The 57,671-nt window shown below is 37.6% G+C and carries 54 protein-coding genes (2 of these 54 cut by a window edge); 30 read left to right on the top strand and 24 right to left on the bottom strand.

All coding sequences use genetic code 11. The annotated features are described in order from the left end of the window. Nucleotides 1-304, top strand: partial view of a lysine--tRNA ligase gene (lysS, locus tag AAGF08_RS11755; protein WP_343511365.1) — the end only. 1,400 nt of this gene lie to the left of the window's left edge; only the last 304 of its 1,704 coding nucleotides appear in the window; the start codon falls outside the window, past its left edge; it ends in the stop codon at nt 302-304. A gap of 219 nt (nt 305-523) precedes the next feature. Then, nucleotides 524-1,993 (top strand): alkaline phosphatase D family protein, encoded by a 1,470-nt coding sequence (locus AAGF08_RS11750; protein WP_343511364.1) that lies wholly within the window; start codon nt 524-526, stop codon nt 1,991-1,993. A 72-nt stretch (nt 1,994-2,065) separates the two neighbouring features. Here the strand turns inward: AAGF08_RS11750 and AAGF08_RS11745 are convergent, their stop codons facing one another. Continuing rightward, the gene (locus AAGF08_RS11745; protein ID WP_343511363.1) at nt 2,066-2,791 is read right to left on the bottom strand and encodes a DUF4197 domain-containing protein; all 726 of its coding nucleotides are present in this window, start codon (nt 2,789-2,791) and stop codon (nt 2,066-2,068) included. A gap of 199 nt (nt 2,792-2,990) precedes the next feature. On the opposite strand from AAGF08_RS11745, the gene AAGF08_RS11740 reads away from it, so the two are divergent. After that, nucleotides 2,991-4,205 carry an arginine deiminase family protein gene (locus AAGF08_RS11740; protein WP_343511362.1) on the top strand — a complete coding sequence of 405 codons (1,215 nt, stop codon included), beginning with the start codon at nt 2,991-2,993 and terminating at the stop codon, nt 4,203-4,205. A gap of 58 nt (nt 4,206-4,263) precedes the next feature. Here AAGF08_RS11740 and AAGF08_RS11735 read toward each other — a convergent pair whose 3' ends face one another. Next, complete coding sequence (locus tag AAGF08_RS11735) at nt 4,264-7,059, bottom strand: putative LPS assembly protein LptD (RefSeq protein WP_343511361.1); 2,796 nt, start codon at nt 7,057-7,059, stop codon at nt 4,264-4,266. Between AAGF08_RS11735 and AAGF08_RS11730 the strand changes: the two genes are divergently transcribed. From AAGF08_RS11730 to AAGF08_RS11720, 3 genes are all read left to right on the top strand, one after another. After that, nucleotides 7,058-7,858 (top strand): N-acetylmuramoyl-L-alanine amidase, encoded by an 801-nt coding sequence (locus AAGF08_RS11730; RefSeq protein ID WP_343511360.1) that lies wholly within the window; start codon nt 7,058-7,060, stop codon nt 7,856-7,858. The two genes, AAGF08_RS11735 and AAGF08_RS11730, sit on opposite strands and share 2 nt — an antisense overlap. A gap of 116 nt (nt 7,859-7,974) precedes the next feature. Next, nucleotides 7,975-9,603 carry an acyl-CoA carboxylase subunit beta gene (locus AAGF08_RS11725; RefSeq protein WP_343511359.1) on the top strand — a complete coding sequence of 543 codons (1,629 nt, stop codon included), beginning with the start codon at nt 7,975-7,977 and terminating at the stop codon, nt 9,601-9,603. Nucleotides 9,604-9,654: 51 nt separating this feature from the next. After that, nucleotides 9,655-10,497 (top strand): transglutaminase-like domain-containing protein, encoded by an 843-nt coding sequence (locus AAGF08_RS11720; protein WP_343511358.1) that lies wholly within the window; start codon nt 9,655-9,657, stop codon nt 10,495-10,497. On the opposite strand, the gene AAGF08_RS11715 is transcribed toward AAGF08_RS11720, so the two are convergent. Together AAGF08_RS11715 and AAGF08_RS11710 are read right to left on the bottom strand one after the other, a co-directional pair. Then, nucleotides 10,494-11,075 (bottom strand): thioredoxin-like domain-containing protein, encoded by a 582-nt coding sequence (locus AAGF08_RS11715; protein ID WP_343511357.1) that lies wholly within the window; start codon nt 11,073-11,075, stop codon nt 10,494-10,496. The two genes, AAGF08_RS11720 and AAGF08_RS11715, sit on opposite strands and share 4 nt — an antisense overlap. 7 nt (nt 11,076-11,082) lie before the next feature. Beyond that, nucleotides 11,083-11,712, bottom strand: a complete 630-nt coding sequence (locus tag AAGF08_RS11710; RefSeq protein WP_343511356.1) for a 4'-phosphopantetheinyl transferase superfamily protein — start codon at nt 11,710-11,712, stop codon at nt 11,083-11,085. 36 nt (nt 11,713-11,748) lie between these two features. Here AAGF08_RS11710 and AAGF08_RS11705 point away from each other — a divergent pair, with 36 nt between their 5' ends. The 5 genes from AAGF08_RS11705 to AAGF08_RS11685 are packed head-to-tail and all read left to right on the top strand — an operon-like array spanning nt 11,749 to nt 15,299. Beyond that, nucleotides 11,749-12,663 carry a WD40 repeat domain-containing protein gene (locus AAGF08_RS11705; protein ID WP_343511355.1) on the top strand — a complete coding sequence of 305 codons (915 nt, stop codon included), beginning with the start codon at nt 11,749-11,751 and terminating at the stop codon, nt 12,661-12,663. Between the two features lie 3 nt (nt 12,664-12,666). Then, on the top strand, nt 12,667-13,620 hold the full coding sequence (locus tag AAGF08_RS11700) for a DivIVA domain-containing protein (protein WP_343511354.1): 954 nt from the start codon (nt 12,667-12,669) through the stop codon (nt 13,618-13,620). Beyond that, nucleotides 13,620-13,985, top strand: a complete 366-nt coding sequence (gene folB / locus AAGF08_RS11695) for a dihydroneopterin aldolase (RefSeq protein ID WP_343511353.1) — start codon at nt 13,620-13,622, stop codon at nt 13,983-13,985. The genes AAGF08_RS11700 and folB overlap by 1 nt, the downstream gene beginning before the upstream one ends. Further along, nucleotides 13,978-14,841 (top strand): ChaN family lipoprotein, encoded by an 864-nt coding sequence (locus AAGF08_RS11690; RefSeq protein ID WP_343511352.1) that lies wholly within the window; start codon nt 13,978-13,980, stop codon nt 14,839-14,841. Before folB ends, AAGF08_RS11690 begins: the two co-directional genes overlap by 8 nt. Before the next feature lie 2 nt (nt 14,842-14,843). Next, nucleotides 14,844-15,299, top strand: coding sequence for a DUF4268 domain-containing protein (locus AAGF08_RS11685; RefSeq protein ID WP_343511351.1), 456 nt, complete (start codon nt 14,844-14,846; stop codon nt 15,297-15,299). A 41-nt stretch (nt 15,300-15,340) separates the two neighbouring features. On the opposite strand, the gene AAGF08_RS11680 is transcribed toward AAGF08_RS11685, so the two are convergent. Both AAGF08_RS11680 and AAGF08_RS11675 read right to left on the bottom strand, forming a co-directional pair. Then, nucleotides 15,341-15,832, bottom strand: a complete 492-nt coding sequence (locus tag AAGF08_RS11680) for a DUF6265 family protein (protein WP_343511350.1) — start codon at nt 15,830-15,832, stop codon at nt 15,341-15,343. 34 nt (nt 15,833-15,866) lie between these two features. Next, nucleotides 15,867-16,181, bottom strand: coding sequence for an iron-sulfur cluster assembly accessory protein (locus AAGF08_RS11675; protein ID WP_343511349.1), 315 nt, complete (start codon nt 16,179-16,181; stop codon nt 15,867-15,869). Nucleotides 16,182-16,290: 109 nt separating this feature from the next. On the opposite strand from AAGF08_RS11675, the gene AAGF08_RS11670 reads away from it, so the two are divergent. From AAGF08_RS11670 to AAGF08_RS11640, 7 genes are all read left to right on the top strand, one after another. Then, nucleotides 16,291-16,812, top strand: a complete 522-nt coding sequence (locus AAGF08_RS11670) for a hypothetical protein (RefSeq protein ID WP_343511348.1) — start codon at nt 16,291-16,293, stop codon at nt 16,810-16,812. Between the two features lie 2 nt (nt 16,813-16,814). Next, a complete protein-coding gene (locus tag AAGF08_RS11665) occupies nt 16,815-17,228 on the top strand; it encodes a DUF1232 domain-containing protein (RefSeq protein WP_343511347.1) in 414 nt (137 codons plus the stop codon). A gap of 31 nt (nt 17,229-17,259) precedes the next feature. Further along, complete coding sequence (locus AAGF08_RS11660) at nt 17,260-17,886, top strand: thioredoxin family protein (protein ID WP_343511346.1); 627 nt, start codon at nt 17,260-17,262, stop codon at nt 17,884-17,886. After that, nucleotides 17,883-18,596 carry an NAD-dependent epimerase/dehydratase family protein gene (locus AAGF08_RS11655; protein WP_343511344.1) on the top strand — a complete coding sequence of 238 codons (714 nt, stop codon included), beginning with the start codon at nt 17,883-17,885 and terminating at the stop codon, nt 18,594-18,596. Before AAGF08_RS11660 ends, AAGF08_RS11655 begins: the two co-directional genes overlap by 4 nt. Further along, nucleotides 18,593-19,045, top strand: coding sequence for a D-aminoacyl-tRNA deacylase (gene dtd, locus AAGF08_RS11650; protein ID WP_343511343.1), 453 nt, complete (start codon nt 18,593-18,595; stop codon nt 19,043-19,045). Before AAGF08_RS11655 ends, dtd begins: the two co-directional genes overlap by 4 nt. Nucleotides 19,046-19,102: 57 nt before the next feature. Then, nucleotides 19,103-20,575 carry an ATP-binding cassette domain-containing protein gene (locus tag AAGF08_RS11645; RefSeq protein WP_343511342.1) on the top strand — a complete coding sequence of 491 codons (1,473 nt, stop codon included), beginning with the start codon at nt 19,103-19,105 and terminating at the stop codon, nt 20,573-20,575. A 201-nt stretch (nt 20,576-20,776) separates the two neighbouring features. After that, the gene (locus tag AAGF08_RS11640; RefSeq protein ID WP_343511341.1) at nt 20,777-22,042 is read left to right on the top strand and encodes an aminotransferase class V-fold PLP-dependent enzyme; all 1,266 of its coding nucleotides are present in this window, start codon (nt 20,777-20,779) and stop codon (nt 22,040-22,042) included. 4 nt (nt 22,043-22,046) lie between these two features. Here the strand turns inward: AAGF08_RS11640 and AAGF08_RS11635 are convergent, their stop codons facing one another. The 3 genes from AAGF08_RS11635 to AAGF08_RS11625 are packed head-to-tail and all read right to left on the bottom strand — an operon-like array spanning nt 22,047 to nt 24,148. Next, the gene (locus tag AAGF08_RS11635; RefSeq protein ID WP_343511340.1) at nt 22,047-22,433 is read right to left on the bottom strand and encodes a DUF1801 domain-containing protein; all 387 of its coding nucleotides are present in this window, start codon (nt 22,431-22,433) and stop codon (nt 22,047-22,049) included. A 14-nt stretch (nt 22,434-22,447) separates the two neighbouring features. Then, nucleotides 22,448-23,488, bottom strand: a complete 1,041-nt coding sequence (locus AAGF08_RS11630) for a zinc-dependent alcohol dehydrogenase family protein (RefSeq protein WP_343511339.1) — start codon at nt 23,486-23,488, stop codon at nt 22,448-22,450. 27 nt (nt 23,489-23,515) lie between these two features. Next, entirely contained in the window at nt 23,516-24,148 is a 633-nt protein-coding gene (locus tag AAGF08_RS11625) for a MarC family protein (protein ID WP_343511338.1), read from the bottom strand. 119 nt (nt 24,149-24,267) lie between these two features. On the opposite strand from AAGF08_RS11625, the gene AAGF08_RS11620 reads away from it, so the two are divergent. Continuing rightward, the gene (locus AAGF08_RS11620; RefSeq protein ID WP_343511337.1) at nt 24,268-24,606 is read left to right on the top strand and encodes a nucleotide pyrophosphohydrolase; all 339 of its coding nucleotides are present in this window, start codon (nt 24,268-24,270) and stop codon (nt 24,604-24,606) included. A 41-nt stretch (nt 24,607-24,647) separates the two neighbouring features. On the opposite strand, the gene AAGF08_RS11615 is transcribed toward AAGF08_RS11620, so the two are convergent. Then, nucleotides 24,648-26,126: a sulfatase gene (locus AAGF08_RS11615; RefSeq protein ID WP_343511336.1), complete on the bottom strand. Its 1,479-nt coding sequence runs from the start codon at nt 26,124-26,126 to the stop codon at nt 24,648-24,650. Nucleotides 26,127-26,318: 192 nt separating this feature from the next. On the opposite strand from AAGF08_RS11615, the gene AAGF08_RS11610 reads away from it, so the two are divergent. Genes AAGF08_RS11610 through AAGF08_RS11600 form a run of 3 tightly spaced genes read left to right on the top strand, consistent with a single transcriptional unit; the run spans nt 26,319 to nt 28,666 of the window. Beyond that, nucleotides 26,319-27,077, top strand: a complete 759-nt coding sequence (locus AAGF08_RS11610) for a glucose 1-dehydrogenase (protein ID WP_343511335.1) — start codon at nt 26,319-26,321, stop codon at nt 27,075-27,077. 5 nt (nt 27,078-27,082) lie between these two features. Beyond that, nucleotides 27,083-27,844: a PIG-L family deacetylase gene (locus AAGF08_RS11605; protein ID WP_343511334.1), complete on the top strand. Its 762-nt coding sequence runs from the start codon at nt 27,083-27,085 to the stop codon at nt 27,842-27,844. A 30-nt stretch (nt 27,845-27,874) separates the two neighbouring features. Then, a complete protein-coding gene (locus AAGF08_RS11600) occupies nt 27,875-28,666 on the top strand; it encodes a DUF1080 domain-containing protein (protein WP_343511333.1) in 792 nt (263 codons plus the stop codon). Nucleotides 28,667-28,740: 74 nt separating this feature from the next. On the opposite strand, the gene AAGF08_RS11595 is transcribed toward AAGF08_RS11600, so the two are convergent. The 4 genes from AAGF08_RS11595 to AAGF08_RS11580 form a co-directional block, all read right to left on the bottom strand. After that, on the bottom strand, nt 28,741-28,977 hold the full coding sequence (locus tag AAGF08_RS11595; protein ID WP_343511332.1) for a DUF465 domain-containing protein: 237 nt from the start codon (nt 28,975-28,977) through the stop codon (nt 28,741-28,743). A 78-nt stretch (nt 28,978-29,055) separates the two neighbouring features. After that, on the bottom strand, nt 29,056-29,766 hold the full coding sequence (locus AAGF08_RS11590; RefSeq protein ID WP_343511331.1) for a 2-phosphosulfolactate phosphatase: 711 nt from the start codon (nt 29,764-29,766) through the stop codon (nt 29,056-29,058). After that, the gene (gene gcvT / locus AAGF08_RS11585; RefSeq protein ID WP_343511330.1) at nt 29,763-30,860 is read right to left on the bottom strand and encodes a glycine cleavage system aminomethyltransferase GcvT; all 1,098 of its coding nucleotides are present in this window, start codon (nt 30,858-30,860) and stop codon (nt 29,763-29,765) included. The genes AAGF08_RS11590 and gcvT overlap by 4 nt, the downstream gene beginning before the upstream one ends. 158 nt (nt 30,861-31,018) lie before the next feature. Further along, nucleotides 31,019-31,345: an iron-sulfur cluster assembly accessory protein gene (locus AAGF08_RS11580; protein ID WP_343511329.1), complete on the bottom strand. Its 327-nt coding sequence runs from the start codon at nt 31,343-31,345 to the stop codon at nt 31,019-31,021. 96 nt (nt 31,346-31,441) lie between these two features. Between AAGF08_RS11580 and mce the strand changes: the two genes are divergently transcribed. Beyond that, entirely contained in the window at nt 31,442-31,840 is a 399-nt protein-coding gene (mce, locus tag AAGF08_RS11575; protein ID WP_343511328.1) for a methylmalonyl-CoA epimerase, read from the top strand. Nucleotides 31,841-32,015: 175 nt separating this feature from the next. Further along, nucleotides 32,016-33,044: a thiamine-phosphate kinase gene (gene thiL, locus AAGF08_RS11570; protein WP_343511327.1), complete on the top strand. Its 1,029-nt coding sequence runs from the start codon at nt 32,016-32,018 to the stop codon at nt 33,042-33,044. Nucleotides 33,045-33,201: 157 nt separating this feature from the next. Here the strand turns inward: thiL and AAGF08_RS11565 are convergent, their stop codons facing one another. The 4 genes from AAGF08_RS11565 to rlmD all read right to left on the bottom strand — a co-directional run bounded on the left by AAGF08_RS11565 (nt 33,202) and on the right by rlmD (nt 39,873). Further along, nucleotides 33,202-33,579: a hypothetical protein gene (locus AAGF08_RS11565; protein ID WP_343511326.1), complete on the bottom strand. Its 378-nt coding sequence runs from the start codon at nt 33,577-33,579 to the stop codon at nt 33,202-33,204. A 296-nt stretch (nt 33,580-33,875) separates the two neighbouring features. Then, a complete protein-coding gene (locus AAGF08_RS11560; RefSeq protein ID WP_343511325.1) occupies nt 33,876-36,455 on the bottom strand; it encodes a cation-transporting P-type ATPase in 2,580 nt (859 codons plus the stop codon). A 140-nt stretch (nt 36,456-36,595) separates the two neighbouring features. Next, the gene (locus AAGF08_RS11555) at nt 36,596-38,266 is read right to left on the bottom strand and encodes a Na/Pi symporter (protein ID WP_343511324.1); all 1,671 of its coding nucleotides are present in this window, start codon (nt 38,264-38,266) and stop codon (nt 36,596-36,598) included. A gap of 203 nt (nt 38,267-38,469) precedes the next feature. Beyond that, a complete protein-coding gene (gene rlmD, locus AAGF08_RS11550; protein WP_343511323.1) occupies nt 38,470-39,873 on the bottom strand; it encodes a 23S rRNA (uracil(1939)-C(5))-methyltransferase RlmD in 1,404 nt (467 codons plus the stop codon). A gap of 108 nt (nt 39,874-39,981) precedes the next feature. On the opposite strand from rlmD, the gene AAGF08_RS11545 reads away from it, so the two are divergent. Together AAGF08_RS11545 and AAGF08_RS11540 are read left to right on the top strand one after the other, a co-directional pair. Further along, nucleotides 39,982-40,794 (top strand): SDR family oxidoreductase, encoded by an 813-nt coding sequence (locus tag AAGF08_RS11545; RefSeq protein ID WP_343511322.1) that lies wholly within the window; start codon nt 39,982-39,984, stop codon nt 40,792-40,794. Beyond that, nucleotides 40,795-44,673 carry an AAA domain-containing protein gene (locus AAGF08_RS11540; protein WP_343511321.1) on the top strand — a complete coding sequence of 1,293 codons (3,879 nt, stop codon included), beginning with the start codon at nt 40,795-40,797 and terminating at the stop codon, nt 44,671-44,673. Nucleotides 44,674-44,723: 50 nt separating this feature from the next. On the opposite strand, the gene AAGF08_RS11535 is transcribed toward AAGF08_RS11540, so the two are convergent. Beyond that, on the bottom strand, nt 44,724-45,494 hold the full coding sequence (locus tag AAGF08_RS11535; RefSeq protein ID WP_343511320.1) for a YdcF family protein: 771 nt from the start codon (nt 45,492-45,494) through the stop codon (nt 44,724-44,726). Between the two features lie 167 nt (nt 45,495-45,661). On the opposite strand from AAGF08_RS11535, the gene AAGF08_RS11530 reads away from it, so the two are divergent. Beyond that, a complete protein-coding gene (locus AAGF08_RS11530; protein ID WP_343511319.1) occupies nt 45,662-48,607 on the top strand; it encodes an FAD-linked oxidase C-terminal domain-containing protein in 2,946 nt (981 codons plus the stop codon). A 54-nt stretch (nt 48,608-48,661) separates the two neighbouring features. On the opposite strand, the gene AAGF08_RS11525 is transcribed toward AAGF08_RS11530, so the two are convergent. The 5 genes from AAGF08_RS11525 to hutH all read right to left on the bottom strand — a co-directional run bounded on the left by AAGF08_RS11525 (nt 48,662) and on the right by hutH (nt 55,455). Then, nucleotides 48,662-49,483: a mechanosensitive ion channel domain-containing protein gene (locus AAGF08_RS11525; RefSeq protein WP_343511318.1), complete on the bottom strand. Its 822-nt coding sequence runs from the start codon at nt 49,481-49,483 to the stop codon at nt 48,662-48,664. Between the two features lie 133 nt (nt 49,484-49,616). After that, a complete protein-coding gene (gene hutG, locus AAGF08_RS11520) occupies nt 49,617-50,576 on the bottom strand; it encodes a formimidoylglutamase (protein WP_343511317.1) in 960 nt (319 codons plus the stop codon). 7 nt (nt 50,577-50,583) lie between these two features. After that, entirely contained in the window at nt 50,584-52,584 is a 2,001-nt protein-coding gene (locus tag AAGF08_RS11515) for a urocanate hydratase (protein ID WP_343511316.1), read from the bottom strand. 64 nt (nt 52,585-52,648) lie between these two features. Further along, nucleotides 52,649-53,884 (bottom strand): imidazolonepropionase, encoded by a 1,236-nt coding sequence (gene hutI, locus AAGF08_RS11510; RefSeq protein ID WP_343511315.1) that lies wholly within the window; start codon nt 53,882-53,884, stop codon nt 52,649-52,651. A gap of 5 nt (nt 53,885-53,889) precedes the next feature. Beyond that, entirely contained in the window at nt 53,890-55,455 is a 1,566-nt protein-coding gene (gene hutH / locus AAGF08_RS11505; RefSeq protein ID WP_343511314.1) for a histidine ammonia-lyase, read from the bottom strand. Between the two features lie 97 nt (nt 55,456-55,552). Here hutH and AAGF08_RS11500 point away from each other — a divergent pair, with 97 nt between their 5' ends. The 3 genes from AAGF08_RS11500 to AAGF08_RS11490 form a co-directional block, all read left to right on the top strand. After that, nucleotides 55,553-56,419, top strand: coding sequence for a LysR family transcriptional regulator (locus AAGF08_RS11500; protein WP_343511313.1), 867 nt, complete (start codon nt 55,553-55,555; stop codon nt 56,417-56,419). 139 nt (nt 56,420-56,558) lie between these two features. Further along, the gene (locus tag AAGF08_RS11495; protein ID WP_343511312.1) at nt 56,559-57,347 is read left to right on the top strand and encodes a helix-turn-helix transcriptional regulator; all 789 of its coding nucleotides are present in this window, start codon (nt 56,559-56,561) and stop codon (nt 57,345-57,347) included. Nucleotides 57,348-57,415: 68 nt separating this feature from the next. Then, nucleotides 57,416-57,671 carry the start of a glycoside hydrolase family 16 protein gene (locus tag AAGF08_RS11490; RefSeq protein ID WP_343511311.1) on the top strand. The gene runs 863 nt beyond the window's last position, so 256 of the gene's 1,119 nt are visible here — the first part of the coding sequence; it begins with the start codon at nt 57,416-57,418; its stop codon lies off the right edge, out of view.

Below are 57,671 nucleotides of genomic sequence, written 5' to 3'. Positions count from 1 at the left end.
ACCTACTTCCGGCTTAGGAATCGGAATCGATCGATTGACCATGCTTTTAACCAATAAAACTACTATTCAGGAAGTGCTATTCTTTCCTCAGATGAGACCTGAGAAAAAGGCAGTGGAATTGACAGAGGAAGAAAAACTGGTTTTGGATTTATTGAAAAAAGAGCATCCGATTGACTTGGCTAAGCTGAAAGAGCAAGCGGGTCTGAGTAATAAAAAATGGGATATGGCGATGAAAGGACTAAGTAAAAAGGAATTGGCTAGAGTTCAGAAAGATGGAGATCTATTGACGGTGCATCCGCTTTAAAAACTCGCTAAAAAATATTGAACCGGGCCGTGAGGTCCGGTTTTTTTTATGGGTTTTATTTTAGATACTAAAGAACTTCCTCTTCTTACAGGTTTTTATTTATTGAATTTTTTAACGCAAAGGCCTGAAGAGAGAAAAAGAATTTTCCAGTGTTGGGATTTTAATAAAACTCAAAAAATTTAATATATCCTTATATTTAATTAACCCAAAACATTATTCATGAAGCAAAGCCTTCGCAGAAAATTCTTTAAGAAAATCGGTTTCGGCGCCTTGTCCATTTCTCTTTTTGGAAAGTTTTCTTTACCGGCATGGGCTGGTAAGTCTGAAGAGAGCTCAGCTGAGAAATCAGTGTTTTTAACCACTGGCTTCAAGTTTATGGAAGTTAGTGCTAATTCAGTTATGGTCTGGACACGGGTCTGCGGCCAGGAATCACCCAATCCCATTCGTCATGAGCGGAGGGAAGAAGTTTTTCGGCATCCTATTAACTTTGATGAAAGCATGCCAGTTTCCGAAATGGACGGTGGAGTAGTTGGTGCCAAAGGTTTTGTTCAGGTAAAATTAATAGGGGCTAGTGAGGAGTATTTATCCAGCTGGGTTGAGGCCTTGGAAGAAAATGATTTCACAGTTAAAATTCCATTTGATGGTCTAGCCTCAGCGAGCAACTATGAAGTGGAACTTTTGGTAAAGTCTGAAGAAAACGCTCCAACACTATTAAATAGAGGGAGTTTCAAAACATCCCCCGATCCGGAAAATCCTGCTCCGCTTTTGTTTACTACATCCACTTGTCAATACTTCTGGAGTTTTGATGAAGAAAAAAGAGGATTTCATTCTTATGATAGTATGACCTCAATGAAACCTGATTTTTTCATTCAAACCGGGGATTACGTCTATTATGATAAACCGGGACCACTGGCAAAGAACCTTGAACAGGCGTGTCATAAATGGCATGCTATGGATGCTTGGCCAAGTTTGAAGGACTTGTTTAAAACAGTTCCTGTTTACATGATGAAAGATGACCATGACCTACTGAAAGACGATTCCAATCCTTCCTCTAGTGCATATGGAGATCTGACTTTTGAAGATGGCGTCTCACTTTGGTATCAAAATGTCCCTCTTCCCGGAAAACCCTATCGAACTCTGCGCTGGGGAAAAGACTTACAGATTTGGATGGTTGAGGGGAGAGAATTCCGAACCCCCAATGAAGAACCAGATGGCCCAGAAAAAACCATTTGGGGTCAGGAACAAATGGACTGGTTTCAAGAATCTGTTGAAGCATCTAACGCCAACTTCAAGATTCTGATCACTGCAACTCCGATCGTCGGCCCAGATAGAGATTCCAAATCGGATAACCACGCTAATAAAGCCTATGAATTTGAAGGCGAGAAACTCAGATCTTACCTCTCAGGTATTCCAAATTTATTTGTCATTAACGGAGATCGACACTGGCAATATGTATCAAAAGATTTAAAAACAGGTCTGATGGAATTTTGCTCAGGTCCGATTAGTGACTTCCATTCTCAGGGTTGGAATGCTGATGATGTGCGACCAGAGCATCAGTTTCTGAGACTAAAAGGAGGCTTTTTAAGTGTAAAGGTGGAAAGGGTAGAAGATGAACCCATCATCCGTTTTACACATCATGATGTGATGGGTAAAGCAGTTCATGAAACATTTTTTAGAGTGAAAGGATAAAAGCGTGCTTCGGATCACAGTTCTATTGGTACGCTGAATGTTTTTATTCACATATTTAATAAGAAAATCAAGCTATTCTTTGGCCTTATCAACTGATCCAAATACCTGTTTCAATAATTCTGATTTTCTGGCATTGATATTTTCCCTGATTTTTAATTCTTCCTTTGCAATTTCTATAAAGAGTCCGTCAATTGCTTTTTTGGTGACATATCCGGTCAGGTCGGTATTTACTTTTTTTACAAAGGGGACTTTGTTATAGCGGGTTGTCACATCCTCCCAGTAGTTAGTTGCATCTACTTTTTTTAGGCTTTGATCAATAATAGGTTCAAATTTCACAGCCAAACTATCTGAAGTAGATTTCGCGAAATACTGGGTGGCAGCATCTTTTTCTCCTGTCAAAATTGTTTTCACATCTTGAATACTCATTTCTTTGATTGCCGATTCAAAAATTGGCTTTGCTTGAATCGCAGCATCCTCTGCTGCCCGGTTTACACTTACTATCACCTGATCCACCATAGAACCCAAACCCAAGGATCTCAACGTATTTTCAATATTTTTTGCTTCTGGTGGAAAGAGGATTTTTACATCCAGGTTATTCAAATAGCCATCCTTCTGGTGCAGTCGATCAGCACTGATTTCTGTGGCTAATGCCAAAGCCTCCTTTAAACCGGCATTGAGTTGCTCATTACTTGGTTTGAAGATATTTTGAGCCAAAAGGGATGTTGAGGTCAAAGACAAAACAAAAAATAGAAGAATTCGGTACAGCTGCGTTAGATCGACGCTTTTTGAAATTTGCATTGGGATATTTTAGTTGAAATGTTGGATATAAAAGAATTAACGGAATCGAATCAGATAAGATATCAATGATTTGCTATAAATTAGGTTGTGGCAGTTCAATAAGGGTGGAATTCATTTTTTATAAAAATGACAAATAGATAGGTTAATTATTGATCAAATTTTAATTTAACAATTCATCCAGTGCAAAAAATATAATAAAATGAATCTTAGGATAAACTCGGAATTTGGAACTCTTAAAGCCGTGTTGATGCACAGGCCTGGAAAAGAAATAGATAGGCTTACTCCCTACAATAAAGAGCTTTTGCTTTTTGAGGATGTTCCTTATTTAGAGGCTTTGCAAAAGGAACATGATGCTTTTTCCAATTTGATCAAGGAATCAACAGGAGCACATGTTTATCAATTGCGGGAATTATTGATTCGGGTTTTATATGATCAAGAGATTCTTTTAAAGCTTATGAAGGATTCCTTAAAAAAATCTGGTTTGGTCCATCTGGCTGAAGATATTTTAGAAAGATATTCTACTGCAGAATGTGCTTCCATTTTGACCGGAGGACTGAAGATTCATGAACTAAGAAGGAAAATCCCCAAATTAAAAGTGGGAGAATTGATGGAATCTGCCTTTGCCATTTCTCCTTGTCCTAATTTATATTTTCAAAGAGATCCAATGGCTTTGACGCCTGGTGGCGTTATTTTCTCTAGTATGAAGATGGACGGTAGGCAAAGAGAAGCTGATTTATTGAGAACCATATTTGAAAATCACTTAGAGTTTAAAGACAATGTAAACCGACTCTATCCAATCGTGGGTCATGATAATCCACCGAGTATTGAAGGCGGTGATATTATTGTCTTGTCAGGAAAAGCAGTAGCAATAGGTAACTCCGAGAGAACAGATGAAAAAGCCATTTATCATGCTGCAAAAGCTATGCTGGCAGAAGGTTCTGTGGAGCGGGTTTATGAAGTTCACCTCCCTAATAAGCGGAACTACATGCACTTGGATACGGTCTTTACCATCTTGGATGAAAATCTGGTATTAACTTATCCAGATGCCTTAAATTCTGTTTTGCAAACCTCACTTTATACCTTAAAAGAAATCAAAGATGATAAAGTAAGTATAAAAAGGGAGGTGTTGAAGGAATCTCTTTTGACAGTTTTAGAAAGAGAAATTCCACATTTGGAAATACTTCATACTGCTGACGGCAATCCTGATTATTCTCTCAGAGAACAGTGGTTTGATGGAGCCAATGTTTTTGCAATCGGACCTCGACGAGTGATTTCTTATAATAGAAATATCCACACCAACAGGGCATTGCGGGAGTTGGGAGTGGATGTTCTGGAAATTCCTTCTTCTGAATTATCAAGAGGCCTAGGAGGTCCAAGATGCATGACTATGCCGCTGAGTCGGTCCCGGATTTAAAAAAGGAAATGTGGATTTGTGGTTTGAATAACCAGTCTATTTGAATTTCATCTAATGCTTATCTATCAAAGAAAGATCTTCTTCTGGATACTTTAAGATCTTGAAGAATACTTGACTTGACTCGGATATCGATGTTATAAGAGGTGAATCTTCCAAAAGGAATCCAGTTGACATTCATTTGCCAACAATGCAGATCCCTGGCTATTCCGATCATGGATTGGGTAATCTTTTGTGCCTGTAAATCAATACCGGTGTTAAAATTAATTTTCCATTTTTCGGAAAGGGAAAAGTCCCCACTAAGATTCATCGCTTGCGTTACATTTGTTGTACCAGTGGGTTGCTTGCTATAGCTTAAATTATATCCTATCCGTACACTCCAGGGGATATTCCAGTCTATGTATTGGCTCGGGTCAGATACAATCCGGTTGATTTCACTCTCTACAAACTCATTTAAAACTCCTCCCTGCTCCATGAAATTGGAGGTGACTTCGTCTCTCACCTCACCAGGTGATTTATTCCCTCCTGGATTCAATGACATGTTCATATTTAAGGAAGCATTTCTTATCGTACCGATTCCCTGCCCATTATTCCACGTAAATTCATTGATTCTACGAATAGATTCTTGTCCGTTACTATTCAAAAAAGTCCGAGTAGCATAAGGGTCTAATGTGGTACTCATGTTGACAGAAAGTTTTCTATCAAAAAAGCTGGTTCTGGCACTGATGCTAAAGGGAGCGAGATTGAATGAATCAGCGGCAAAATTATAGCTCGTACTCAGGTTTAAAGTTTCCAGCAATGGAATTTTCTTGGTGGTAGCTTCAGCTGTGTCTGATTCGGTTTTGATTTTGGCTTCTAATACATTCCGAAGGTTAAAGGTCAAAGCTCTTGATTCACCTATTGCAGCTCCTCCAAAAATGAAACCTTGATGTCTGGAGAGAAGTCTGGTATCACCTTCTTCATTTACCTGAACTTCTTGATAATAACCATATCTGGGGTCAGAGAAATCCGGTCTGAAGCTGAATCCAAATGAAGGTTGAATATGTTGCCTTATTGTTTGGACTTTTCCATTTCCTTTAAAATTAAAAAAACCATAAATATTGGTGTTTAAGGCAAAGGATGAGCTATAAGTACTGATTCTGTTGAAGCCATCCTCCAATATTTTATCTACTCGCTCCTCAGATGGATTGTAGTAATAATTGATTCTATTTAAATACCAAAGTTCCTGATAATTAAAGGAAGCGGTACCAGTGAAGTATTTGAATAAGGTAAAGTTGGAAGAGATGGGGATGGTATTTCTAGCGCCATTACTAGCATTATCCAGTAGTAAGCTTGCATTTGCAAGATTAAAAGGGATGTACTGAGTTTCCTCATTTCCTGTGTTCAGATCAGTTGGGACTCCGAATGATTGATCCACCCGATTCGTTATTGAATTTTGCAAATTGAAATTCCAGGCAATGTTTAGTGTTTTTAGAGGCTCAAATTTTAAATTTCTAAATGGATTTTGCCGATTCATATTCACAGCAATGGTAGGTAAATCCACCCTAACTTCTCCTGTGGTGACACTTTGAGAATGCCTCATATTCGCTGACATAGAAAAAGGTGTTCCCGAAAAAGTTTTTGAATAGGCAACATTTGAAGTGAATTCAGAAGTCACGTTATTCTGGAAATTATTCTGACTGATTACGTTGTTGAAATAACTGGTACTCCCTGCATTGACTGAAGCCGAAAATCTACTGTTTCCTCTTGATTCAGGAGTGTGGCTCCATTGAACTCTAAATGTGTTATAATTGACCGGATTTAATTCAGTTTCAGGAGACACAAATTTTTGGAAGTCAATATTGAAGCTTCCCCCATACCGATAGCGTTTTTTGTAGATAGCCTGCGATTTTGCACCCCATCCTCCTTTAGAATATATATCTCCTGTAAATCGTGCATGAATGTAATCGTTGACGGCAAAGTAGTAGCCAAAATCTCTCAAGAAAAGACCTCTTACTTGCTCACTACCATAAGAAGGGAAAATTATTCCTGAAGCTTTTTCTTCAGGGGTATCAGGTATTATCCCAAAAGGCAAACCCAAAGGCGTTGGAATTCCATTGAAATAGAGATTGAATGGGCCTGAGACCACTTGTTTTCCTTGAATAGATTTTATTTTATTAGAGGAAATGTGCCAATGTGGGTCGGTCAATTTACAGGTGGTGTAATAACCATGGCTAAGATAGATACTTCCATCCTCGGTCTTTTTGATAGTTTCACCACGCAAAACCCCATCTTGCTGCTCAGTGACCACATCTTTGATGATAGCTTTTTGCGTGACGAAATTGTACCGCATTTCTTTTCTGATTTCGTAAACGTTTGGGCCGTCTTTGAAAAATGGATTTCCTGTTACATTTCCCAAACTATCAGTAACTCCAGAAGCATAGAGCATAGAGTTTTTCCAGTCGATTACAATCAGGTCAGCCTCTAATTTCATTTCCCCGTATTCAAACCAAGCTTTGTTATAGAGATAAACCTTGTTTTCAGTAAAATCAGAAACGATACTGTCTTCAGCGTAATAGGTAATATCTTGTGTGATTGGTCCACTGGGCATAATTTTTGCCACAGAATCAGAAGGTAAAGTATCTCTAAGTGCAGGAGGATTTATTTCTGGCAAAGTATCTGATAGGGGTGTAGCCAATGTGTCTGGCACAATTAACCTTCTTTCAGTTTGCCTGGTAGGTTGTTGAGCAGCTACCCAAATAGGAGCGATCAGTAAGCCGAATATTGAAAATAAAAGGAGTCTAAATCCCTGCACAGTTGATTGCGCTTTATTTAATTTGTGTAAAATTTCGTGTAAAGTTAATTCTATTGCCCTCATGGAACGGTCCAAAAGCAAAAAAATTCTTACTTCTTTAATTATCCTAATACCATTTGTCTTTGGAGGATTCATATCTAACGAATCTATGATGCCTGCGTTTCGAATGAAGAAAATTGTCATCGATGCAGGTCACGGTGGAAAAGATCCTGGAAACCTCGGTTCTAGGTCCAAAGAAAAGAATATTAATCTTGCCGTGGCACTTTTAGTAGGTAAATATATTGAGGAATATCTGCCAGATGTGGAAGTGATCTATACTAGAAAAGATGATAGTTTTCCAGAATTGAAAGAAAGGCCAATCATCGCCAATAATAATAAGGCGGATTTATTTGTATCAATCCACTCTAATTCAGCCCCCAGTAGATCAGCGTATGGTACGGAGACTTTTGTGATGGGGATGAAGCATTTTGAAGCTAACTTTGATATTGTAAAGAGAGAAAACTCAGTAATTCTTTTAGAGGATAATTACAAAGAGAATTATGAAGGTTTTGAACCAAACTCTCCTGAATCTTATATGATGTTTAACTTGATGTCTAAAGTTCATTTTGAAAACTCAGTGACATTAGCAGATCATGTAGAAACCCAATTTAAAAATAGAGTAGGTAGAAAAAGTAGAGGGGTGAAGCAAGGTCCATTTTACGTGCTTTGGACTCCATCAATGCCTTCCGTGTTGATCGAATTAGGCTTCTTATCCAATACTGAAGAGGAAAGATTTTTGATGAGTCAAAAAGGTCAGGAATATATGGCTTCAGCGATTTTCAGATCTATTCGAGATTATAAAGAGCAGATCGAAGCGAATTAATAAAAATTTGACATCAATCATTTAGCCCTTTTTCTCCTCGGAAAAGGGCTTTTGTTTATATTCAAAAAACTCTTAATTCAATTATTGAGTTTTGAATAGATAAACCCAAATAAAACATGAATTCAAAAACCTCTATGGAATACCAATCTTTTAAATCCTTATTGGAAGAATTGAAAACCAAAACTGAACAGGTAAAACTTGGTGGAGGGACAAAACGCATAGCGAAGGAGCATGAGAAAGGTAAGCTTACTGCTAGAGAAAGAATCAATTATTTGGTCGATAAGGATTCTGAGTTTTTAGAGATTGGAGCATTTGCTGCAGATGGGATGTACGAAGAGGAGGGAGGTTGTCCTTCAGCTGGAGTTGTGACTGGAATCGGATATGTCAAAGGCAGGATGGTCATGATTGTTGCAAATGACGCTACCGTAAAGGCTGGAGCATGGTTTCCGATGACAGCCAAAAAGAATTTAAGAGCCCAGGAAATTGCAATGGAAAACAGAATTCCAATCATTTACCTGGTGGATAGTGCAGGAGTTTTTCTTCCCATGCAAAATGAAATTTTTCCTGATAAAGAACACTTTGGAAGACAATTCAGAAATAATGCAAAAATGTCTGCCATGGGGATTGTCCAAATTGCAGCTATTATGGGAAGTTGCGTTGCGGGAGGAGCTTATCTTCCGATCATGTCTGATGAGGCTTTAATCGTTGATAAAACAGGGTCGATTTTTCTTGCCGGGTCTTATCTAGTTAAAGCGGCAATAGGTGAATCGGTAGACAATGAAACGCTGGGAGGTGCCACTACTCACTGTGAAATATCGGGAGTAACTGACAATAAATATGAAAATGATAAGGAATGTCTCGATGCTATTAGAACTATTTTTGACAAGATTGGCGCCAACGATAAAGCTGGTTTTGATAGGATAAAACCTAAGAATCCAAAGCTATCTGGTGAAGAACTTTTAAATGCCTTCCCGATTCAACGAGTAAAACCTTACGATATGCTTGAGGTAATTTCCGGATTAGTGGATGAAGGAGAAATTGAGGAATACAAAAAGGATTATGGTAAAACCCTGATTTGTGCGACAGCAAGGATTGATGGTTGGGCTGTGGGGATTGTTGCAAACCAGCGGAAAATAGTAAAGAATGCCAGTGGGGAAATGCAAATGGGAGGGGTGATTTATTCTGACTCAGCCGATAAAGCTGCCCGTTTTATCATGAATTGTAATCAACGGAAAATTCCTTTGGTATTCCTACAGGATGTTAGTGGTTTTATGGTAGGGAGCAAAGCAGAGCATGGCGGAATTATCAAGGATGGAGCTAAAATGGTGAATGCCATGGCCAATTCAGTGGTTCCGAAATTCACCATTGTATTGGGTAATTCCTATGGAGCCGGAAATTATGCCATGTGTGGAAAAGCATATGATCCACGATTGATTTTTTCTTGGCCAACTGCCCAGATGGCGGTCATGTCTGGAGCTTCAGCGGCAAAAACCTTACTTCAGATTAAAGTTGCATCTCTGAAAAAGAAAGGAAAGGAAATTACAGAAGCAGATGAAAAGCAGCTTTTAGATGAGATTACCAATAAATATAACGAAGAGCTAAGTCCTTATTATTCAGCAGCAAGACTTTGGGTAGACGGAGTAATAGATCCTAGAGAGACTAGAAAAGTGATCAGTATGGGGATAGAAGCGGCAAATCATGCTCCTATTTCTGAAAGATTTAACACAGGAGTTATTCAAACTTAAGCACTTTATTAGTAAATTATTTCGACAGAAGGCCTTTCACAGAATTTGCGTATGAACACTTTCACTCCTGGAGAACTAAATGCATTGGTTTCACTTTTGGACGACACTGATTATGAGGTGAGAAGCCATGTGAGAGAGCAGATCATTTCCCTTGGAACTGAAATCATTCCTTTTCTTGAAGAAAAATGGGAAACGAGTTTTAATCCGGAGATTCAAAAAGAAATTGAAGAAATGGTTCATGATCTTCAGTTTTCTCTCTTGAAAAAGAGATTAATTGAATGGAAAGAATCAGAAGACCGGGATCTACTTACTGGGCTTTGGATAATAAATACGTATCAATACCCAGATTTAGAATACGAAAAACTAAATGCAGAAATGCATCAAATTTATTTTGAGGTTTGGACAGCTTTTAAAAATGACCTTCCGCCTTACGATCAAGTAAGGATCATTAATAATGTTCTTTTCAACAACTTAAGGTTTTCCGCAAACACCAAAAACTTTCATTCGCCGGCCAATAGCATGCTTTCTGCCGTTTTGGATTCGAGAAGAGGAAATCCTTTAAGTCTCTGTGCGATTTATTTATTGGTTGGAAAGAAATTGGGTTTACCTATCTATGGGGTTAACCTTCCAAATTTATTCGTTCTTACTTACAAATCGGGGGACCTTACTTTTTACATCAATGCCTTCAACAAAGGATTGATTTTCAGTAAGCAGGATATTTTTAACTATTTAGAACATCTGAAACTGGAGCCAAAGGACGAATATTTTGAACCCTGTGCTTATTTACAAATTCTGATGCGGACCTTAAGAAATCTTTCTAATTCTTTTGAGAAGCTTGGGGAATTGGAGAAAGTGGAAGAAGTGAAGGAATTAATGTCAATTCTGGAAGATTAGAAGCTTCTTACATTACAACCCACGGCCCGAACTTGTTCAGGACTAGGTTTTTCACCTCTAAGCACTTGATTGAGAGCTCTTTCTAGATATTTCTCAGTTACAGAATTTGCAGCTTGAGCATTGTTATCAATAGCACCTCTAAAGGCTACTTGAATGCCATTCTCGGATGGGATCAAAATTACAACTTCCGGTATTTTTGTAATTTTAAAGAGTTTGACCCAATCCTGATTTACATCCATTAAGTAGGGCATATTTAAATCAGTTTCATCGACGTGACTCCGCATGAGGTCAGAATTTTGGTTTTCACTACCCAAATCAGGATTTACTAAGGCAAAGGAAATTTCTTGATTTTGAAATCTTGATCTTAAATCGATAATCCGCTCTTCATACAATTTTGCAAAAGGGCAGTTTGTGCTATGAAAAATCAAGACTAGAGCTTTACCTTTCAATTCTTTGGAAACAGTATAGGATTTCCCTGTCACGGCATCCTCCAAAACAAGACTACCGATATCCTGTGCCTGAGCGAATAAACCCATCGAGAAAATAAAAAATAGAAATAAGAACGATGTTTTTTTCATATGTAGATTACCAAATTGTATAGGTCAATACTGTCTTGTCAATAACACGAGCCTGAACCTTATAGTAGTGATTTGAGAAATCAGTATTTCTGATTTTAGCTTTGATAATAGGTGAATTGACGGAAAAAGGTTCTAAGAGAATATTGTCCCGAAAGCTCACTCCCCTTCTTCCTTGACATTTAAAGATAGACTCTTTTGCAGACCATGCCAAAGTATAGTGAAGCGGATCCTTTTCAAGGAAATCAATTTCGGAAGGATCCAAAAATCTAAATCCTATCCTCAGGATTTTTTCACGAATAAAATCCATGTCAATTCCCACTGGTAATTCGCGATGGTAGATCGCCCCAGCCAATCCTTCAGTATGCGATAAGGAAACAAATCCGTTTCCATTCATGGATTGGGATTTGCCATGCTCATCTTTGAAAAAACCTGGATATGGAACATGCAGGGCTTCTAGCGTATCTTTGATAGCGATTCTTGCCGTGGCCCATTCTTTTCGTTTTTCTGGATGTGAAATGTTTGCATATGATAGTTTTTCCCGAAAACTCAAGAATTCTAGATCTTCTTCCTCCTGCATTTCAATTATCTTGATTGCTAAGGCTGATGAAGAATCAATTTTTTCTATTTTTGTTTGCATAGGCGATTAGGGATTGACCAAGTCACCGACCAATATATGTCAAAAATTCAAGTTAATAAATTACAAACCCTTACAGGGCATAATGACTGCATCTATGCTTTAACAGAAGGAAGTGACCCAAGATTTTTTTATACCGGAGCTGGAGATGGTATGGTGGTTGAGTGGGATCTGGATGATCCCAAGTTTGGTAAATTAATTGCTAAACTACCACATTCTGTCTATGCCATGGAAGTTGATAAAGAGAGGAATTTACTTTTTATCGGCCATAATTATGAAGGGATTCATGTGATAGATTTAAATGTAAATAAAGAAATATGGTCTTTGAAGTTTACTGACCAAGCGATATTTGACATTAAAATTTTTGGGAAAGAGGTATTTATTGGAACAGGGGATGGCATCCTCGTGATTGTTGATATTCCGACAAAATCTGTGAGGAAAAGGGTTAAGCTAAGTTTCAAAAGTATTAGGGTGATGACTTTGTCTCCAACTAAGAAGCACCTAGCTCTTGGTTTGAGCGACCATACCATCAAAATTTTAGACTTAAGAGAAGACTTTCATCCGATTGCAAATTTAGCCAGTCATGAAAATTCAGTTTTTGCTTTATCCTATTCACCAGATGAGGACTCTTTAATTAGCGGAGCAAGAGATGCCAGACTCAAATTCTGGAGCACATCAAATTATAAATTGGAAGAAACGATTGTGGCACATATGTATGCCATTAATTATTTATCTTTCAAGGAAGACGGAAAATATTTAGTAACCTGCTCCATGGATAAATCCATCAAGGTTTGGGATGCAGCAGAGAAAAAACTTTTGAAAGTCATAGACAAAGCAAGAAATGCCGGACACGGCACATCCATAAATAAAGTACTTTGGAGTACCTATTCAGGTCAAGTTATTTCAGTATCTGATGATCGTACAATATCCATTTGGCAAATAGAAGAAATCTAGCACATGAAAATCACACCAGCAGCTATCAGGCAACAATCTTTTGAAACCGCCTTCAGAGGATTTGAGAAAAAGGAAGTATCACAATTTTTGGAAGAAGTTAGTCAGGTGGTAGAAAAACTACACCAGGAAAACATTGAACTGAAATCCAAACTTCAAAATACTGAAGCGGAGGCGAAGCGGTTAAAAGATGTGGAAGACTCCCTTTTCAGAACATTGAAAACAGCTGAAGATACGGGTGCTTCTATTATTGAAGAAGCCAATGAAGCAGCTGATTTGATTATTTCCGAAGCTAATTCTCAAGTTGAACAAACTGTTGCTAAGGCAAATGAATATGCTAAAAAAGTTGAAGAGCAAGCTCAGCAACAAGCTTCAGTCATATTGAGTGCAGCAGAAGCTAAAGCGAAGGAAACCATTGTCGAACTTCGAGAAAGTATGCAAGGCTTAGTGCGATCATATGGTGGATTGGTAGATCAAAGAGAAGCGTTGGTAAAAAGTTTAAGAAGGATTTCTCAAGACATGTTGAATCAGATTGATCTTTCAGATGCACATTTTTCAAGAATTGATGCAAAAGCTTATCAACGAGCAATTGATGAATTAAGCCGTTCTAATGCCTTTACCTTTGCAAATATCGAGAATCTTACTCCAGAAGAAGAGTTTGTCCCTGAGCCTGAAAAGGCGGATCCAATGGCTGAAATGGAAGTGATAGAAGAAGAATTGGAATTGGAAGTTCACGATTCCACCCCTGACATAGAAATTGAAAAGGAAGTAGAGGAAGAACCCGAAACTGAAGAAGAGACTCAGCCAATAAAAGAAGAATTGGAGTCAATGGAAGATTCCAAGCCTGTGGAGAAAGAGAAAAAAGCAGAAATTAAAAATTCCTCTTCAGAGGAAGAAAAGCCGAAGCCTAAAGAAGATAAATCAAACCAATCAGGTTCATTTTTTGATCAATTTGACTAATGGGAAAAGTTTCACTTGAAGGTATTGAATTCCATGCTTATCATGGAGCATATCCTGAGGAAAATGTGCTGGGCAACCGTTTTACTTTAGATTTAGAGCTTGAAACGGACTTCAAAGATGCTATGCTCAAGGACAATCTAAAATCCACAGTGGATTACACTCGGATTTATAAACTTATTAAAGAACGGATGGATGTGAAGGTGAAATTACTTGAACATCTGGGCCATCTGATTATTGATGATATTTTGAAAGTCTACCCTGATGTGAAAAAAATAAAGATTACCCTAAAAAAGCATCATCCCTCCTTGGGAGGGTTGGTGAAATTTTCCGCAATTCAAATACAATACCCTGAAGATTATGCGTAAAGTAATTTTACTGACATTTATTTTATTATCAGCCTATTTGACTTCTAATGGTCAGGGGCAGGCATACCAGTTTTTTTCCAATAAAGGCAAGAAGTTGGATTTCAAAGATGTGGTAAAGTTGGCGAATAAAGCGGATGTGACTTTTTTTGGAGAATTGCATAATAATAGTCTCGCTCATTGGCTTCAACTGCAATTATTGAAAGAAATGGCAGAAAACAATCCTGAGCTGGTTTTGGCTGCAGAATTTTTTGAGCGAGATGATCAATTGAATATCGATGAGTGGTTTGCGGGCAAAATGACCGAGAAAAATTTCGAGACTGAGGCAAAACTTTGGAATAATTATAAGACTGATTATCGTCCATTGATGGAATTTGCGAAAGATCATCAATTGAAATTCATTGCTAGTAATGTTCCAAGAAAATATGCATCCTTAGTAAGTAGGTCAGGGATTGTCTCTCTAGATAGTCTAAGTTCAGATGCAAAAACATATATGGCTATTTTACCTTTTGAGATTGATATGACAATGCCTGGCTATGTAGCCATGAAAGACATGATGCATGGAGGACCTATGAATACCGATTTTATGGTTCAGGCACAAGCTTTAAAAGATGCAACCATGTCAGAATCCCTTTTCTCTACTATTTCAGAAGGAAAAAAAATCTTACATATCAACGGTTCTTATCACTCTAAGGATGGCGAGGGAATATTATGGTATTTGAAAAAGAGATTTCCTGAACTCAAAATACTAAATATCCATACAGTAACTCAGGATCAATTGGATTCTTTAAATCCTGATTATAAAAAATCAGGAGAGATCATTTTAGTTTTACCCTCAGATAGTCACGAATCCTACTAAACATGTACAATCGGGCAGAAACTTCCCGGATCCGAAAAGAGTTTTGGCTTACATTCGGACAATACATGAAGCCTATCAGAGGAGCATCTGGCTTTCGGGTTAATTGGCCTAATTATAAGACAGGAGTAAAGGATATTTATTTCCGGATGAAGGCTGAAAAGGACTTTGCCTCCATTGGTATAGAAGTTTGTCATTCGGACGAGGAACTACAGGAACTATTTTTTGAACAGTTCAAACAGTTTAAAAAATTACTTGAGGTAGAATTGGGGGAAAAATGGACATGGAAATTACATACCGAAAATGAGTTTGGTCAGAAGATCTCCAAAATTGAAAAAGTCTTACCTGCCGTAAATGTAATGGATCAGGATTATTGGCCAGAGATTATTTCCTTTCTGAAACCCAGAATCATCGCATTAGATGGGTTTTGGGAAAATGTCAAGCCTGGATTTGAAAATTGATTTGAAACTCCGAATTCAAAGCAGATAAGATTTTTTATGTTTTAAAAAGCTTTCTTGACATATTTTAATTCCTCAATTGTTCTCTCCCCGTTTTCGGTAATTGCTAACCAAAGAATAATCTCATTAGCCTCTCGTTTCATAGTTAATCCGTGAAAAAAAACACTTGTTTCATCCACTCCTACTAATCGAAAAGTAGTCCACTCATCTTTCTCTTCCCAAGGAGATAAATCAGCATTGAAATGCTTCAGTTTTAGTGTAAAGGAATTTCCTTCTTGAATGATGTTCATGAATTCAGAAAAAATGAGTTTTCCTTCGCTCCAAAATCTAAAAGTCCCAACCATGTTTCCGTCCGCAGCGGGCATCCAAACTTCTTCACATTCTCCACCAAAACCAGTTCCTTCCCAAAAACCTACTAACCATTTAAGATCAGTAATATTCCCGACCCCAGGATTTTGACCTTCTTCCAAATACTTTACTTGGGAGAAAAGTGGGCTGGATACGAATAAGAGGAAAATTAAAAGTAGGTTTTTCATAAGCTGTAATTTGCTTATGAATTTATGAAAAAACTTAAAGATCGTGTCTTTTTGGGATTTCAGGATTTATAAAAGTAAATCCTCTAGCCTCATCTCCTTCAAAAAAATCAATCTGCATTCCCATTAAAAACATGTAATGCCTCTTTTCTATCAAAACAGGTATTCCAGCAATTTCAAATTGTTGATCTTCCGCTTTTGGCTTATCAAAACCTAAAGCATAAGACATTCCTCCACATCCACCCCCTTTGACACCAACTCTTAGGCTATAATCAGAAGGAATGTTCTTATTAGCCATGATGTTTTTGATCTCAGCCTCAGCTTTTTCGGTTATTTGAACAGGAATAATCATGTGGTTCAAATGTTTTTGGCGCGGAATTGGTTCGTTTAGGTTTCAAATTTACGATCTTTGGTGTTTTTAGACAGGGATTATTTGTAGATATTCGAAGGAAAATAAAAAAATGGATTACGCGATAGAATTACTTAAAATTCTCCTACCAGCAGGACTTGTGCTTTATGGGATGTACCTGGTAGTTGTTTCATTTCTTTCTAAAGAAAGAGAGAAAATGATTGTGGAATTAAAAACTCAAAATACCCAGACAATTTTACCAATAAGGCTTCAGGCTGCAGAAAGATTATGTTTGTTGCTAGAAAGGATTTCACCAAACAACCTGGTAAGGAGATCTAATCCCGGTTCACTTACTGCCGCTGAACTCCATGCCAGCTTACTGCATGAGATAAGAGAAGAGTTTAGTCATAATTTTTCTCAGCAGGTTTATTTTTCTGAGCAAACTTGGGAGGCTGTCAAGAATGCTGTAGAAAGTGTAAATACAATTATAAACCAAAGCCGTCAATCAGTTGAGGCTGATGCTTCTGGAATGGATTTGGCAAGAGCTATTTTTTCAAGGTCTTTGGAACAAAATAACGATGCAATAACTTATGCGTTAAAACATGTAAAATCAGAAATCAATATTTATTTCTAAGAATGACAACTCTTAAATCAAAAGCGACCGAAGTAGTAGGAAAAGCCAAAAAGCTATTTGGTAATCAGGTAGATGCTGTGGTTAGGCAAGAAGAAAAGGTAAAAGAATTGATTTCTAAAACCTTCCAAAAAATTTCAAAGATTGGTGAGGACCCAAAAATAAAAAAAATAGTTGCCCCAATAGGAGTGTTTATCCGAATGATAAAAGCACATTTTAATGGAGCACACAAACTTACAGGTAGTACCCTTTGGTTATTGGTTCTAGGTCTTGTTTATTTTATCTCTCCTTTTGATATTGTCCCAGATTTTTTAGGGTTTTTTGGTTTTGCTGATGATTTATCTGTCGTCTTGGCGATTTATGCAAAGGTTAAGGATGAAGTTGAAGAATTTTTGGACTGGGAGAGAACTCAAGGATAATCAAAGCTGTTAGTATCCAAATTCTAATAGTATGCTTGATCAAATTTCACATCCAATCTCAAAAGAAATACTTACCTCCGGGCTTTCTTATTCTGGTTACCGCGAATTGATTGATAGACTTTTGGCTGAAGGAAAAACGACAGGTTCCAATCATTCTGAGTCTAATATTAATTACACTAAAATGAATGTGGCTCGAATGAATCGTGTGGATAAGATCGGCAAAGTTTCTGCCGAGATGGAGTCTTTAATTAGAAGCATTCAAAAACCTCAAACTTGGTTAATCATCACAGAAGCCTGGTGTGGCGATGCTTCACAGAGTATCCCTTATATTGCGAAATTGGTAGAATTGAACCCGTTGATTGACCTGAAGATTATTTTCAGAGATGAAAACCCAGAGGTAATGGATCATTATCTCACAGATGGAGCTAGATCGATACCTAAGCTGATAGCTTTATCCCACGACTTGGAAGAAGAACTGTTTACATGGGGTCCAAAGCCAAAATATCTTCGAGATAGGTTTAAAGCATATAAAAATGATCCAAAAGGAATAAGTCCCAAAGAATTTTCAGAGGGAACCTATCTTTGGTATGCAAGGGACAGAAATAAATCAATTGAACAGGAATTGTTTAAAGCAATTTCGGAAATCGAAAACAAATGAAAATAGCCATAATCTCAGGTGCTTCCGGAATGGTCGGCATGCAATTACTTCATCAATTACTCAAAGAGTATGATGATGTTATTAGCGTAGGTCGAAGAACACTAGCATTAAAACATGATAATTTGGTTCAACTGGAAGGTGATATGGCCAAAATCAACACTTGGGATTGGGAACATTTACTAGTTTCTAAGTCGCTAGGAGGAGAAAAAAATGCTTTAAAGGAAGCCATTTTAGAAAAGAAGGCCGAGATCCATGCTTTTTCAAGTCTTGGGACTACCATAAAACAGGCTGGCTCAAAAGAAAGATTTTACCAAATTGATCATGATTTGGTAATCGAATTTGCAAAATGGACAAAATCTCTGGGAGCTTCTAAATTTCTTTATGTTTCTTCATCTGGTGCTGACAGTAAATCTTCTATTTTTTATAGTCAAACAAAAGGCAAGACAGAAGAAGATTTGAAAGCTATTGGATTTGAATTTTTAGGACTTTTCAGACCATCCTTATTATTGGGAAATAGATCAGAATTTCGCCTGGGAGAGCAAATTGCAACTATCTTCATGAAGCCATTGGTTTGGTTCAAACTTTTTAAAAATATCAGACCGATTTATGATTATCAGGTAGCAAAGGGAATGGTGAAAAAAGCGCTAGGCCAGAACTCTCAATCAATAGAAATAATCAGCTCTGGACAATTACAAGGTCTTAGCAAATGATAGTAGTCATTCAACGGGCTTCCGAAGCTTCAGTTAAAATTGAAGGGATTGTCAAATCCAGTATTGGAAAAGGGCTGTTGATTTTGATTGGTATGGAAGAGTCAGATGGAGAGGAGGATATAGCATGGCTTTCCAAAAAGATTGTCAATCTTCGAATTTTCCCGGATGAAAATGAGGTGATGAATAAAAGCTTGTTGGATGTTGATGGGGAGATTTTATTGATCTCTCAGTTTACTTTGCATGCAAGTACCAAAAAAGGTAACCGACCTTCCTATAGCAAAGCTGCTAAACCTGATATTGCTATTCCATTATATGAGAAAATGATTGCTGCACTTGAAGCAGATCTTGGAAAAAGTATTGGAACAGGAGAGTTTGGTGCAGATATGAAAGTAAGCCTCGTAAATGACGGTCCGGTCACTATTCTAATAGATAGTAAAAACAAAGTATAAACGTAGGTTAAACCTATGATTACACTATTTTTGAAATAATAAAATCGAACTATTATTTTGTCAGAACCAATACTTTCTATTCAGCAAGCCACTGTCTTTTTTAAAGCCCAACAAGCTTTTGAAAACCTCAATTTTAAATGGGAGAAGGATAAAAACTGGGCTATAATTGGGGATTCTGGATGGGAACTAACCACCTTCATTGAAAGTATTAGAGGAAACACAGTCCTTTCAAAAGGAAAAATTGAAAGACCTTTTGCTCAAGACTATGTAAGACTAAAAACCGATTCAGGTGAGGTTCATAGTTTTCGGGATCTCATCGCCTATGTTTCCCAGAAATATGAATTCACAAACCGCTCTCATATTCAGAATTTCTATTTTCAACAACGTTTCAATTCTTCAGAGTCAGAGGAAACTGCCACAGTCCGAGAATATTTGTTAGAAGTAAAAGCCAAAGTTTCCGGCCCATGGGATTTGGATAAAGTGGCTAAACTTCTACGTCTAGAAACTTTGCTTGATAAATCATTGATTAAACTTTCCAATGGAGAAACGAGGAGGTTAGCCATTGCTTTAGGTTTAATGCATCAACCTAGAATCTATTTAATGGATCAGCCGATGACAGGTTTGGATGTCAAAAGTAGAGGAGAGTTTGGAGAGATTTTAAAAGAAATTAGTAGAAATGGAGTACAAATTCTTTTAACTACTTCTGGAAACGAAATTCCTGATGGAATCACTCACATTGCAAAAGTATCTAAATCAGGATTAGTGAAAAGTTGGACAAAAGAGGAATACCATCTTTCAAAAAAAGATCATATGAAGATCCCATCCTGGGATTGGGATTTGCTTTCAAGACTACTTCCAAAAAATCGATTGTCGGAAGAATCACCAATAAAGCTTCAAAATGTCAGAATCCAGTATGGAGAAAAGGTCATCTTGAAAGATGTAAATTGGGAAGTAAAAGCCGGAGAAAAATGGCTTCTAAAAGGAAAAAATGGTTCTGGGAAGTCCACTCTGATTAGTCTTTTGATTGGTGAAAATCCTCAGGCTTATTCACAGGATTTCTGGCTTTTTGGAAGAAAAAGAGGGACAGGAGAAAGTATTTGGGATGTAAAACGTCCAACAGGGTTTGTGGCTCCTGAACTGAGTCGATATTTTCCTGCCAATCAAACTTGTAGAAAAGTCATTTTATCGGGTTTGTTTGATACCATGGGTTTATTTAAGAAAGTCAGTCCTGAGCAAGAGGAATTGACTAACCAATGGTTGAAGTTATTTAACCTTGAGCCCCTTCAACATAAAGTCATTCAGCGTTTGTCATTAGAGCATCAACGATGGACTTTGTTGGCAAGAGCTTTAATTAAGCAACCAAAACTTCTGATTTTGGACGAGGCAAGCCAGGGAATGGACGAGTTTCAGAGAAGACTATTTAAAGAAACTGTTCAGCAAGTATGTGAGCGAAGTGAGATTACATTAATCTATGTGAGTCACTATGCTGAGGATGTTCCTGATGCAGTAGAAAAGGTGATGGAGTTGTAGACCTGATGATTTTATAAACTTTTATCATTTGTTTCCAGATTGATTTTTTGAAATAATATCTTTGATGATACCTCAAGGAAAGAAGATTTATGTTTTTTCGAATTGATGTGAAAATCAATTTTTCCTAGAATTATGTTTCCCTAATTTGGGATATCAAATTCTCCTTCTTAGCTTCAATTTTCATTTTTGAAAGTGTTTTTCATGAAAAGCAGAAGGGAGTTTCTACAAAAGTTATCAGCAGGAGCGTTGGCGCCAGCTTTGGTAGGTTTTAATTCAAAATCAACTACCAAAAATCAAATTAATCAGCTGTTAACCGGAGATGATTTTTGGGATAATGTCCGAGAACAATTTCCTTTAACAAAAGACCGGGTTTACATGAATAATGGAACCTTTGGCCCTTCTCCAACACCAGTATTAGATGCTTTAAAGAATTCGTTTGACGACACCAATACAAGAGGCGAATATGGTCATATCAATCCGTTGAGGGGCGAGTTGGCAGAATTTGTTGGAATTAAGGAGTCTGAAATTTCACTTACACATAATACGACTGAAGGGATTAATATTATGGTTTGGGGATTACCCTTAAAAGCAGGTGATGAGGTAATTATTACCTATCACGAGCATGCAGGAAATGCAATTCCTTGGCTGAATCGTGCCAAGTTAGATGGAGTCGTCCTAATACCTTTCGAACCTGCACTTACCCAGTCAGAAAATCTGGATCTAATCAAAAAGTTAGTAACCCCAAGAACGAAAGTTATTGCTGTTCCCCATGTCACATGCACAACAGGATTGGTGATGCCAATCAAAGAAATTTCTGAGTTTGCCAAAAGCAAAGGGATTTATACTGCAATAGATGGAGCTCATGGAGCGGGAACATTCGATTTGAATTTAAAAGATCTTGGGGCTGATTTTTATGCAAGTAGTTATCATAAATGGGTATTAGGCCCCAATGGATCAGGATTCCTTTATGTGAAGGAGGAGTTATTAGATCAGTTGCAAGCATACCAGGTTGGAGCATATTCTGAGTTGAGCTATGATCTGCATCAAAAACCCTTACAACTACCAGGCTATGTCTCAACTGCTCATCGCTATGATTATGGTAGTCAGAGTTTACCGATGATCAAAGGTGTTTTGGCAGCAACAGCTTTTCACAATGAGATTGGGAGGGAGAAGATTGAGTTAAGGATTCGTGAATTGAATCAGTACCTTTTTGAAGGATTGAATGAAATGAAAAATATGCTCCAGATAATAAGTCCTTTAGAAGAGGAGTCAAGGATTTGTATGGTTGCTTTCAAACCTAAAAATAAAGATTATCAGGAAGCTTATCGTGAGATAAGTCAGCAAGGATTTAGAATTCGGGTAGTTCCGGAAGGAGGAATTAATGCAATTCGGATTTCTACTCACATTTATAACAGTAAAAAGGAGATAGACTCAATATTGACTGCAATTCAAAAAGTATTGGGGTGAAAAATCACCTCTTCTTTTTCATTGATTTCTTCAGTTCTGATTTTTGTAGCGCTTGTTCTTTTCGAAAAATCGCAATATCGGAAATAAGCTTTAGTGGAATTTCTTGGTCATAAGGGATTTGAATAACTCCCTTTGACGTTCGATATCCTACCAATTCCTTTTTGAATTCTTCAATGGGTTGGCTGGTAGGGTAGTAGCCTATATGGTTCTTCATAGCTGCATAATAAACCAATACCTCAGAAGTTTTTATAGCAGGCATATGATAACTTATTACCTCAGTTGCTTCTGGAACGGCTTTTTTCAGTGTACCGCGTATGGCCTGAAGTTTTTCCTGAATTTCGGGTGAAAACCAGGAGAAATATTCTTCAATAGAGCTTGGTTTTGGATTCATGTAGTCTAGATGTGTTAAAAACTAGTGATCATTGAAATTCCTGTTCCCTTAAATTTATTCATTTCAGGTAATGCGAACAATGCTTTCTCGAGAGAAATTCTTGAACCTATTAGAAGCTCAGGATTCATCTTTCCGGAAAGAATCATTTGTAGCATATCATTGTATCGATAAGCTTGCATCCCATGACTCCCATAGATTTCCAATTCTTTTGATATGACCTGATTCATGGGGATTCGAGTATGTTTATGATCCCCAAGCATTAATCCTACTTGAATATGTTTGCCTCGCTTTCTAAGATTCTCTATTGAATTAAAGCAGGTTTCAGGACTTCCTAAAGCATCTATTGACACATGAACTCCTCCTTTACTTAATTCTCTAACAGCTGTAACCACCTTAACAACTTTGCTAGCATCAATAGTAAAAGAAGCTCCAATTTCTTTTGCAAGCTTTAATTTTTCTTGATCAATATCAATGGCTATTACTTGGGCCCCTAGTGCATTTGCTATCATAATTGCAGACAATCCTACTCCACCACAGCCATGTACCGCTACCCATTGGCCTCCGGAGATTTTACCTTGATCAACAACTGCACGAAAAGAAGTAGCAAATCGACAGCCTAAACTAGCAGCTGTTTCCATAGAAATTTGCTCAGGAACTGTTACCAGATTTACTTCTGCTCTCTGAATAGCAACATATTGAGCAAAGGATCCCCAATGAGTAAATCCTGGCTGGAATTGGTTATCGCAGACCTGTTGGTTTCCAGAAGCGCATTCAGGACATTTTCCGCAGGCACAAATGAAAGGGACTGTAACTCTATCTCCTATTTTCCAGTTTTTCACTCCCTTTCCTACAGCAGTAATAATTCCTGCAAACTCATGTCCGGGAACATGGGGTAAAACAATATCATCATCATGTCCCATCCATCCATGCCAATCCGATCTACAAAGTCCCGTAGCTTTGACTTCTATCACTACACCATCCGGAGAAGGCGTTGGATCTTGGACCTGAGAGATTTTTGGATCAGTTTGAAACGCTTCGTATAATAAGGCCTTCATCAAGTGAATTGGTTTAATTGGCTACGGTTAATTTGTAAAATCAAAAGCAACTTTGATTCCTTCTATGATCATGCTTGTACCAATGATAGCAATGATCAATCCCATGATTTTCCCGATTACTGTTATAACATTTTTACCTACACGAAGGACCAGTTTATCCCCTAATCGAAATGCCCAATGAGTCAAAATACACATGAAAGCAAAAACCGTAATGACAATGCCTATATGAATGTAATTACCTAAGGAAACAAAATTCATTGCTGTGACTATTGTTCCTGGTCCGGCAAGAATAGGAATTGCCAATGGAGAAATAGCAATGTTTTCATCGAAAGCGGTCTCCTTTAGATGTTTGACACTTGATTTTTTGGACTGAAGCATTTCAAAGCCCACAAAGAAAATCAAGATACCTCCCGTGATCTTAAATGCAGGAATGGTAATTCCGAATAGTTCGAAGATGAATTTACCTAGTATTACAAAAACAAAAACAATTAGAAATGCTACAGTCGTAGCTTTTTTACTGATTTCTCGCTTAGTTTCTTTGTCTGCGTCTTCAACCAAAGATAAAAATATAGGCACATTGGCAATTGGGTTCATAATAGCAATGAACCCCGTAAAAACAGAAAGTGTAAAGGTTAAGAAGTCACTGGATATTGTTGGCATAATGGAGGATTATAGCTTTCTGCAAAGTAATGGAAGCAATATAAAAAAGGAGAATTGTTTTCATCTAATCTCTGCTATCGTACTTTTAATATTCAATTTTAAGAACCCTAAAATATCAGATGAAAAAGGAAATCACTATTTCTGAAGCTCAGGAGCAAGTAGACCATTGGATCAAAACAGTTGGAGTGCGTTATTTTAATGAATTGACCAATATGACCATTCTAATGGAAGAAGTGGGGGAGTTGGCCAGAATAATGGCCAGAACGTATGGAGAACAATCTTTTAAAGATTCTGATAAAGGAAAAGATCTGGGAGATGAAATGGCAGACATCCTCTGGGTTTTGATGTGTCTTGCCAATCAGACCGGGGTGGATTTGACCGAAGCTTTAAGGAAAAATCTAGAAAAGAAAAATATCAGGGATATTGACAGGCACAAGAATAATGAAAAGTTAAAATAATCTTGGTGATATTAGCATGTTTAAATTAAGCTCTTGTGATCTTAATTATCATACAATCCAGTATTCCCATTTTCTAATAAAGGCATCAATCTTTTTACAATTTCAGGATTTTCGGCGGCAATATTGATCGTTTCTAAGGGATCGGTCTGATGGTCGTAGAGTTCGATCGTTGGTTCTTGGTTACGAAAGTATTTTGTTAGTCTGTATCTTTCATTTCTCACTGTAATTCCCTGTTTGAAATAGCTATATGCTGTTTGGTTTTCAGTAGTTTTTCCTTGATCAATTAATGAAACTAAACTCTCTCCGTCTAATTCATAAGGGGTTTCAATTCCTGTTAATTCTAAAAGAGTAGGATAAATATCTACCGATTCCACAATACTATTTTCGAGTCGAGCTTTTTCCTCTTTTCCAGGGATTTTAATTATCAGAGCACTTTTTAATGCATTTTCAAAAAGCGTATGCTTCCCCCAGATTTGCTGTTCCCCTAAATGCCAACCATGATCTCCCCAAACGATTACTATGGTGTTTTTTTCTAAGTCTAATGCCTTTAATTCAGCCAGGATTAACCCCACCTGTGCGTCGGAATAGCTGGCTGCGGCATAATAAGCATGTTTGATTTTTTTAGCATAGGCCTCGGAGGCAACTTTATCTAAATCAGGGTGCTCCTCTCCCAATGCATATTGGTTAAATTCTCCGCTAGGCATTAAACTACTTTCTGATACATTTTTAGGTTTGGTTGGGTTTAGAGCAATTGGAATAGATTCTTCATCATACATTTCCCAATACTTTTTTGGGGATGTAAATGGAAGATGTGGTTTGAATAATCCAATACCCAGAAAAAAAGGCTCTTCGTTATCTTTTAATTCGTTCAGCTTAGAAATAGCAAGTTGTGTAGTCAATCCATCAGGATAACCTAAATCGTTCACCTCACCAGCCTCATAAGGCTTGACTTGTTTATTCATGCTTTGTCTATTTTCACCATCAGCATAAGCAAAAAATGCATTCCAACCTGTTTCCCATTTTCCTGCATCAAACAAAAGCTCATCCCAGCTATAGGGTAATTCCCTCTGATCTGATACTTCCTCTTCGTATTCATAGACATATCCATCCGCAGAATGACTGATCTTTCCGATTCCTACGGTGTAATATCCATTTCTTCTCAAATGATGGATAAAGGTTTCCGGGATTTCATTTTCAGCTTTTTTCGGAAACTCATTTTGCATGATGAGGTTACTGAGCTCCGCTTTTCTTCTCGGTCTCATACCTGTGAGCATTGCAGCTCTTGATGCTCCACAGGTGGGGACATGCACAAAATGATTGGTGAAACTTACCGCTGAAGATGCCAGTTGATCAAGATTTGGTGTTTGTATTTGGCTATTTCCGAAATGCCCCAGTTCAGACCTAAGATCGTCAACGGCAATAAAAAGTATATTAGGCTTTTTAATTTGGGAACTTTGTGCATAAGAAAATCCTGAACTAAAAAAGGAAAGAAAAAAAACGGAAATTAAAATCTTCTTCATAGGAGTTTTTAAAAGAAAGAGTAAGACAAATCAAGTCTAATCTGTGTAAAATCTAATTTAATTAACTTGAAATTCCTTAAAATCAGGAATCAATTAAGCTTTAATTTGAAGATTTGAGAATTTATTTGAATCACAAATCTTGCTTTGGGGAAGGAACAAGACTATTTTTCAAGGATAAAGAATTCATTTAATATGAGGTTAAAAGGAAAAACAGCCATAATAACAGGAGCTACCAGTGGAATGGGGAAAGCCATGGCAGAGCGGTTTTCTCATGAAGGGGCAACTTTGGTAATTAGTGGTAGGAATGAAGAAAGAGGTCTGGAAATAGAGAAGAATTTAAATAAGAATGGTGGGAAAGTAGTTTTTGTTAAGGGTGATGTTGGGAAACTGGAAGTAAATGAAAAGCTTGTAAAAACTGCAATCAAGAGTTTTGGAAAGCTAGATATAGTTGTTACTAATGCCGGGAAATTAGGCCTAGGATCTATTACTGAAATTTCTTTGGAAGAGTGGCAAGAAACAATCAATACAAACCTTAATTCTGTTTTCTATTTATCTCGTTTTGCGATACCTGAGATGATGAAAAATGGAGGAGGTTGCATTCTGGCGAATAGCTCCATTGCAGCTTTTAAAAGTTTTCCGAATCATGCTGCTTATTGTGCAAGCAAGGCTGCTTTAGTAGCTTTGATGAAGGAAATGGCAGTTGATTATGGTCCAAAATTACGTGTGAATACCATTTGCCCTGGTCCTGTGGATACACCGCTTATTTGGGACTCTGCTAAAGCTTTCAAAAACCCTGAAACCATTGTCCAACAAACGGCTAAAAATACGCTGATGGAACGCTTAGGAAAGCCGGAAGATATTGCATCACTTGCCCTTTTTTTAGTTTCAGATGAGGCATCTTGGATTACTGGAGCAGCCTACACAATAGATGGTGGAATTTTAGTTAAGTGACAAAAATGAATAAGAAAAACTCACGAAGACAATTCTTTAAAAAAGCTTCCCTGCTAAGCTTGTCTACTCTTCCACTATCCGTTCTTGCTCAAACAAATTTAGGAGAACAGGATACCAAGTTGAAAGTAATTTGTGTAGGGGGGCACCCAGATGATCCTGAAAGCGGATGTGGAGGAACACTTGCCAAGTTAAGTTCAAATGGCAATGATGTGAAAGTCTTATATCTGACGCGTGGAGAGGCAGGGATCGAAGGAAAATCAAATAGTGAGGCTGCAACGATTAGAACCAAAGAAGCTGAGGCAGCATGTGCCGTACTGAATGTCCAGCATTCTTTTCTCGGGCAGGTTGATGGGAATACAATGGTTAACAATGAGTGGATCGGCAGGATGACGGAGTTCATGGAAAATGAGAAACCAGATTTGGTATTCACACAATGGCCCATAGATTCTCATAGAGATCATCAGGCAGCAAGTATTCTGACCATACAAGCAGGATTGAGAACAAAGCAAAAATTCCAGATTTACTTTTACGAAGTTTGTGCTGGAGAGCAAACAATGACATTTCATCCTACAGATTATGTTGATATTTCAAATGAACAGGAAATCAAACGCAAGGCTTTATTTTGTCACCTTAGTCAAGATCCTGCTGGAATCTATGCTTGCGGACATGAGTCGATGGAAAAGTTTAGGGGGATGGAAGCCGGTGTGTCAGCTGCTGAAGCTTTCATAAAGCTAAATGGGAAAAATTCTCCCTCTTCAATTTTATAAGTGATGTTTATTTTTCAACCCAAAACTCCAATGAAAAAAGTTCTTATTTTATCAATTTTGTTGCTAGGTACTTCGATAGCTTATTCCCAAAGCCAATCAGATAACAAAAATAAAGTCATCCTTTTTAATGGTAAAAACCTTGATGGCTGGTACACTTTTGTTCAAAATAGAGGAAGGAATATTGATCCCAAAAATGTATTCACTGTCCAGGATGGGATGATTCGGATTTCCGGGGAGGAGTGGGGAGGTATCACCACTTATGAGGAGTTTGAAGATTATAGGCTTATCGTTGAGTTTAAGTGGGGAGAAATAACTTATTCTCCCAGGTTGGAAAATGCACGAGATTCTGGAATTCTTTTGCATTCAATAGGAGAGGATGGAGCGTCAGATGGGATCTGGATGCATTCCATCGAATGTCAGCTAATAGAGGGTGGGACAGGTGATTTTATTGTGGTAGGAGATGGAAGTAAAAATTTCAGTATTACAAGTCCAGTAGCTCCGGAAAAGCAGGGTAGCTCTTATGTTTTTCAACCTGATGGGGAACTCGCTACTATTAATAGGGGAAGGATCAATTGGTATGGGCGAGACCCCAATTGGAAAGATAAGATTGATTTCCGTGGTCCTCAGGACGTGGAGAAACCAGTGGGTGAATGGAATCAAGTGGAATGCGTGGTTAAGGGAGATGAGGTTACTATTTACCTGAATGGAAAACTGGTAAACCGTGCTATAAATGTTAAACCAAGTAAAGGGCGAATTCAAATTCAATCTGAAGGAGCGGAAATATTTTTCAGAAAAGTGGAACTGATACCCTTGAATGAATAATAAAATTATCTGAGAAGGAAATTGCCTCATGAAAAATATAAAAAAAGAGCCTGGGTAAATCCCAGGCTCTTTTTTTATAAGGTCAACAACATCTGATAAAGTTCGTCTTTAATTCTGACTCTTTCTGATCGTAGTTTATTAAGCGTTTCATCTGATGCAGGTTCGGTGTCAGACTCTATTTTATAAATTTCGTGATCGAGCTCATCGTATTTTTCAAATAGGTTTTTGAAATGGTTATTTTTCTCCTTAAGGTCATGGATTCTGTCCGCATGCTCAGGAAATTCTTCAATTAATGGATGTTTTTTGATCATTTATTTTAAAGTTTAATTAAACAATGATAGAATCTATTTTCGTATGAACTCATGACAAAAGTCATTTCCATAGATAATTTATAGTTCGATTGCGAAAAGCGAGCCACCCTCCAGCTTACCAATAATCGAAAAAAGGTCCAAAGTCAAACAAAAATCAATATCTGATTCAATGTTATGATTTTGAAGTCTTTTAGCGTGAGAGGCCTGTGAGAGAAAACCTTTTAAGTTATGGCCTTCCTTTTCGAATAGTGCTTTCATTGCTAAAGCTCCATCTTCAGAAGCTTCATGGCTGGATTCCAAACTTTTTACCAAGGCTCCAGCATAAAGAGCGTCTTCAAGGTTAAACATTCCTTTCCATCCAGCGCAGTGTATTAAAACATCTTGATGTTTACTTTGAAGGTATTGGATCGTACTGCTAAGATTTGGAAAAGCTCCGATCAATATTTCATCTGCTTTAGCCGATTTAGAAATAGCCAAAGTACCATTGGTAGTTGTCATGGCCAATTTCCTCCCTATATAGGCTTCATTAAGGTAAGCTACAGGTGAGTTTCCCATTTCAAATCCGGGTGCTTTCAAACCATTTCTTTCACCAGCGATCAAAAACCCTTCCTGCTTCATTGCTCTGCATTCCTCCAGGTCCGCAAATGTTCGGATTTCTGTAATTCCATTTGCCAAAGCGGAAATCATAGTGGACGTGGCACGAAAAATATCCACTACCACCACTATTTTCCCTTCTAAGGAATGAAGATGAATTAGCTCGGGGCTGAAGCAGATTTCTACTTTTCTCATTTAACTTTCAGCAATGGCAGTTTTTCCACTACAGCCTTTAAGCTTTTATTTCGAACTTGTATATAAATTTCTGAACCGGGTTTAGCAAATTCGGTTTTTACGTAACCCAAACCGATCCCGACACCCATGCTTGGAGATTGAGTTCCTGAAGTAACTTCTCCGATAACCTTTCCTGAACCATCTAAAATAGGATAATGCCCTCGCGGAATACCTCTTTCCTGCATCACAAAACCAACTAGTTTTCGAGATACTCCAGCTTCTTTTTGAGCTTTAAGAGCTTCAGAATTAATGAAGTCCTTGGTGAACTTTGTTATCCAACCCAGTCCCGCTTCTAAAGGAGAAGTAGTGTCTGTGATGTCATTTCCATAAAGGCAATAGCCCATTTCTAATCTCAGGGTATCTCTGGCTCCTAAGCCTATTGGTTTGATATCAAAATCTTTTCCAGCTTCAAAAATTGCTTTCCATACTTTCTCGGCATCTTTATTCTTCACATAAATCTCGAAACCACCAGCACCTGTGTAGCCCGTTCCTGAAATAATAACATCTTTGACTCCTGCAAATTCTCCAACAGTAAAGTGATAAAACTTCACTTCAGAGAGGTTTACAGACGTAAGGGATTGTACCGCCTCGATTGCTTTTGGTCCTTGAACAGCAAAAAGAGAAATCTCATCAGAGATATTTGTCAGTTTTGCCCCCATGGAGTTGTGCTTGTTTACCCAAGCCCAATCTTTATCAATATTGGAAGCATTAACAACCAACATGTATTTCTGATCGGAAAATTTATAAACAATCAAATCATCAACAATTCCGCCGGTTTCATTTGGAAAACAAGAATATTGTGCTTGGCCGTCCACTAATTTGGAAGCATCGTTTGAAGTTACTTTTTGAATCAAGTTCAAAGCTTCTGGTCCTTCCACCATAAACTCACCCATATGAGAAACATCAAAAACTCCAACTCCATTTCTGACGCAGAGATGCTCTTCATTATCTGAACTGTAACGAACCGGCATATTGTATCCGGCGAAAGGCACCATTTTGCCTCCTAGGGCAGTGTGCAGGTCATTAAGTTGAATTTTTTTGATTTGCTCTTCCATATTTGGGGTAAATTTTTCGTGGGCAAAGGTAAGGAATGAGGAGGATATTGAAGAATTGAAGGATCAAAAAGTCAATCAATCATACGAACTGGTAAAAAATGTGCAATAAAAAAGACAGCTGATGAAGGCTGTCTTTTTTTGAGTTCGTTAAATGCTCCTTAAATGGAGAAGCTTTCGCCACAACCACAAGTTCTAGAGGCATTTGGATTGACAAACTGAAAACCTTTTCCGTTTAATCCATCAGAAAATTCCAATGTGGTACCTGCTAGATAGAGCAAACTTTTTCTATCTACGATGATTTTCACACCCTTATCTTCGAAAACATGATCAGTTTCTACAGTATTGGCATCAAATCCAAGATCATACATTAATCCTGAACAACCTCCACCCTTAACCGATACCCGGATATTTTCTTCCTCCTTGCGATTTTCTTCTTTTTTTAGTTCTAAAATTCGCTCTTTGGCTTTGTCAGAAACGATTATCATATCTTTGTGCTTTTACTTTATCTTCAATTACGTAAGTAAAGATGGAAACATCAATAACTTCTAAATAATTCAGTTGCAAATATAAGAAATTTAAAAATGAGGAAGATCGAACATATTGGCATTGCAGTTACAGATTTGGAAAAATCTAATTTACTTTTTGCTCGCTTGTTAGGGAAAGAGCATTTCAAGAAGGAATTAGTAGAAGGAGAAGGTGTGGAAACATCTTTTTTCCAAGTAGGAGAAACCAAAGTAGAATTACTTCAGGCTACCAGGGAGGATAGTCCGATCGCTAAGTTTATTGACCGAAAGTCAGAAGGTGTACATCATATAGCTTTTGATGTAGAAGATATTCATGCTGAAGTAGATAGGCTAAAGGCGGAAGGATTCGAGATATTGAATGAAACCCCAAAACTAGGTGCAGACAATAAATTAGTGGTATTTTTGCATCCGCGAAGTACCAATGGAGTGCTGGTCGAACTGTGCCAGGAGAAATGAGTTGGCAAATAGGGAGTTGTGAGTCGCAGTTGGCAGCTTGCCTACCGGAGGTAGGTCTCAGTCGCTGTGGGCAGTATAATTGAAGCCTGATTTTAGAAAATAAAATAGAAATTAATAAAATGTCGACTGGTTTCATGTGATGGAAACCTTAGACAAATCAGTTTGAAAAAGAAATATGTCAGAGAAAAGAACAGAAATAAGTGATTTAGGAGAGTTTGGTTTAATAGATCGGCTCAATGAAAAAGTAATCATCAAAAATAAATCAAGTTTAAAAGGAATAGGTGATGATGCAGCGGTTATTGATGCAGGAGATCACTTGAAAGTTATTTCTACAGACTTATTGATGGAAGGGGTACATTTTGATCTTTCTTATGCACCACTTCCTCATTTGGGATTTAAAGCTGTTGCAGTAAATGTTTCAGACATCGCAGCAATGAATGCGATACCCAAACAAATTACAGTAAGCATAGCCCTTTCAAATCGTTTTTCTTTGGAGGCTGTGGAGGCATTGTACGAAGGAATTTATGCAGCTTGTGATCATTATGGCGTAGATTTAGTTGGAGGAGATACAACTGCTTCAAGAACCGGTTTAGCTATCTCGATTACTGCTATTGGCGAGGCGAAAAAAGAGCAAATTTCTTATCGATCTGGGGCGAAAGTAAATGACATACTTTGTGTGACTGGAGACCTTGGTGCAGCCTTGGTTGGGCTACAGATTTTGGAACGTGAAAAGCAAGTCTTTTTAGCCAATCCGGATATGAAACCAGATCTGGAAAAATATACTGTTGTTACAGGTCGACAACTAAGGCCAGATGCAAGAATGGATATCGTTCATGAGCTGGGTGAATTGGGAGTGGTACCTACAAGTATGATGGATATTTCAGATGGGCTGGCTTCAGAGATTTTCCATATCTGTAAAGCTTCTGGGGTAGGGGCTACAATTTATGAGGATAAACTTCCTATCGACAAACAAACATTTGATACAGCGGTAGAACTGAATCTTGATCCGATCACTTGTGTGCTGAATGGAGGAGAGGATTACGAGCTTCTTTTTACGATTGACCAAAAGGATTTTGAAAAATTAGAAAAGCATCCGGATATTCATTTTATAGGACATATTAGCAAGTCAGAAGATGGTAAATATTTGGTGACAAAAAGTGGAACAGCGGTTCAAATCAAAGCTCAGGGTTGGAAGCATTTTTAAAACGAATCCCAGACAAGAAGAGCATGTTATAGATAAATTCTATAATTACTGTTATCAATAATAACTTCAGATTAATTATTATATATATCTGATAATGAATAAATAAAAAATCTCTATCTAAATGAAAGGTAGAGATTTTTTTTGCTTTTGTTTTTACTCAATCGTTAGGGTAAGGTATGTAAACAAAACTGGTGAAAGCGCCATCTATGACAAAAAGGCAGCAAAATTCATCAGGGTCTTTATAAGCTTTTTTGAATTCTTCAAGAGCCTCCTCGGAGATTAATTTCCTTTGGACAAACTCATCTAGATATGTGATAAAATAATTCCAATCAAGGTCTTTTTCAGCCTTGCCTAAAAATATTTTACCGATTGGTTGCATCTCTTTTGAAATCGGAAATATCGGGTACTCAGAAAATTTTCGAGATCTGATTTGATAAGAAGCTTCTTTTAAAGTATCGGATATTTTGACAAAATCACTGCTGATTGTCCCAAGATATTTACCGTTTAATGTGGGGTCGTTTTCGTCTGAAATCATTTTTTAAACTAGTCTGATTACATTCATTTTTAAGAAAAAGATTTATAGCATCATAAGTTTATTGTTCAATTTTATAATGTTTTTGTTTTAAATCTTCTTGACAAAGAACGGACAATTTTATCTCAATTTCCATGTTTTTATTAATTCAATAGCTCTTAGTTAAGCTGGGATTTGATTTAATAAAAATGAGATCTTAGAAATCAGGTTTTAGGATGTACAATTTGTTCTATTTAAGGTTAAAATCAACGACCTATTCCAAAGCTATTTTTATAGGATAAATGAAGCCAATTTTTCCTTTAGGATATAAGTCTTAAAGCCTTAAGAAAATAAATGGAAGGGATAGGGACTAAGCTTCCCCCAAGGATGAGTAACCACATATCTTTTGAAGGAAAATCAAGTGTAAGAAGTGTATTAAATGGACTAATGGAACTAGCTCCAATTAACAGGATAGAGCAAAAAACGATTGAAGCCCACAAGTGGGGATTTCTAACTATTCCATTTGTAAGAAGATTCTCTCCTCGCTTAATTAAATTAAATGGATGAAATAGCTGGGCAAAAGCAAGGGTGAAAAAAGCGATATTATTTGTTTGGGTCTCCCCAAGACCCATAACCCTAGATGAATAATAAAAAACTCCCAAAACACTGACCGTAATGATAATAGCATATACGATCAATGATTTCCAATGATCTTTTGTAAGCAATGGTTCATTGATTGTTCTTGGCTTTTCGAGCACAGAATTTTTGTTACTCTGGCCCATACCTAAAGCAAGTGCCGGAAAAACGTCTGTGACAATATTTAAGAAGAGTATTTGTAAAGGGAGAAGGGGTGATCCCCAACTCAGAAATGCTGCAAAGGAAACGACTAAAATCTCACTCAAATTGCAAGAGAGTAAATAGATTATGAAATTTCTGATATTAGTAAAGATGATTCGACCTTGCTTAATAGCGGTAACAATGGAAGAAAATGAGTCATCCTGTAATATCATATCGGCTGCCTCTTTTGCCACCTCTGTTCCCCTTAAGCCCATAGCAACTCCTATATCAGCTTTTTTTAGGGCTGGTGCATCATTCACTCCATCACCAGTCATGGCTACCACAAATCCCTGGGCCTGATAATATTCAACCAATTTCAATTTTTGCTCAGGGCTCACTCTTGAAAAAACCGACGCACTCAGTATGTCTGTGTTTTCGTTTTCCCCAAACGTCAAATCTTTGCCTTGAACAACCAGCTTATTATCTTCTGTTATAATTCCAATGTTTTCTGCTATCGTTCTTGAAGTCTCCGGATGGTCCCCTGTTACCATTACAACTTGAATACCGGCGGTATGACATTCTGAAATAGCCTCAAATACATCCGGTCTTGCAGGATCCTGAAGACCTACTAGTCCTGCCATAATTAATTTATCAGCTTTTTCAAAAGTGGAATTCTCTGATATCTGGTAAGCTCCAGCCAATACTTTTAATCCTTTTGAGGAGAGTAATTTTGTCTGGTCCAACCAGTAATTTTTTATATCCTCATCTATCTCTTTTACCAAACCATTTTGTAGATAATAGTTACAGTTTTTAATCACATCTGTGGTAGAACCTTTCATAGAGGCTTGAGTAATTCCCTCATGCTTATGAAAGGTGGTCATAATTCTGGTTTCACTTTCAAAAGGAATCTCTCCTGACTTTTTCCAATCTTTCCGATACTGTTGTACAGATTTAGGAGATGACTTTTCTGCCCAGAGCAACAATGCAATTTCTACCGGGTCACCAACATGTTTATTGTCTTGGTTTAAAGATGCATTATTGCATAAAACCATTATTTCCTTGAGTTTTTCAAAAGAGTTGATATCCTTTCTATCCGGACTTGTTTCTACAACCTCAAGTTGATTTTCAGTCAGTGTTCCGGTTTTATCAGTTAGAATAATGTTGGTTCCACCAAGCGTTTCAACTGCAGCTAACTTTCGAACAAGAACCTTCTTTTTAGACAAGCGCAACATTCCGCTTGCCAATGCGATAGTGGCTACAATTGGGAGACCTTCGGGAATAGCTGCGACGACAAGGGCAATAGCCGTTTCAATTAATAAATACAGGTCTTTCGATTCGAGAAGACCGATTCCGATAAAAGGAATCATAATGACAAAACTCAACCAGATTAATGTTCTGCTGAATTTATCGAGCTTTTTATTAAGTGGAAGTTCTTCCGCTTGGGCTTCATCAAGCATGGAAGAAACATGGCCTATCTCTGTATCTTTTCCTATGAAAACTACTACTGCAAGCCCATTTCCACGGGTAACTGAAGTTCCACGAAAGACCATATTTGCCTGATCACCGATGGAAACCTTTTCATCGATACGTTCAGTTTTTTTGCTAGCTGGAAGTGATTCACCGGTGAGCGCAGCTTCATTAGTCTCAAGTGAATTTACTTCTATTAAACGAGCATCTGCACCTATCAAATCACCAGCTTCAAATGAAACTATATCTCCTGGGACTAAATCCTGAATCGGGATATGAACGAGTGAAGCATTTCGGATAACCTTTGAATTTGGTTGCTCTAATTGCTTTAAGGCATTCATGGATTTATTAGCCTGAGACTCCAGTATAAATCCGATAATTGCATTTATCAATATGACTGCTACGATCGCTATTGCTTCATAAAAATCTCCGAAAAAGTAGGATACAACCGCTGCAACAACCAATAAAATAACTATAACATTCCTAAATTGTGAAAGGAAAATTTCCCAAGCAGTTCGTTTTTTAGCCAGGGGTATACTATTTGCTCCATATTCCGAGCGTCTTTGTAAAACTTCTTTATCAGTCAATCCTGTTTTTGAATCCACCTTAAGCTTTTCTAGAAGTTCATCTACAGTTAGATTTTCAGGATTTAACATTGTTTATATTTTGGTTTAAAATGGAACTTAAAGTAAAGATTCTAATGATTGTGAAGTCCATTTAAACTGTTTTAAGGTTTTTATCGAAAGTATTCAACTTATTTGACATCTCTTTTCTTTCTATCAAATGAAATTTACCATTATCTAAAAGCTGGAAGATTCTCAAATAGAGCAGCTTGTTCGGGACTTAGTTTGTAATCTTTTAGCGCACGAATGATTGCTTTATTTGTAGAATATAGTTCTCTGTTTACATTCAAGACGGTTGCTATTTCTTCTTCTTCCAAATGCTTTCTATTAGAATGATCATAGACCATTTCCAGTAATTTGTCGTAGTTTTTTTGAATATCGACCATCAGTCTCCCAAAATCTTCGAAGGAAATTTCGTCAGCTTTTGAACTTAGTAATTGTTTGAATTTTGATATCATAAAAAGACTTGTGTCATTAAAGAATTCATATAGTAAGTTTAGGGTGTTATTCCCTGATTTCCGGAAAATAGAAAGGTCATTTTCAATGTCTTTAATGTCTTTTGCGGCATGTAGCGCATTTCCTGTGGCAGTGATGATTTTAGATAGTTTTGAAGACTCATCTTCTGTCAATGTTTGTTTTTGAAGATCTCCATAGAAATTGATTATTTCTCCATGTAGTCTTTTGATCTGGAAATAGTTGTCTTTAAAACTTTTATTCAGCTTAAAAAACTGCATGCTTCTTGGAGAGTCAGATTCGTTGAATTTTTGAAGAAAGGCAATTCCCCATAATTTTAAAACTAAAGAAACAAGATGGTTTGTTTCATTCCGGAGTGCTTCTAGAGCTGTTTCCGGGACTTCAACGGTTGACTCATGAATGAATATTCCTGCGCGATCATCTTTATTTGTAAACCTTTTATTAAGAAAATTTGCAAACTGATTAAGAAATGGATAAAAAAGTATGATGCCTATTAAATTGATCAAGCTGTGAAAAAGGACCAGACCGAGTAATTCATCTTTAATTTGTAGCAAATCGGTAATAAATGAGATTACTAACCCCAAAAATAAGAACGCAATGATACTTGTGACTAGGTTAAATAAGAAATGCCCAAGTGCTACTCTTTTTTTAGCAACGGGACCTTGAAACCCTCCTAATAAAGCTGTGACGGTAGTGCCTAAATTTGCTCCGATAACCAAAGCAGCGGCTAAATGAAAATCAATAATTCCAGCATTCAGTCCGCTCAAGGTGATCACCATTGTCGCTGAACTGGACTGGACTAAAGCCGTAAAAAAAAAGCCAACAATAAAGAATATAAAAGGGTGATAATCTTTAAAAAGACTGATATCAAAATTATCAGCGAGATAAGAGATACTATCTTTCATGAAGGACAGCCCTAGGAAAAGTAAGGCAAACCCCAAAACCAAAAGGCCAGTATTGAAAAGGTGCTGTCGTTTGGGGAACAGTACTACCAGTAATGCTCCTAAAGCAATAAATGGCAGAATGAAACTCTCAATATCTACTTTGAAACCAAGGGTAGCTACTAACCATCCTGTGAAGGTTGTGCCAAGATTAGATCCTAGAATAATACCTAAGGCATTTTTCATGCTGATCACTCCAGCACCTACAAAAGCTAATAGCATTAAAGAAACTACAGAACTACTTTGTAAAATGGCAGTAATTAAAGCTCCTCCTAGGATTCCTTTGATTTTACTCTTCGTATGTTTTTTGATAAAAACTTTGAAACCTCGGCCAGCTAACTCTTTCACACCGAACTCTAATTGGGACATTCCAAAAAGGAAAAGCCCTAATCCGGCTAAAAATTTCCAAAAGTCAAAGTTCTCAAGCATATCTTATAACTAAGGTTAAAGAAGCGCACCTCTTTAGCAATAATGAGGTACACTTAAATTTAACCTAGTTTTCTGAAAATTACGGCTTTGAAAACTTGATTTAAATCAGGATAAAAAGACAATTAGCTTTGTTTCTGACAAGTAATCTATCAAAAGAATAAATTAACCAGTACTTTATTAAAGGGCTTTGATTACTTTTTAATTTATTTTCTTTTCAAAAGGATTACGTTTTCAACATGATAAGTCTGAGGAAACATGTCGACTGGTTGGATTTTTACAACATCGTACTTCTCTGCCAATAAGGCAACATCCCTTGCTTGAGTAGCAGGGTTGCAGGATACATAAACAATTCTTGGTGGAGAAAGTCGAAGTAACATTTGGACGACTTTTTCATCCATTCCAGCTCTAGGAGGATCTGTGATGATAACGTCTGGAGCTGCATGGTTTTGGATAAATTCTTCATTCAAAATATCCTTCATATCACCGGCATAAAACAAGGTGTTTTCGATGTTGTTTATTTGAGAATTAATCTTTGCATCTTCGATAGCCGCTTCCACATATTCTACACCTATTACCTGCTTGGCTTTCTTGGCTACAAAGTTTGCAATAGTACCTGTACCGGTATATAAATCATACACGATTTCATCTCCTTTTAGGTCAGCAAAATCACGGGCAACTTTATACAATTCGTAAGCTTGTTCCGAGTTGGTTTGATAGAAAGACTTAGGACCAATTCGGAATTTCAATCCTTCCATTTCTTCTTCTATGTAGGGTAATCCAGAAAAAGTCACCAAATCTAAATCATGAAATGTCTCATTGCCTTTAGTATTGATTACATAAAGCAAAGAAGTGATTTCGGGGAATTTATTTTTCAAAAACTCCATCACAACTGGAATTGACAACTCGTCAGATTCTCCAAACTGAACAATGACCATAGTTTGGTTGGTGCTGGTAGTTCGTATAATTAGATTTCTAAGTAACCCAACTTGATTTCTGATATCATAAAATGAAAGCTTGTTTTCTAAAGCGAATGCTCTCAATTCATTTCGTACCTCGTTAGAGATACCTTCTTGAAGATAACAATGTTCTACATCGATGATTTTGTCAAACATCTTTGGAATGTGAAAACCTAAAGCATTTCTGTCAAAATCTTCTCCAGAACGAATCTGTTCTATGGTCAGCCACTTTTTATTGGAAAAAGTAAAGTCGAGCTTATTTCTATAATATTTTACTTTTTCAGAGCCTAGAGTAGGCATTACTTCCGGAATTTCCACCTTAGCAATGCGTTCAAATTGATCTACAACCTGCTGGCGCTTATAATTTTTTTGTAAATCATAATTGATGTGTTGCCATTTACATCCACCGCATGTTCCAAAATGGGAACAAAATGGCTCAATTCTGTCTTTAGAATAGTGATGAAAGGCTACAGGTTCTCCCTCCATGAAAGAACTTTTACCTTTTGTGATTCGAACATCTACCACATCTCCAGGAGCTACTCCAGAGACAAATACAACTTTTCCATCATGATGTCCAACACATTTTCCTTCCGAAGCGATTCGCTCAATTTGAAGATTGGAGACAATTTTATTTTTCATTTTCCTCGACATGGGCGCAAAATTAGGGAAAATCAAAAGGCAGAAGAAAAACCTTTCATAAAAGGTGTTATGATCCTTTCATTTTTTTTGTTTTGACTATCTTTGTAAGATCGTAAACCTATGGAATTTAAGAACAAAGTCATCGTCGTAACAGGAGCCACTTCAGGAATTGGTGCTGCTTGCGCCTTTGCATTTGGAAAGGAAGGGGCAAAGGTTGCGATTACCGGAAGAAATCCAGAGAAACTTGAAGTTGAAAGAAAGATTTTAGCAGATGCTGGAATTGATGTTTTAGCAGTTTTAGCTGATGCTGGTTCGGAGTCTGATAATAAGAGAATGGCAGATGAAGTCCTTTCTGCCTATGGCAAAATAGATATTTTGATTAATAATGCCGGGATTTCAATGCGGGCTCTGTTCCAGGATTTGGATTTGGAAGTCTTCCGAAAAGTCATGGATACAAATTTTTGGGGTGCTGTTTATGCTACTAAATACTGTCTTCCTTCTATTTTAAAGAATAAAGGTTCTATCATTGGAATTTCCTCAATTAATGGATTTAGAGGAACTCCAGCCAGGACGGCTTATACTGCAAGTAAATATGCAATGAATGGATTTTTTGAATCACTGAGAACGGAAGTAATGAATGAAGGAGTTCATGTGTTGGTGGCTTCTCCAGGTTTTACAGCATCCAACATTCGAAGTAATGCATTGACAGCTAACGGAGCATCCCAAGGAGAGTCTCCTAGAGATGAGTCAAATATGATGTTGCCAAAAGATGTTGCAGAAGCCATCATGAAAGCGACAAAAAAAAGAAAAAGGGATTTAGTCCTTACTACCCAAGGGAAGTTGGCAGTATTTTTAAATAAATGGATTCCAGGAATCATGGACGGAATGGTGTACAGGGAAATGGCAAAGGAACCTGATTCTCCGTTTAACTAAATGGCTGAATCGATCTTTCAAACGTATCAGAATAGATTGACAGACTTGTCTTCAAAAAACAAGTCTTTGTATATTCCAAAAATTGAAGGAAGCGGATTTATAGATCTTCAGGAATTAGATTTTTTGAATGGGGAAACTTCGTTTGGGATTTTAAAGGGGTTAATTCGAAAAAAGAAGCGGATTCCGCTCATTCCTGAGTCTGACCCAAGGCAAGCCAAAACTAACCTATTTTCCAAATCAATTGCGAGACTGAGTTTTAAAGATCAACTGACCCAAGAAGAGACAGGTGATCATGCACTTTATGTCTCCTTCATATTTGTTGAGGGGAAACTTATGAATGGGCAATTGGTAAGAGCTCCTTTATTGATGCTTCCTGTATCTATTAAAAAGGAAAAGAATGTTTGGTATTTGGAGCCAAAAGGAAGTTGGCAATGGAATCCAGCTTTTCTCTTAGCCTACCAACTAGCTTACAAACAAAATTTCAACCCGGAATTGGATGAAGCTCTAGAAAATTTGTCTTCGGATCCAACCATTTTTAGAACGGAACTTGCCAAAATCATACAAGAGAATTTTTCGATTCAGATGAGTTCCAGTCTTTTTGAAGATAGAATTGCTGGTTTTCCTAATTCTCAAAAAAGTATAGACATTAATAGATTTGAGGATGGCAAGCTAAATTTTAAGCCTTATTGCCTACTAGGGCTTTATTCGCAAAAAGGAAGTTTTCTGTTTCGTGAATATGAATCCCTTCAGGAACGAGTTGGAGATTTAAAATTAGAAGAGCTTTTTCAGAGTCATTTTGCTGTAGCAAAGCCCGAAACAAAACCTACTGAGGAAAAAATGTTTCCGATTTTCCCCTTGGATGCATCTCAGGAAAAGGTACTGTTAGAGGTCAGACAAGGAAAGAGCTTGGTAGTTGAAGGCCCTCCTGGGACGGGAAAATCACAATTGATTTCTAATCTAGTTTCAGATTTTATCGCCAGAGGAAAGAAAGTTCTAGTAGTTTCACAGAAAAGGGCGGCTTTGGATGTTGTCTTCCAACGGATGGAGAAGGCAGGTTTTGGAGAATTTTTGGGCTTGGTTCATGACTATAGAGCAGATCAGAAGTCATTGTTTGCTAAGATCAAATCCCAGATTGATTCCATTGAGAAGTATCAGGAAATGAATAGAGGAATAGATGCTATGTTTCTTGAAAGGGAAATTTCAGTCTATTCCAAAACAATCAAAAGACTTTCAGAAAAATTTGAAGAATTGCGGGATTCAATGATTGATAGTTCAGCTTCAGGAATCCCTATCAAGGAGATGTACCTTCAAGTTAAACGGGTAAAAGAAGAAGTAATAGATTCACCGCTTTTGATTCAATTAAATCGGGAAGAATCCAAGTCTTTTAAGAAGGAGTTTCAACTTTATAAAACTTATAAATCAAAGTTTGAAGGAACATTTTGGGAGGAAAGAGTGTCCTTCTCCCATTTTAAACCAGTTAATTTTCCTCAGATAATTCAAGTGTTGGATGAAATTGATAGGTATGATTTAAATGATATTTCTGAGGCTTGGAATAAGAATATCTTAGATGAGGAAAAGAAAAAAGTAGTAGCAGGGGATGCTTTTTCCGAAGAAATAAAGCATGTATTTGATGAATTCAAATCCCTTAGAAATCCGAGTCTAGCTCTTGAAGTCATTTTCTTTCCAAAGAAAAGAAAGGTTTTGAATCAAATTCAAAAAACAATTCTTTCTACATCGCAGCAACTACACGAACTCGAGTTTGAAATTCCTGATGCAATCTCTTATCTGAAAGAAGATCAAACCGAGCTTGAAATTCAATTGAAATCTTGGTTTAAAAGGCTTATTCTTCCTTGGAGAAGAAAACATTTTTCAAATTTTTCAAAGTGGCTAGAATTGAATGGGAAAAAATTTACGGGAAAAAATATAGAAAAAGCCCTTAAAGAATTTGAGATCATAAAAAAAATAGAAAGCAAACTCAATGAGTTGAATGGTTTAAAGTATTTAGATCTTTCCTTATTCCATCTTGAGAAAGCAAAGCTCGAAGTAAATGAAGTGATAAAATGGCTCTCAAATAAAGACGCTTTAAAAAGAGTAACTGACATTTTAGATCTGGAAAGACTCCAAAAGAATCCATCCCTTTTTCAACTCGAGCTAAGCCTATTATTAGAACATTTTAGAAAATTTGAATCTGATGTGATTCGATGGAAGCATTATCTCAATCCTATTCAAATTGAGAGACTCTTATTTGATGGATTTAAAGTCGATAGATCAAACCTTAATCAAGATTTTGTAGATCTTCAGGCTTTTGACGTGTTTATTGAATCTTGGGAAAGTACTAAGAAGAGACTTGCTGATATTTTGGAAGAGAAATATCCTGAGCATTCCACGCTGGACCAACTTCAATGTTTTGAAGATTCCTGGTATTTAGGTTGGATTTCTGAATTAGAAAAAACACATCCGTCTCTTGCTGAAGCTGGAAGTCTTAAGTTAAGCCAGGAGATGGATGAGTTAAAAACAGCAATTCTTGAAAAGCGAAAGATATCTAAGGATTTTGGGTTGCTAAGGCTTCGAGAGCAAATGAGCTCAAATCTTGAGGAAAATCGACTTGGAAATCGGATTACTTATAGAGAGCTTTCTCATCAGGTTAATAAAAAGAAGCAACGCTGGCCAATTAGAAAGCTGGTCATGGAATTTGAACAGGAGATTTTTCGGCTTTTGCCTTGCTGGCTTGCAAGTCCGGAGACAGTTTCGGCTCTTTTTCCGGCTATTCAGGATTTTGATTTGGTCATTTTTGATGAAGCTTCCCAGTGCCAGGTCGAAAGAGGACTCCCAGCCATGATGCGCGGTAAGCAAGTAGTAGTAGCTGGAGATTCCAAACAATTAAGACCTTCAGATTTTTATCAAGTCACTTGGGAGACTGATCAAGAAGGGGTAGAGTTTGAATCGGAATCTTTGTTGGAACTTGCAGGGTATTATTTTGAAAAGCAGCAGTTGAAAGGACATTATAGATCGGCGGATCCTGCTTTGATCCACTTTTCCAATTCTCATTTTTATGAAAATCTCTTACAGGTATTACCAGATTATAGAACAGTGGAAGCGGCAGTCCCAGCCTTTTCTTGGATAAAAATTGAAGGAATTTGGGAAAACCAAACCAATCGAGCCGAGGCAGAAGAAGTTTTGGAATTGTTGAAAAGGATAACTTTAGATTCACCAGAGGACTCTATTGGGATTGTCACCGGGAATTATTTCCAAATGGAATTGATTCGGAATTTGCTTTGGAAAGCAGGTTTGAATTCTGAATTGATTAAGGTAAGAAATATCGAAAATGTGCAAGGTGATGAGTTTGATCAAGTTATTTTATCTTTAGGTTATGCTCCGAATAGGGAAGGGAAGCTGGTCACAAATTTTGGTTTGTTGGGAAAATCTGGAGCAGAGAATCGCCTAAATGTGGCCATCACTCGAGCTAGAAAAAAGATGCATGTAATCAGTAGTATCCTGCCGGAGGATTTCAGACCTGCTCAACTCAATAATCCTGGATTGGCATTGCTGAAAGAATTTTTGACTTTTGTTCAATCCCAATCCGATGCGGCTGTTATTAATTCACCAGAAATTAGACTCAAGAATTTTGAGATAAGCTGGAGTTTAAAAAATAGGTTGATAGCATCAGATTCTTCCTATTCTAAAAAGATTCCTTCTGCTGTTATGGATCTTATTTTGATAAGACCTAATGGGAGTAAAACGGCTATTTTAACTGATGATCAGCGGTTTTTTAGTGCACCTACTGCTAAGGCTGCAATGGCATATCACCCTATTTTGTTGGAGCAGAAGGGGTGGGAGTGGAAGTGGGAATGGAGTAGGTCTTTTCTATTTAAAGAATAAGATTAGCTATTTGTCATTTCAAATTTTCCTTCTTAGACAAAGTTGCTTATTTAAATATACCCGACTAATTTGTAAACTAGAATCCCGATCCATTCTTTGACTAGTTTATGCCAGTTGTCAATAGATAAAGGGCTGGGGTAAATAATCGTAGGAATATCATACTTAGTGTCATAACTATAATAGTCTGTCGGAAAGGTTTCGGTTTTCAAGCCAACTTTATCAAAGCAGCCTTTTGCTCGGTACATATGAAATGCAGAGGTGATCAACAAAAATTGCTGATCTGTATTTATTCCTTTTTCTTCTAAAAATGATTTGGTAAACTGAGCATTTTGAGCTGTGTTTTTCGACTGATCTTCAATCAAAACATCCTCAGGAGGTACACCTGTCATTATCAAGAAACGTTGTAAAAGTTCTGCTTCAGACTGTGGATTTACAGGATTGAGTCCCTGACCTCCAGTAATGAGAATTTTTTTGATCTTACCCATTCGATATAATTGAAGCGCATGGGTAATCCGATCAGCTCCTTTATTAAAGAAGGTACGGTCATAAGCAGTTTTGCTCAAATTGGTCACTCCTGTCAACACGATCCCGTATTCAAGGGGTTTGATGTCATTAAAATCCTTGAAAGCAGGTTCCCAGGTTAACATTGCCTGATTTGATATAAACTGATTGGAGAAAAACCATAGCAGGATAATCCCTGTCCAAAGGCTACGCTTACCCCATTTCTTTTTGACATATAATGCTCCAATCACAATAGAAATACTGATAATGGTCAAGGGCATGGCTAAAAAGCTCAGGAATTGAGAAAGGTAGAAAAACATGAGGCACTTGAGGTTTCCACAAAGAAAGGATGGATTGACTCAATTTTCAAATCCATTGTAAAAAGAACATTTGAGGAATTAATTCACTGAAAAATAATTTATGAACCAAATCAAATTCTTTCCCTTGTCTTGTTTCTTAATTCTCCTTAGGAAAGCTATTTTTGGACATGAGTTCAGACCAGCCTAACCTATTGCCTTTATTGCAGAAACTTTCTTCTCAATTAGAAGGATCTTTGCAATTCGATACCTTAACAAAAACCCTCTATGCCACCGATGCATCCGTTTATCGGGAGATGCCTTTGGCGGTAGCATTTCCAAAAACTGAAGCTGATATTCAGAAGTTGATCCGCTTTGCTTCAGAAAATGGTACTTCTTTGATCCCAAGAACGGCAGGAACATCACTGGCTGGTCAATGCGTTGGAAATGGAATTGTGGTTGATGTGGCAAAAAACTTTACAGAAATTATAGAGCTCAATGTAGAAGAGCGATGGGTGAGAGTGCAGCCGGGTGTGGTAAGGGATGAACTTAACCGATTTTTAAAGCCACATGGGCTTTTCTTCAGTCCGATTACTTCTACTGCTAATAGGGCAATGATCGGTGGAATGGTAGGGAATAATTCGTCAGGAACCACATCGATTGTATATGGGGTGACTAGGGATAAAGTCATTTCCCTAAACACTATTCTAAGTGACGGGAATCCGGCCGTTTTCGAAGAGATCTCTCAGGATGATTTTGATAGAAAATGTGGGCTTCGAACTTTGGAAGGCAAGATTTATCGGCAGATTTTCGATGAATTAAATAATCCAGAGACAAGAGAAGAAATCCATGCCCAGTTCCCTAAAAAGTCTATTCACAGAAGGAATACCGGCTATGCTGTAGATGAATTGCTGAAGTCGGAGCTTTTTGAAGGAAAAGAGAATTTTAATTTCTGCAAGCTTTTGACAGGTTCGGAAGGAACGTTGGCATTCACCACAGAAATCAAAATCAGCTTGGATCCTTTGCCTGATCCAATCGAAATTGTTGTGGCAGCTCATTTTGAAACAATCCATCAAAGTATGGTTGCTTCGCAAACTGCCATGAAGCATCCTGCTACGGCAGTGGAGTTGATGGATAAGATTATTTTGGATTGTACGAAGGAGAGTATTGAATATTCGAAAAACCGCTATTTCGTTGAAGGTGATCCTGAGGCCATACTAATGGTTGAATTTCGGGGGAAGACTTTGGAGGAAGCCATGGCAAAAGGTCATGCTTTGGTAGAGGATTTTAAAAAAAACAACCTAGGGTATGCCTACCCAATTATTGAACCTGCAATGGTTTCAGCAGCTTGGGCACTTCGATCAGCTGGATTGGGATTACTCGCTAATATTCCAGGTGATCCAAAAGCGGTAGCATGTATTGAAGATACTGCAGTGGATATTGAGGATTTGGCAGATTATATCGATGAGGTGGATGAGATGATGAAAGGCTTCAATCAAAAGCCCGTTCACTATGCCCATGCAGGTGCCGGAGAGATCCACCTACGCCCAATTTTGGATTTGAAAAAGTCAAAAGATGTGGAGGAATTTTACCAGATATCGAAAGCTTCTGCTGAATTAGTGAAAAAGTATCAAGGTTCACTTTCCGGTGAACATGGAGATGGTCGTGTTCGTGCTGCTTTTATTCCTATGATGGTTGGCGAGAAGAATTACGAGCTTTTCAGAAGAGTGAAATTCACTTGGGATCCCAACAATATTTTCAACCCAGGAAAAATTGTGGATGCAGCACCAATGAATAAATTCCTAAGATATGAGCCTGACCAAGAGACGCCTGAGCATAAAACGATGATGGATTTTTCGCAGGTCGGGGGGATACTTCGTCTTGCAGAGAAATGCAATGGATCTGGGGATTGTAGGAAACTCCCAGGGTCTGGGGGGACGATGTGTCCTAGTTTTATGGCCACTAGAAATGAACGGGATACCACTCGTGGTCGCGCAAATACGCTTCGGGAGTTTTTGACCATGGACAAAAAGGAAAATGCCTTTGATCACCCTGAGATAAAAGAGGCTATGGATTTATGCTTGAGCTGTAAGGGTTGTACAGCTGAATGTCCTTCTAATGTGGACATGGCAACTTTGAAAGCAGAGTTCCTTTACCAATACCAAAAAACTAATGGAACACCACTTCGATCAAAAGCTTTTGCCCATATCAATGAATTGAATGAACTGGGGGCTATGGTTCCGGGTATTGCGAATTTCTTTTTGAGTAACAGTGTCACGGGTGGATTGATGAAATATCTTCTTGGCGTATCCCCTAATAGAAATTTACCAGCTATCAGTTCTCAAAGTCTTCGGAAATGGTATAAAAAGAATTATTCTACCCTCCCTGCAGCATCAAAAACTATAAAAGCGGTTTATTTTTTCCTTGATGAGTTTACAAATCATAATGATACTCAGATTGGAATTAAAGCCATTTCTTTATTGAAAAAACTCGGATATGAAGTTAGAATTGTGGATCACGAAGAAAGTGGTCGTTCAGCTTTATCGAAAGGTTTGCTATCAAAAGCCAAGAAGCATGCGGAAGCCAATGTGAGAATCTTCAATAAATTGATTGATGGAAATACTCCCCTGATCGGTTTGGAACCATCAGCTATTTTGAGTTTTAGGGATGAGTATCCACGGATTGTAAATAAAGATTTAGTGGATGCAGCAAAAAAGCTGAAATTTCATGTGAAATTAATTGATGAATTTTTAGCTCAGGAAACAGCGGCAGGAAATATCAAATCAGATTCATTTACCACTAAAAGCCAGAAGGTTAAACTTCATGGACACTGTCACCAAAAAGCTTTATCCTCTATTGTTTGGACTCAAAAAATACTGAGTCTTCCAAAAAATTATTCGGTAGAAACAATTCCTAGCGGTTGCTGTGGGATGGCTGGAAGTTTTGGCTATGAAGCAGAACATTTTGAAGTATCACAGCAAGTGGGAGAGTTAGTGTTATTTCCAGCAGTTAGAAAAGCTGATTCGGAAACCATCATCGCTGCACCAGGCACTTCCTGTAGACATCAGATTGCAGATGGAACTGGCCGAAAGGCTAAACATCCTGTTGAGATTTTATGGGATAGCTTAGTAAACTAAAAAAGACTGGATTTTTCAAACCCAGTCTTTTTTGAGCGATATCTATTAAATTTTTTATCCTTTTTTTCCTTCCGGATAATAATGATGTACATCTCTCTGAGGGAATGGTATTCCGATATTTTCCTTATCAAACTCCTTCTTAATATTTTCTTGCATAAAGAAATGCACGTTCCAAAAGTTTTCAGTCTTGCACCAAGGTCGAACGGCAAAATTAACTGAGGAATCTCCCAATTCTGAAACTAAAATATCCACTGGTTGAGAATGGTCTATAAATCCGCAGGAAGCAGCTACTTTTTCAATGACGGTACGTGCTTTGTCTATATCTGCTTCATAGCTGATCCCAAAAGTCATCGGAACCTTCCTACTTTCATTGGCAGTTAAATTTTCAAGCGGGTTTGAAGAAATGGCTCCATTTGGAATAATGATGATTCGATTGTCAAGAGTCGTTAGAATGGTATTGAAAATCTGTATCTCTTTGACTGTCCCAGAGTATCCATTTGTCACAATAAAATCACCTACTTTGAATGGTCTGAAAAATAAAATAAGGATTCCTGCTGCCATATGACTGAGATTTCCTTGTAATGCTAAGCCTATAGCAAAAGCTAATGCACTGAAAATTGCGATAAAAGAGGTGACTTCTATCCCAAACATGGATGCTGCACTTAACAGCACCAAGAATTTTAATGTGATAGAAATGACTGAATTAAGAAATGGGGCCAGGGATTTATCTACATTATTTTTTTCTAAGGATTTTTTAATGCTTTTTGAAATAATGCCAGCAATCCAGAAACCGATTACAAGAGTGATGATAGCTCCTAAGACTTTTGGAGCATAGAGGTACACTTGGTCTAAAATTTTTGATATATCAAAATCCATAGTAAATAAGGTTTATTGAAACTCCATCAGAGAGTTTTATGATTAAAAGATGACTTAATATCATTATTTTTTTATTAGTTAAAAAATATCATTTAATAAATAAGTAGGTAAGGAGTGAATTAGGTTTATATTTCTAAAAAATCTTTCTTAAAATAAACTCTATAATTCTAGCGGCTAATCGAGCCGAGGCATTATCCTGATCGAATTTTGGATTCATCTCTACTATATCAAGCGAGATCAGTTTTTTACTTGAAGCAATCAATTCAAAAACTTTGAAAGCAATGTCTGGACTGAAGCCCAAAGGAGAAGGAGCAGATACTCCGGGTGCAAAAGCAGAGGAGAAACTGTCCAGATCAATACTTAAGTATACTTTATTTACAGAATTCAAAAATCTTTGGATTCTCTCTTTGATGATTTCCCAATTATTAGATCGAAAATCTTCCATGGTTATCCAACTCGAATTCAGTTGTTCAGCTGCATCGAAAAGTGATTTTGGGTTGGAAGCTTGTTGAATTCCCAAGCATAAATAATTGAAATCCTTTTCATTTTCGACAGCTAATTGATAAAATGGAGAGCCAGAATGCCCTTTACCATCTTTCAGCGGACGCAAATCAAAATGGGCATCACAATTAATAATTCCCAATTTTTCCCCTTTGGGTTTAATATAATTGAAAATACCTCTTCCATGAGCCAAAGCTAAATCATGCCCTCCTCCTAATAAAACAGGGAAGTGATGTGTTTCAAGCATTTCTTGGACAAATTTTGAGAGTAAGTCATGGCTAGTTTCCATGTCACCACCTGCTGTAATTACATCACCATAATCAAAAACTTTAGTGCTTTCTGGAAGATGAAAAGCCAAACTTCCCATCATATTTCTTATGGATTTTGTTGCAGAAGCTGTTCCTAATCGACCCCAATTTCTCCTAACCCCTTCTTCTCCAGCATACCCTAAAATCCCGACTTTAAAGGGACTTTCATTTATATCTAATTTTAAGTCATTGACAAAAATGGTAGCTTGATGCCAGTACTCGATTTTTGAGGACTTTCTACCAAACCAATCAGTAGTGCTGGGATTTTGATGGAGATTACTCATTATTTTTTTAAGACAATTTATCCAAAATGCTTTGATCTACCATATTTGGTAAGGTTACTTTTAGTCCTGGGCTCCTTTCCATTTCTCTCTGAATTGCTTCCAAAGAACCTGAATTCCTTGCCCAAGCTCTCCTTGCAATTCCATTGTTTACATCATAAAATAACATGGATTTTAATTTTCTTTCACTGTCTTTAGAACCATCTAATACCATTCCAAAACCTCCATTTATCACTTCTCCCCATCCAACGCCACCACCATTGTGTATAGAAACCCAGGTGGCTCCTCTAAAGCTATCTCCAATGACATTGTGAATAGCCATGTCTGCCGTAAACTTACTTCCATCGGTAATATTGCTGGTTTCCCGATAAGGAGAATCGGTACCACTGACATCATGATGATCCCTTCCTAAAACAATCGGAGCAGAAATTTCTCCGTAACGGATCGCATCATTGAAAGCATGAGCGATTTTTGAGCGACCTTCAGCATCTGCATAAAGTATTCTTGCCTGAGAACCAACCACCAATTTGTTCTTATCTGCCTCTTCAATCCATGTGATATTATCTTGCATTTGCTGCTGAATTGAGGCAGGAGCGGAGGCTTTAATTTCTTTCAAAATCTTTGTAGCGATTCTATCGGATTTCTTCAAATCTTCTAGTTTTCCTGAGGTACAGACCCATCTAAATGGCCCAAACCCATAATCAAAACACATGGGTCCTAAAATATCCTGCACATAACTTGGGTATTTGAAATCAATGCCATTTTCAGCCATCACATCAGCACCAGCTCGGGAAGCCTCCAAAAGAAAGGCATTTCCATAATCGAAAAAATAAGTCCCTTTTTCCACATGTCTATTGATAGCAGCAGCATGTCTTCTTAAAGTTTCTTGAACTCGTTTTTTGAAAAGTTCAGGGTTTTGGGCCATCATTTGGTTTGATTCATCAAAAGAGAGTCCAACTGGATAATAGCCTCCGGCCCAAGGGTTGTGTAATGATGTTTGGTCTGATCCTATTTCAATAAAGATATTTTCTTTGTCAAATCGCTCCCAAACATCGACCACATTGCCAATAAACGCCAGAGAGACAACTTCCTTATTAGCCTTTGCCAATTGGGTTCTCAGAACCAATTCATCAATATTTTCGATCAGTTCATCGACCCACCCTTGCTCAAATCTTTTCTTAGCAGCTACAGGATTAACTTCAGCACAGATGGTAACACATCCTGCAATATTTCCTGCTTTTGGTTGTGCACCGGACATTCCTCCCAATCCTGCCGTCAGAAATATTTTTCCTTTTGGGGATTCTCCTTTCTTTAATTTCATCCGGAATGCATTCATTACCGTGATTGTGGTACCATGAACGATCCCTTGTGGGCCAATATACATGTAAGATCCAGCTGTCATTTGTCCATATTGAGTGACCCCCAGTGCATTGAATTTTTCCCAATCATCTGGTTTGGAGTAGTTGGGAATCATCATTCCGTTGGTGACAATAACTCTTGGAGCTTCTTTGGAAGAAGGAAAAAGGCCCATCGGATGGCCGGAATAGATATGCAATGTCTGCTCATTCGTCATTTCCGATAGGTATTTCATGACTAAAAGGTATTGTGCCCAGTTTTGAAAAACTGCTCCATTGCCACCATACGTGATTAACTCTTCGGGATGTTGGGCTACCTTAGGATCCAAGTTGTTTTGGATCATAAGCATGATAGCTGCTGCCTGTTTACAATTGGCTGGGTATTCTTCAATAGGTCTTGCCTTCATCTGATAATCCGGAAGAAATCTATACATATAGATCCTCCCGAAGCGCTCCAGTTCTTCAAAAAATTCCATGGCAAGTTCTGTATGCCAATCTCTATGAAAATATCTTAAGGCATTCTGAATAGCCAGCTTTTTTTCTTCCAAACTTAGTATTTCCTTCCTTTTTGGAGCATGGCTTAGCTCTGGATTTCGAACTTTTTTTTCTGGAAGTTCAGTAGGAATACCTTGGGTTATTTGATCTTGGAAAGACATTAGAATTACTAATTATTAGATAGAATTAAAGTAGTTTAATAAACTATAGTCAATGACTCTCAGGTTAAATTTTGTGACCATTTTTCCAAACCTGAGCAGGTTTGAGTTTACCCTGCTGATAAAGGATTTCTTGATAATTATCGGTTGAGAATAGGTTAAAATCAGCCAGCATTCCTGACTTTAAAACACCTCTGTCAGGAAGATTTAATGCAGCTGCAGCTCGATAGGTCATACCTGCTAAAACCTCTGCTGTACTTAGTTTTTCATAAGTTGCCAAAATAGAAGCTTGGGCGACCAAATCTCCCATAGGAGCTGAGCCAGGGTTCCAGTCAGTGGCAATTACTAAAGCTCCACCTCTATTCAGAATTTTTCTTGCAGGGGTAAAAGGAACCCCTAAACCTATAGATGCTCCTGGTAGTGCAACAGCAATAGTATTTGATTTGGCCAAAAGCTCAATTTCATGGTCAGCGGAGGCCTCCAAATGATCAGCAGATTTTGCTCTATATTGAACCGCGACCTTAGATCCCCCAGTAGAAAATTGATCTGCGTGAACAGTCAGATCGAATCCTAACTTCTGCGCTTTTTGATAATAGGGTTTTATTTCTTCTGGTGAAAAAGCACTTTTCTCAATAAAGGAATCAATGCGGTTTGAGAGGTTTTCGGACTTGAGAATAGGGAAAAGTTGTTTAGAAATCATTTCTAGATATTCTTCATTGGTTCCCTGAAAGTCTCTCGGTTTCATATGAGCTGCAAGGCAAGTTGGAATAAGATCCGCGCAAGTTCTAGTGTTTGCCTCCTCGATAGCCCGAAGCATTTTGAGTTCTTCAGCAACATTGAGCCCATAACCGCTTTTCACCTCTATTGTGGTAACTCCCTCACTTAGATGTCTATTTGCATTTTCGGTAGTTTTTTCAGCAAGTTCATTTTGACTGAGATTTCGAGTTTGAGTGACAGTTTCCCAGATTCCGCCTCCAGCTTCAGCAATTTCCAGATAGGATTTTCCGGCATTTCTCATCGCAAAATCCCTGGCTCTGCTTCCTCCAAAGCATATATGTGTATGACAATCTACCCAACCTGGCAAAGCCACAAAATCTGTTTCTAATTTATATACTTCTGCTTGGGGATAAGTGGACTTTAGTGCAATGAACTTACCTACGGCTAGGATTTTTTCTTCTTGAATAATTAAGCCAGCCTCATTTATTATTTCCAGTTGCTCATCCTTTAAAGCTCCTTTTAGTGGGAGATGATCTAGTGTCAAAAGCTGACGAAATGGGCCGATTAATCTGAGTGCCTTTTCCATATGAATTAATATTTAAAAAGTTCGCTCCATTCTGTATCAAACTTTAAGTTTTCAGTATTCGCGACCTCTTTTGCAATTGTGACCAATTCTCCACTTTGAATCAATTCAATTGCCATCTCCATGTCTTCAGTCATTACCCGATCGAATTCGACTGGGTTTATCTTAGACCGAACATGCTCATACATAGCTGTCATGATTTTTCCTGATTTCATGGGAGCATGAAAATCCATCGCCTGAGCAGCATAAAATAATTCAACCCCTAGAATTTTTTCCACATTTCCAATCACCTGAAGCGCTTTCCTTGCCCCGATAGATCCCATACTGACATGATCTTCCTGTCCCAAAGAAGTGGGAATACTATCCGCACTGGATGGAAAACAAAGTCCTTTATTTTCAGATGCCAAAGCTGCTGTGGTGTATTGAGGAATCATTAACCCTGAATTCAATCCAGTTTCCTTTAAAAGCAATTTAGGTACTCCTGGAGTATCTCCTTCGATTGAGAGGTATATCCTCCTATCGGCTATATTTCCGATTTCCGAAGCCGCCAAACAGGCATAATCCAATGGTAAAGCGATTGGTTGACCATGGAAATTTCCTCCGCTTATGGTGTGGTCAGTGCCAAATACTACAGGATTATCTGTGACAGAATTAATTTCAGTTTCAATCGAATCCCTTAAATGTAACCAAGCATTTCGAGAAGCTCCATGCACTTGAGGCATACACCTCAGGGAGTATGGGTCTTGCACTCGTGCACAATTGACGTGAGAGTTTACGATTTCTGATTGGTGAAGCAGATTCAAAATAGTTTGAGCTACATGTTTATTTCCTGGAAATGGTCTCAGTTGGTGGAGTTCGTTCGAAAAAGGTTTGATTGATCCCATCAAACCTTCAAGCATCATGGCACCAGTGATATCCGCATGCTGCAAAACATTGTGAAGTCGATCTACTACCATTACGCCAAAAGCAGCTATAAATTGAGTTCCGTTGATTAATGCAAGACCTTCCTTGGGTCCTAGCTGAAGTGGTTCTAACTGAAATTGATTTAAGACATTTGAACTATTGACTATTTCGCCGGCATAATGAACCTTACCGTAGCCAATTAAAGGCAAAAATAAATGAGAAAGAGGTGCCAAATCTCCTGATGCTCCAACTGAACCTTGCATAGGAACTACAGGCACAACTTCGTTTTCAAGCATCCAAAGCATTCGCTCAAGCGTTCGAAGCTGAATTCCTGAAAAACCCTGGGCTAAAGCATGTAGCTTTAGGACCAACATTAATTTGGAGATTTCCAATGGAATAGGATCTCCTAAACCAACAGCATGGCTTTTCAAAAGATTTTCCTGAAGAGTTCGAGTATCTGTTTCTGAAATTCTACTGGTACATAATGGCCCAAATCCGGTATTAATACCGTAAACTGCTTTTTCCCCTGAAGCAATTTTGGCAACAGCAGCTGCAGAATCATTTACTTTCGAAATAGTTTCAGAATTTAAAAGGCCCCTTGCTTCTTTCCTGGCCAGTTTTAAAGCCATAGATGCCGTTAGTCTGTCTATGCCAAAATGGAAAGTTTCCATAGGATTTGATTTTTTATTCTAATGATTTACAAAACTAGCTAAGATCATTGATAATTTTTGATACTAATTTGTCATGATTTGATAACTTTAAAGCATCATGGAACTTAGACATCTCATATATTTCAAAGCAGTTGCAGAAGAGTTAAATTTTCGAAAAGCAGCTGAACGGTTATTTATTTCCCAACCTGGATTGAGTAGACAGATCAAGCAATTGGAAGAGATGCTCGAAGTCAAACTTTTTGAACGTGATCAAAAGCATGTGGAGCTTCGGGAAGCTGGTCGTTATTTATTGGGGGAGGTAGATTTTGTTTTAAATCATTTAGAAATCACAAAGAGTCAACTCAAACTGATTGATGTTGGAAAGGTGGGGGAGCTAAGGATCGGTTTTTTGGGCTCAGCCTCTAATCAGGTGCTTCCAGATTTGCTTAAAAAATTAAATCTGCTTGAGCCTTTGATCACATCCAGTTTGGAGGAATTAAGTAATGCTGCGCAGGTGGAAATGGTGCAAAAAGATAAATTGGATTTGGGTTTTGTTAGACTAGCTTCTGTTCCTTCTGATGTTGAAATGAAAACTGTCTTGCGAGATTCTTTCTCTTTGGTGGTTCCAAAAGATCATCCAGTTCAAACCAAAGATTTTCATTCTTTAGGGCAATTTTCAAATGAGTCCTTTATACTTTTTTCCAGCGATTATTCGAATTATTACTTCGAGCAAATCATTGGAATTTGTAGACAAGCTGGGTTTTCCCCTAAAATACGTCATAAGTCTGTTCATGCGCTGACGATTTTTAAACTGGTGGAAAATGGCTTGGGTGTGGCAATTGTTCCTTCATCTTTAAAGGAGGGATATGAATTAAATGTTCGATTTATGGAGATTACCCACATTTCAGAATTCACGGAATTATCAGTTATATGGAAGGCTGAAAACCGAAATCCTGCACTTCAAAAAGTATTACCCCTGCTGTAACATTTTCCTTAACTTGACCGCAAAATGCCCCAATAGACGAAATGTCAGGGGAATGTCGGGTTAAATCCGAGCCTATTTCGCCCTTTGTCCAAAATCAATCTTAGAAATTGCCATGGTAAATCAAAATCTACAAAAAATTATGAAACAACCAGAATTAGGCAAGAAAGTCTCAGACTTAAGAAAGGCAAAAGGACTTACTCAAGAAGAGTTAGTTGAAAAATGCAATTTAAATGTAAGGACAATACAGCGAATTGAAGCTGGGGAGGTATCGCCAAGAACCTATACCATCAAAGCAATTTTTGAAGCACTAGAATATCATTGGGAAAAAGATTCTGAAATGGACAGTCAATCGGCTGAAAAGCCAAGCCCTCTATTATATATTTCCATCGGTGCAGCAATTATTTATTTTTTTCTATCGATCCTTGAAATAGGAATGGAGCAAGAATTTTTGGGAGGTGAAGTTTCTTTTAGTTTAATAGGATATACGCTTATTAAAGCAGGAACTTATTTCTTTTACATCTTATTTCTATTGGGCTGGTTGAAATTGACCTTACGTTTTCCAAATCGGATTTTAACGATTGCACTTTGGGTAATGGTTGGTGCGAATGTAATCTGGTTTATCATTGATATGATTGCCTTGTTTACAGATGTATTTTCAATCGGGGATTATTATATGATCAAGGTAAGTTCATTCGGTTTCATTTTTGCGTTTTTAGGATTTGGATACCTTGGATATAAAAAGGAATTTTCTTCAATGGCGACAATTATGGGGGTTCTATTGATTCTAGCTGGGGTATTGATGTTTACTGGAATTGGAGTTTTTTTGGCATTAATTCCTTGGACTTTAGCTGAAATTGTACAGATTGGCCTAATGATTTATTTGATCCAGAAAATCGGGAGTAAAAAAACTCCCGATTTTACTGTTTGAAAGTAAACATTTTACAATTATTTTAATTTTGATTATTAGACGAGTTTAATTTTCAAACAACCCAATAAATGGAAGTATTCAAAAAAAGTATCTTCGTTCTTTTCAGTATAATTCTTTTAACATCCTGTTCAGGAAGTGAGGAAGTTGATGATAAAATTGAGGAGATTACCAACTTTGTTCTCGATGTTGAAAAATTAGGTAATGGCGAAGTTAGAGCAAACTTTTCAGCAACGAACGCAAGTTTTTTTAAAATCAGTTTTGGAACTCCAGGAGAAGTTCCCAATAGAGTAGATGGAAATACAGCTTCCTACACCTACACAGAAA

This window comes from Algoriphagus sp. SE2 (assembly GCF_039563885.1).
Classification (GTDB): Bacteria; Bacteroidota; Bacteroidia; order Cytophagales; family Cyclobacteriaceae; genus Algoriphagus.
The sequence above is the reverse complement of the archived record's forward strand: the minus strand, read 5'-3'. Positions and strand labels throughout refer to the sequence as shown.

Bases quoted from the DNA above. Each gene is read 5' to 3' on its own strand.
- rlmD (WP_343511323.1), bottom strand. From the start codon at position 39,873: ATGTCGAGGAAAATGAAAAATAAAATTGTCTCCAATCTTCAAATTGAG.
- AAGF08_RS11620 (WP_343511337.1), top strand. From the start codon at position 24,268: ATGAAAAAGGAAATCACTATTTCTGAAGCTCAGGAGCAAGTAGACCAT.
- mce (WP_343511328.1), top strand. From the start codon at position 31,442: ATGAGGAAGATCGAACATATTGGCATTGCAGTTACAGATTTGGAAAAA.
- AAGF08_RS11565 (WP_343511326.1), bottom strand. From the start codon at position 33,579: ATGATTTCAGACGAAAACGACCCCACATTAAACGGTAAATATCTTGGG.
- AAGF08_RS11725 (WP_343511359.1), top strand. From the start codon at position 7,975: ATGAATTCAAAAACCTCTATGGAATACCAATCTTTTAAATCCTTATTG.
- AAGF08_RS11530 (WP_343511319.1), top strand. From the start codon at position 45,662: ATGAGTTCAGACCAGCCTAACCTATTGCCTTTATTGCAGAAACTTTCT.
- AAGF08_RS11555 (WP_343511324.1), bottom strand. From the start codon at position 38,266: ATGCTTGAGAACTTTGACTTTTGGAAATTTTTAGCCGGATTAGGGCTT.
- AAGF08_RS11625 (WP_343511338.1), bottom strand. From the start codon at position 24,148: ATGCCAACAATATCCAGTGACTTCTTAACCTTTACACTTTCTGTTTTT.
- AAGF08_RS11535 (WP_343511320.1), bottom strand. From the start codon at position 45,494: ATGTTTTTCTACCTTTCTCAATTCCTGAGCTTTTTAGCCATGCCCTTG.
- AAGF08_RS11745 (WP_343511363.1), bottom strand. From the start codon at position 2,791: ATGCAAATTTCAAAAAGCGTCGATCTAACGCAGCTGTACCGAATTCTT.
- AAGF08_RS11715 (WP_343511357.1), bottom strand. From the start codon at position 11,075: ATGAAAAAAACATCGTTCTTATTTCTATTTTTTATTTTCTCGATGGGT.
- hutG (WP_343511317.1), bottom strand. From the start codon at position 50,576: ATGAGTAATCTCCATCAAAATCCCAGCACTACTGATTGGTTTGGTAGA.
- AAGF08_RS11660 (WP_343511346.1), top strand. From the start codon at position 17,260: ATGCTTGATCAAATTTCACATCCAATCTCAAAAGAAATACTTACCTCC.
- AAGF08_RS11700 (WP_343511354.1), top strand. From the start codon at position 12,667: ATGAAAATCACACCAGCAGCTATCAGGCAACAATCTTTTGAAACCGCC.
- AAGF08_RS11655 (WP_343511344.1), top strand. From the start codon at position 17,883: ATGAAAATAGCCATAATCTCAGGTGCTTCCGGAATGGTCGGCATGCAA.
- AAGF08_RS11740 (WP_343511362.1), top strand. From the start codon at position 2,991: ATGAATCTTAGGATAAACTCGGAATTTGGAACTCTTAAAGCCGTGTTG.
- AAGF08_RS11560 (WP_343511325.1), bottom strand. From the start codon at position 36,455: ATGTTAAATCCTGAAAATCTAACTGTAGATGAACTTCTAGAAAAGCTT.
- AAGF08_RS11500 (WP_343511313.1), top strand. From the start codon at position 55,553: ATGGAACTTAGACATCTCATATATTTCAAAGCAGTTGCAGAAGAGTTA.
- AAGF08_RS11515 (WP_343511316.1), bottom strand. From the start codon at position 52,584: ATGTCTTTCCAAGATCAAATAACCCAAGGTATTCCTACTGAACTTCCA.
- AAGF08_RS11720 (WP_343511358.1), top strand. From the start codon at position 9,655: ATGAACACTTTCACTCCTGGAGAACTAAATGCATTGGTTTCACTTTTG.
- thiL (WP_343511327.1), top strand. From the start codon at position 32,016: ATGTCAGAGAAAAGAACAGAAATAAGTGATTTAGGAGAGTTTGGTTTA.
- AAGF08_RS11495 (WP_343511312.1), top strand. From the start codon at position 56,559: ATGAAACAACCAGAATTAGGCAAGAAAGTCTCAGACTTAAGAAAGGCA.
- AAGF08_RS11525 (WP_343511318.1), bottom strand. From the start codon at position 49,483: ATGGATTTTGATATATCAAAAATTTTAGACCAAGTGTACCTCTATGCT.
- AAGF08_RS11615 (WP_343511336.1), bottom strand. From the start codon at position 26,126: ATGAAGAAGATTTTAATTTCCGTTTTTTTTCTTTCCTTTTTTAGTTCA.
- AAGF08_RS11690 (WP_343511352.1), top strand. From the start codon at position 13,978: ATGCGTAAAGTAATTTTACTGACATTTATTTTATTATCAGCCTATTTG.
- AAGF08_RS11710 (WP_343511356.1), bottom strand. From the start codon at position 11,712: ATGCAAACAAAAATAGAAAAAATTGATTCTTCATCAGCCTTAGCAATC.
- AAGF08_RS11735 (WP_343511361.1), bottom strand. From the start codon at position 7,059: ATGAGGGCAATAGAATTAACTTTACACGAAATTTTACACAAATTAAAT.
- AAGF08_RS11605 (WP_343511334.1), top strand. From the start codon at position 27,083: ATGAATAAGAAAAACTCACGAAGACAATTCTTTAAAAAAGCTTCCCTG.
- AAGF08_RS11635 (WP_343511340.1), bottom strand. From the start codon at position 22,433: ATGAATCCAAAACCAAGCTCTATTGAAGAATATTTCTCCTGGTTTTCA.
- AAGF08_RS11610 (WP_343511335.1), top strand. From the start codon at position 26,319: ATGAGGTTAAAAGGAAAAACAGCCATAATAACAGGAGCTACCAGTGGA.
- hutH (WP_343511314.1), bottom strand. From the start codon at position 55,455: ATGGAAACTTTCCATTTTGGCATAGACAGACTAACGGCATCTATGGCT.
- gcvT (WP_343511330.1), bottom strand. From the start codon at position 30,860: ATGGAAGAGCAAATCAAAAAAATTCAACTTAATGACCTGCACACTGCC.
- AAGF08_RS11580 (WP_343511329.1), bottom strand. From the start codon at position 31,345: ATGATAATCGTTTCTGACAAAGCCAAAGAGCGAATTTTAGAACTAAAA.
- AAGF08_RS11675 (WP_343511349.1), bottom strand. From the start codon at position 16,181: ATGATTATTCCTGTTCAAATAACCGAAAAAGCTGAGGCTGAGATCAAA.
- hutI (WP_343511315.1), bottom strand. From the start codon at position 53,884: ATGGAAAAGGCACTCAGATTAATCGGCCCATTTCGTCAGCTTTTGACA.
- AAGF08_RS11750 (WP_343511364.1), top strand. From the start codon at position 524: ATGAAGCAAAGCCTTCGCAGAAAATTCTTTAAGAAAATCGGTTTCGGC.
- AAGF08_RS11680 (WP_343511350.1), bottom strand. From the start codon at position 15,832: ATGAAAAACCTACTTTTAATTTTCCTCTTATTCGTATCCAGCCCACTT.
- AAGF08_RS11665 (WP_343511347.1), top strand. From the start codon at position 16,815: ATGACAACTCTTAAATCAAAAGCGACCGAAGTAGTAGGAAAAGCCAAA.
- AAGF08_RS11730 (WP_343511360.1), top strand. From the start codon at position 7,058: ATGGAACGGTCCAAAAGCAAAAAAATTCTTACTTCTTTAATTATCCTA.
- AAGF08_RS11705 (WP_343511355.1), top strand. From the start codon at position 11,749: ATGTCAAAAATTCAAGTTAATAAATTACAAACCCTTACAGGGCATAAT.
- AAGF08_RS11685 (WP_343511351.1), top strand. From the start codon at position 14,844: ATGTACAATCGGGCAGAAACTTCCCGGATCCGAAAAGAGTTTTGGCTT.
- AAGF08_RS11640 (WP_343511341.1), top strand. From the start codon at position 20,777: ATGAAAAGCAGAAGGGAGTTTCTACAAAAGTTATCAGCAGGAGCGTTG.
- AAGF08_RS11600 (WP_343511333.1), top strand. From the start codon at position 27,875: ATGAAAAAAGTTCTTATTTTATCAATTTTGTTGCTAGGTACTTCGATA.
- AAGF08_RS11590 (WP_343511331.1), bottom strand. From the start codon at position 29,766: ATGAGAAAAGTAGAAATCTGCTTCAGCCCCGAGCTAATTCATCTTCAT.
- AAGF08_RS11670 (WP_343511348.1), top strand. From the start codon at position 16,291: ATGGATTACGCGATAGAATTACTTAAAATTCTCCTACCAGCAGGACTT.
- folB (WP_343511353.1), top strand. From the start codon at position 13,620: ATGGGAAAAGTTTCACTTGAAGGTATTGAATTCCATGCTTATCATGGA.
- AAGF08_RS11540 (WP_343511321.1), top strand. From the start codon at position 40,795: ATGGCTGAATCGATCTTTCAAACGTATCAGAATAGATTGACAGACTTG.
- AAGF08_RS11545 (WP_343511322.1), top strand. From the start codon at position 39,982: ATGGAATTTAAGAACAAAGTCATCGTCGTAACAGGAGCCACTTCAGGA.
- dtd (WP_343511343.1), top strand. From the start codon at position 18,593: ATGATAGTAGTCATTCAACGGGCTTCCGAAGCTTCAGTTAAAATTGAA.
- AAGF08_RS11595 (WP_343511332.1), bottom strand. From the start codon at position 28,977: ATGATCAAAAAACATCCATTAATTGAAGAATTTCCTGAGCATGCGGAC.
- AAGF08_RS11630 (WP_343511339.1), bottom strand. From the start codon at position 23,488: ATGAAGGCCTTATTATACGAAGCGTTTCAAACTGATCCAAAAATCTCT.